This window comes from Synechocystis salina LEGE 00031 (assembly GCF_015207985.1).
Taxonomy (GTDB): domain Bacteria; phylum Cyanobacteriota; class Cyanobacteriia; order Cyanobacteriales; family Microcystaceae; genus Synechocystis; species Synechocystis salina.
In genome coordinates this window covers 1-56,607 of the sequence record NZ_JADEVV010000012.1, presented here as the reverse complement: position 1 = coordinate 56,607, position 56,607 = coordinate 1, and the positions used below count along the sequence as shown (strand labels likewise).

Here is a 56,607-nt window from a genome sequence, read left to right as displayed (position 1 = left end):
TGCGGTCTAAAACGACTTCCCCATGGTCTGGAACCCAGGCAACCCAAGTGGTAGCAGAATTCTGACAAAGCAACTTCGCTTCATCAAAGGCATAATCCCCAGGAGTCTCCAGCAGTTTTACCCAGGTGTCTCGGTTATACGTAATATGACAAAAAGCATGCCAACCCACAGCCATATCATTGACTGGCATCGAAGCCGTTGCATTAAACAGGTTCGTTTGTGGCGACATAAGTCCTCTCCGTTTTACTAACCAGCAAAATCCGTCTAGAAAACCTTCCCGGCCCAATCCTTCCTAGGGATTTTCCGGTGGGCTGCTATCTAACTCCTCCATCCAGTTCCCAAAAAGACGGGAAACTTTAGGGACAGACTTTAGACCCCACCAACCGCATTCCAAGGTAAATTAGGAGCAAAAGGAATATTTTCTGTATCTATATTTACAAAATCATAGGGATAATAATTTGATTAGCCAAGCAAAATTAACAAATCTTGACACAGATGATAAGCTTTGTTGATGAATCGCCCCCGGTGCAGGGCAAACCCAATGGCCATATACTTGGGTTGGCGCCAAAGAACATTTTTTGCCAATGATCACTGAATTAACAGACCTCAAAAGAAACCTAGAGTTAATCTCCTCCCGCCTGGGGCAAACCCAGGACTATCTTTGACCTGCCGGGTTTAAAAGCAAAAGTTCACGATTTGGAGCAGTGCGCCGCCCAGCCAGATTTTTGGGACGATACTGACCAAGCCCAACAGGTTCTCCAGACCTTGAACGACACCAAATCCCAATTGCAGCAATGGCATACATGGCAACAGCAATGGCAGGATAGCCAGGCCATTGTGGAGCTTTTGGAACTAGAGGACGATGGGGCTCTGTTAACGGAAGCAGAAACCACCCTGGAGCAACTGCAAAAAGAATTAGACCGCTGGGAACTGCAACAATTATTGTCTGGGCCCTACGATGCGAAAGGAGCCACGTTAACCATCAATGCCGGGGCCGGCGGCACCGATGCCCAGGACTGGGCTGAAATGTTACTGCGGATGTACACCCGCTGGAGTGAAAAACAGGGTTACAAAGTCCATTTAGCAGAAATTTCCGAAGGGGATGAGGCGGGCTTAAAATCCGTCACGTTGGAAATCGAAGGACGCTACGCCTACGGTTACCTAAAATCCGAAAAGGGTACCCATCGACTGGTACGAATTTCTCCTTTTAACGCTAACGGTAAACGTCAAACTAGTTTTGCTGGGGTGGAAGTGATGCCATTGCTAGGGGAAGAGGCGATTAATTTGGATATTCCCGATAAAGACCTAGATATTTCCACCTCTAGGGCTGGGGGTAAGGGAGGGCAAAATGTGAACAAAGTAGAAACTGCTGTGCGGATTGTTCACCTACCCACGGGCTTAGCTGTGCGCTGTACCCAGGAACGTTCCCAGTTGCAAAACAAAGAAAAAGCCCTGGCCATCCTCAAAGCTAAGCTATTGATTGTGCTGGAAGAGCAACGCGCCCAGGCGATCGCCGAAATTCGGGGAGATATGGTGGAAGCGGCCTGGGGTACCCAAATCCGCAACTATGTTTTTCACCCTTACCAATTGGTCAAGGATTTACGCACCAACCTAGAAACCACCGATGTGAGTGGCGTGATGGACGGGGAATTGTCCGATTTTATTGAGGCTTACCTAAGGCATAGCACCCGCTTGGATAGCTAAAATTATCATCAATCCCAATAGCAACTGCCAGAGGAAAACCGTGCGAGAATACCATAAACCTTGGCTGATTTTGCCTATGGTTAAAGGCTGAACTGCATCTCCTAATAAAGGTTTGCTTTTCAACACCCCTTGGTAATAGTTATCGCCCCCCAGTTGCACTCCTAAAATGGCCGCATAAATAGCTTCGCTCCAACCAGAATTGGGACTGGGATCAAGGGGGCCGTCTCGACGGGCCATGGCCAAGATGTGCCTCGGTTTTTTCGACAGTAATGCCAGCATTAATACGGTGAGGCGACAGGGTAACCAAGTTAAGTAATCTTCTAGCCGAGCACTAAACCAACCTAAATCCGTATAGGGTTCCCGTTTATAGCCCACCATGGAATCCAAAGTACTGGCTGCTTTATAGGCGATCGCCAAAGGCCAGGGGCCAATAAAAGGCATGGCTAGTCCTAGTAGGGCATAAAAAAGGGGCGCTGTGACCCCATCCACCGTATTTTCCGCCACACTTTCCACGGTGGCCCGTAAAATCTCCGTCTCCGATAAATTATCTGTATCCCTGCCCACGAAGAGGGCTAATTTCTGTTGAGCAGTGGACAAATCCCTCATTTTTAAAGGTTCGATCACTGATCGAGCAGCCTGGGCTAAACTATGACCGGCAAAACAACTAGCAACGCCCACTATTTGTATAAATATTGCTAAAACAGGGGAGAATTTTTCAGCTAAGTGAACTATTAACCAAGCTAGAAAGCCACTGCCAATAATTATTTTTAATCCTAAAAAAATCCCCCATAAACGCTTAGCAGTTTTGCCTGTAACTTTTTTGATAATTAGCTGACTAGCAAAATTAATTGCCCAGCCAATCAATTGCACTGGATGTAACCAAGACTTGGGATCTCCCAAGAGAAAATCTAACCAGGCAGATCCTCCTAGAATAACCAAAGCATTGAGGGGAAAAAGATTTAGCTCTTCCACCATCATTATTGACTTTTGCAAACTAAATTTGGCTGGTCATCTAAGAGAGCTTGATAAACACCGACCAAAAGGGGTTTAACATTATTATTGTGATCATCGACGGCGCTATTAAATAAAGCAGAAACGATTACTTCATTACAAGGAAAATAGAGATAAAAAGAGCGATGGCCAAGGGTTTCCCCCTGGTAAAACCAATACTGACCCCAATCTTCGTGGTAACCCTGGACAACTCCTAAACCAAATCCCGTGGGTTCTGCCGCTGTTGTGCCCATAATCGGTTCACCGCTGGCAAGGGAAACTAATTGGGTTAACTTTTCTTTTTGCTGTGGGTTAAGTAATTGATCTTCGATAAATAAAGCCCTCACCCAATCGATAATATCCTGTGTATTGGCCACCAGACCCCCGGCGGCTCCAGCCCAGGAAAGATTCCTACTATCGAATGGTCTGCCTGTTAACTCAGGGTTAGTGTAGGGGTTAAAATTATTACCTTCCACCATGCGGGCTAAAATTCCTGGGGGATAGCTGGGAATGGGATAAAAAGTATTATCTAGCTCCAACGATTGCAAAAGTTTTTCATCAATTAGATCGGCATAACTTTGACCATAAACCTTTTCTAAAATGAGGCCACCCAAAGTATAAGCGGTGTTAGTGTAGGCGTAACCAGTATTTAAGGGAGGAGAGGGTAAATTAGCCCGAGGATATACCAAATCTACTAATTCCTCATCTTGCCAAATGCGCTCTGGACTCTGCACAAAACCATAGTTAAGAGTCGGGCTATCACTGTAGTTGGGTAACCCAGAAGTCATATTCAATAACTGGGTAATTGTTACGCCACTCCAGCGGTCATATTCTGGTAGATAGGTAGCAAAATTGTTGGACAAGGAAACTTTTCCTTCCGCTTCTGCTTGGAGGAGGAGAACAGCGGTAAAAGATTTGGTTATACTGCCAATTTGGAAAAGACTGTTGGCATCAATGGCGGGGCTGTTGGGACTATGGCTTTTATTGCCCACCACGTAGGTTTTAGTTTCTCCATCCCCTACCTTAGTAGACAACTGAATAGCACTGAAAAATTCATCCTGTTTATAGGTTTGATAATGTTCATCCAGGATATTTTGTACCTTTTCATCTAAGGCTTCTGCCCAGGCATTACCGGCGGGTAAACCCAAAAAAAATGCTAACGCACCGACCACAAATACGGATTTTTTCATAGTCTTTCTTGAATTTTATTGGGGTTTATTGCTGGGGAAGTTCATACTGCTCAACAATTTTTTGGGCGAAGGGGGGCACATGGTCGGCCAACTTTTCCGGATGATTCCGTTTAACGTAAAGATAGTTGCGGGTGAAGTGGGAATCAATGGAAAAGCGAGCATACTCTAACCCGGTGGGGCCAATTTTATCAATTACCAAACCCATTATTTTGGCCACCCACATGGGCAATGTTACCGCCTTATCATAGGCCGTAATGCCCTGTTGGACTGCCTGATGGCGATCGCCGCTGGAGTCCACCTGGCCGACGTTTAACTGGTCCTGCACTAGGTCTAGCATTTCCTGCCCCGTTTGATTGCGAACCACCAACCATTGCCAACCAAAGGGAGCGCCCATATAGCCGACCACAAGATCCGCTAAGCCGTTGACGTAATCAAAACAACTCATGCAGGAAGGGGCAAAAACTTCCTTTAATTGATTAGTTTTTAGACCAAAGAAGGGCACCAATTCCGTTGAACCATCTTCATGCTTGAAATGCACCCGAAAATCCTGCATAAACTCGTAATAAACCACCGTATCGGGGGATTTGCTGGTGGTTTCCAAGAATTTCTGTAGCCCCGCCCGGGAAACATTATCCACACAGGGGGTGCCCAACACATAGAGCTTTTCTAAGCCCAGTTGTTTTTCCACTGCCCGTAGAGCTTGGATTTGGCAACCCACCCCGATAACTAATAAACGCTTTAAACCAGACTTTTCCACTTCCTCCAACACCGATAAATTGGGGGAAAGGGTAGGTTTATTCACCTTCGCCGCTAGCACTTCCGCTGGGGTTTTGGCAATCACCACCTGGGGCTGAAAGCGATCTTCTGGAGTATTTTGCACACAGACCACCCCTTCCACCAGGCCTTTGTTCAACATTTCACAGCCAATGGTGCTGACAATGCCAGTCCACTGGGCTCCGGGGATGGGTTCTTGTTTACGGGCCGTGAGCATTTTTTCGTGCACCCCGAAGTAAACCTCATCTTCTTTGCCTAAATCCCGATGGCGGCCGTGGGTCTGCTCCTCCAGGTGGTCAAATTGTTGATTAATGAAAGCACAGGCTTCTTTGACGTAGTGGATATAGTAGGTGTCGCAAAGACCGCAATCACTACAGAGTTCCTTGGCGGGACGGGGACTACCGGGTTTGAGACCTTTGGCTTTCTGGTGGGGGGCAGGAACGGTCATGGAAAAGTTGGAAATTTGCAAAAAGTTTTAGCATTGTCACTGTTTTCCACGGTAGCGCAAAACCTGGGGCCCACCCATTGGCAATGGGAATAGTTGGCCATGGTTGCCGACGGATGTATTTTTGACTAACCCAAAACAAACCCAAGGGAGTAACGGCAAAGTTTTCCCAGTTTCTCAATGCTGGGGACAAATTTCTGCAGGTTTCTCCTTTCCTGATCCGTCGCCACCGAAGCTTGGGTACGTGATTTAAAAACGCTTAAAATCTAAAACATCGGTTCTCAAAACTCTTCGCCTGACTCAAACCACTAGGCCTGTCAGAGGAGAACTGGCATTGGCTTGATTTTTAATCGGCATTCGGCCCGACAAATAGGCTAGTCTTCCTGCTTGGGTGGCCATGCCCATGGCCTGGGCCATTGCTACCGGATTAGCCGCCATGGCGATCGCACTGTTGATCAACACCGCATCGGCTCCCATTTCCATGGCCTGGGCCGCTTCACTGGGGGTGCCAATGCCCGCATCTACCACGACGGGAACTTTGGCGTTTTCAATGATGATGGCAATGTTGGCGGCGTTACGGATACCCTGTCCGGAACCAATGGGGGAACCGAGGGGCATCACAGTGGCACAGCCCACTTCCTCCAGACGTTTAGCTAACAGGGGATCCGCGTTAATGTAAGGCAATACGGCAAAACCTTCTTTAACCAACTGTTCCGCCGCTTCTAGGGTACCAATGGGGTCTGGTAAGAGGTATTGAGTGTCGGGAATAACTTCCAGTTTGATGAAATTATTGTCTTCCTGCCCCAACAGTTTGGCCATTTCCCGCCCCAACCGGGCAACCCGAATGGCTTCCTCCGCAGTCTGACAACCGGCGGTGTTGGGCAACATCCAGATAGTGGACCAATCAATGGCTTCCGCTAGTCCTTCATGGCCTGGGGCATTGGTTTGCACACGGCGCACCGCCACTGTCACAATTTGGCAACCACTGCTGGCGACACTGTCCTGCATAGTGGTCAAAGAAGGATATTTGCCAGTGCCGGTCATGAGACGGGAGTGGAATTTACGGCCGGCAATTTCTAACAGGTCTTCACTGTCCGCCACATTTTCGGCAGCATGGGGCAGGGAAGGGTTAGCAACGGAGGGAAACACGGCAGTCATAGGGCGGCAGGGCAGTACGGGGGGATTGGGGGTGAAAAAACGTTGAGGGCTAAAAGCTTTGATGAGGGGGGGAACATTCCGGTCTAGGATTAAATCGCTGATCAGGACGGCGGTGATGGGAGCTAGCAAAATACCATTGCGGTAATGCCCGATCGCCAAAACGAGATTATCACAGGGGCCATAGCCCAAGAAAGGTAGTTCATCGGGGGTGCCGGGGCGAAATCCCCACCAAAAATCCTCAATGGCCCAATCGGCCAGGGCCGGGAAAAGTCTGATAGCCCGACTTAATAGGGTCTGAATACCCTGGGGTGTATTATGGGGCTCCCAGTCCACCCGTTCAGAGGTGGCCCCCACAATTAAACGTCCGTCCCGCCGGGGCACTAGGTAGGTTTGGGGACCAAAAAGCACCCGTTGCAAGGGATAGGGCTGGTGAGTTCCCGCTGGCATCCGCAGAGCCATCATTTGACCTTTAACAGGGAAGACCGGCAGGGGCAGTAATTCTTTGGCCCAGGAACCATTGGCCAACACATAGGTATCTGCTTGAAAAGACCCCTGATCTGTCAATAGTTCTGTTACTTGGCCATGGCGCTGGGCGATCGCCTGGACGGTGACCCCTTCCTGGATGCGGACTCCCAAGGATTGGGCGGCCTGCCGCAGGGCGCTGATTAGTTTGCGATTATCTACCTGACCGTCATCGGGATGCCACCAACCACCGATCACATCTTCCCCCAACCCCGGTTGGTAGTGGCGGATGGTTTCTCTGTCTAACCAAGGATTACTGCTGATATTGGGAGCATTGCCGTGGGGCGCTTCAAATACGGGGGAGAGAATGCCACAGGGGTTATAGCCCGTTTCCATCCCCGTTAATTGCGCCAACTTTTCCACCCATTCTCCATAACGCCAACGGGAAGCTAAACACAATTCCAGCATGGGGCCTGGGGCAATTTGTTCTGCGTGGGGGGCCAACATCCCCGCCGCCGCATGGCTAGCCGCCTGGGCAAAGTCTCGACTCAGCACCGTGACCTGTAACTGTCTCTGTTTTAATTTCAGTTCAACGGCGATCGCCAAACCGATGATGCCACCGCCAATAATGAGAACGTCACTGGTTGTTTGCATAACCTTAAAAAATCAACCCCTGAATGCTTGAACGCCATGGGCAAATCGGTGGGGGAGGTACCTAATTTCAGGTTAGCGGATTATCGAAAGCTGGGGGCTTTTTTCCCCTTGGCCTTGGCAACCCGACGGCGATCGCCAATGTAGGATGGGGGAGTACTGACCAGAGCTGAGCATTCCCCTGCGCCATGGCCATCAAACGTTCCGGCAACCAAAATTCTTCCCCCAATGTTAAATCCGATCTGCTTTCTCCGGAAGTCACTGCCCAGGAACGAAATGCTAACCCCAACTTTGAGCCCCCAGAGGCATCTCTACGGCCCCAAACCCTGGACGATTACGTCGGCCAACGGGATCTTAAGGAAGTGTTACGCATTGCTATTCAAGCGGCCCAGGGTCGGCAAGAAGCGATCGACCATCTACTGCTATACGGCCCACCGGGGTTAGGCAAAACCACCCTAGCTCTGATTTTGGCGGAGGAAATGCAGGTACGGTGCAAAATCACTGCGGCTCCAGCCCTGGAACGGCCCCGGGACATCACAGGGATATTATTGGCATTGCAACCAGGAGATATTTTATTTATCGACGAAATTCACCGTTTAAATCGCTTAACGGAGGAATTACTCTACCCCGCCATGGAAGATTTTCGTTTAGACATCACCATGGGCAAAGGGCAAAGTGCCAAAGTCCGTAGTTTAAATTTGGCCCGGTTTACCCTGGTGGGGGCCACCACCAAAGTTGGTTCCCTTACTTCGCCGTTGCGGGATCGGTTTGGCTTAATTCAAAGATTAAGATTTTACGAGTTGGATGAGTTGCAACAAATTATTCTCCGCACCGCCGGTTTGTTAGCTGTACCCATTTCTCCGGCAGGGGCCCAGGCGATCGCCCTGCGGGCCAGGGGAACTCCCCGCATCGCCAATCGTTTACTGAAAAGGGTGCGGGATTATGCCCAGGTAAAGCAACAACCGGAAATTACTCCCACCTTAGCTTCGGAGGCGCTAGATTTGTACCAAGTGGATAAACGGGGTTTGGATTGGACCGACCGCTTAGTTTTGCAAACTTTAATTGAACAATTTCAGGGTGGTCCCACCGGCCTAGAGGCGATCGCCGCTGCCACGGGGGAAGATGCCAAAACCATTGAGGAAGTCTACGAACCCTATCTGCTCCAAATTGGTTACCTGGCCCGCACTAGCCGAGGCCGCATTGCCACCGCCGCTGCCTACGAACACCTAGGGTTAACGCCCCCTAATCCCCTGCTGCCGTGGTAAAAAAGTTTAGTCGCAATCAAAAAAATCGATTATTTTATGTTTGATCCAACGGCAATTATTGAGCAACAAACCAACGGTATCAACTACGACATCACCACAGAAGACTTGATCGCTAAGCTGCAACAATGGGATGGGCAATATGGCATTGAAATTACTGAAGTTGCTTTTGACAGTTTGATTGTCCACTTTAAGAAATTACCGGCGGGTTTGGCGGCCCTGGCCAGGGAAATCTATGAATTTTGCCCCGATGTTATTGACCAGGGATTTGGCTGTATTGACGATGCTTTCCCGATGATGATGTCTGCAGGCCAGGAGCTTCCCCCTGAAACTCAAGTACTGTTGGCGGGGGTGGACTGGAATGATCCAGATTTTGCCTTGACCATATTGCAAAATTCTCTGCGCCAAGACCAGGCAGTTTTCCTCTGGTGGGATTAGAGTTAATGCCCTATTTCCCCCTTTCTGATAACACCGATACAGAATGTTACAATGGGTTCTCGAACCACCGTCTCCGTTATTGATCAGCATTGACAAAACGGCGATCGCCGAACTCATATAAGCAACTTTCACAATCTAAATCACGACGATCCCCAATACCTGATTTACTCAGAGATGATTTCATAAGTCCGCTGAGATCCGGCAATGACGAGGCTTTCAGTGTTTATCATAGCAAGAGTCTCAAATGGGATAAACACTTGCTGGGTAAGAATTTGAACACTCTTAAGATTTTCTTTGGAAATTAGCTCTCAGGCAGAAATACTTTTAGAAAAATTAATTTAGAAAATGATTAATCGCGAACAATTCAAAGCAGAATTAGACTCCGTTGACGATCTGACGATTGATATTTTACACAGCGTTATGGTTGCTCTTAAACAAAAGACTACAGCTTCTACAAATCATCTTGATTGGTCTATTAATAATCCCCTTAAGAATAGTATTGTCCATGAAAATGATGTTTTAAGTCCCAGTAGTGAAGCTTGGGATGCGGAACAATGATTGTTTTGGACACCCATGCTTGGTTTTGGTGGTTAGCGGAATCACCTGAAATTTCTCGTACAGCACTTGATTTTATTCAAAGTAGTGATGTTGTTGGTATTCCCGCCATCAGTTGCTGGGAGTTAGCCATGCTAGTATCTAAGGAACGAATTCAACTATCCATGGACGTTCAAGTTTGGATGGACTTAGCTTTTCAACATCCTAAGGTTACATTATTGCCATTAACCTCTGAAATCGCTGTTTTATCAACTCGTTTACCAGGTGAATTTCATGGAGATCCAGCCGATAGATTGATTGTAGCTACTTGTTTAGTTAATAAATCTTACCTAGTTACTAAAGACAAAAAAATAACAAGTTGGAATTATTTGCCAGTAATTTGGTAATTGAGTTTGCCTATCTTCAACTACCACTTTATTTTCCTCCCCACATGTACAAATCTTGATTGAGGAGATCAATACTTTGGCTTAAACATTCTGCAAAAATATCTACGTCGATACAGGTACGTTTCCTAGTGCAGGAATTAAAATCACTCGGCTCTGGCTTTCCTTCCTGATCGATACGGAATGTTAAGATAAATCGTTGAAGGATCGTTCCCTTGCTGGGAAAAACCATAAAAGGACGATCGCCCCACCCCACCTATCTGACTTCCCCTAGACTTCCTAAACTCCCATGTTAAAAGCCCTCTTCGGTGATCCTAATACTCGTAAACTGAAAAAATTTCAGCCCTACGTGGCGGAGGTCAACCTCTATGAAGAGGACATTGAAAACCTGTCCGACGACGAGTTGAAGCATAAGACTGTCGAGTTCCGGGAGGCGTTGGACAAAGCCCGCAGCGATGCGGAAACAGAAGAAATTTTAGATGAAATTTTGCCGGAGGCCTTTGCTGTTGTTAGGGAAGCGGGGAAACGGGTACTGGGCATGCGTCACTTTGACGTGCAACTGTTGGGGGGGATCATTCTCCACAAAGGGCAAATTGCGGAAATGAAAACCGGGGAAGGGAAAACCCTGGTGGCTACCTTGCCTTCCTATTTGAATGGTTTAACGGGGAAAGGGGTCCATGTGGTGACGGTGAACGACTACCTAGCCCGGCGGGACGCGGAATGGATGGGACAAATCCATCGCTTTTTGGGCTTAACGGTGGGTTTGGTGCAATCCGGTATGAACCCGGAGGAAAGGAAAAAGAATTACGGTTGTGACATTACCTACACCACCAACAGTGAATTGGGGTTTGATTACCTGCGGGACAATATGTCCACGTCCATGATTGAAGTGGTACAGCGCCCCTTTAACTTTTGCATCATTGACGAAGTCGACTCGATTTTAATTGATGAAGCCCGTACTCCCTTGATTATTTCTGGCCAAGTGGAACGGCCGACGGAGAAATATTTGCAAGCTTCAGAAATTGCCGCTCAGTTACTTCCGGAAGAACATTACGAAGTGGACGAAAAACAACGTAATGTCTTGATGAATGACGAAGGTTTTGAAAAAGCAGAACAACTATTAAAAACCAACGATCTATTTGATAAAAACGATCCCTGGGCCCACTATATTTTCAACGCTATCAAAGCGAAGGAATTATTCCTTAAGGATGTGAACTACATTGTCCGTAACGGAGAAGTTGTGATTGTGGATGAGTTCACCGGCCGGATTATGGTGGGTCGCCGTTGGAGTGATGGCCTACACCAGGCGATCGAAGCGAAGGAACGGGTGGAAATCCAAAAGGAAAGCCAGACATTGGCTACCATTACTTACCAAAACTTCTTTCTGCTTTATCCTAAACTTTCCGGCATGACGGGGACAGCCAAAACAGAAGAAACGGAATTGGAAAAGGTTTATAACCTCCAGGTGACCATTACCCCCACCAATCGCCCTTCTAGTCGTCAGGATTGGTCTGATGTGGTCTATAAAAACGAGGAGGCAAAATGGAAAGCGGTGGCCCTGGAGTGCGAAGAATTACATGAACAGGGTCGCCCCATCCTGGTGGGGACTACCAGTGTGGAAAAGTCGGAGGTTATTTCCCGGCTGTTACAGGCCAGCGGCATTCACCACAACCTGCTCAATGCTCGCCCAGAGAATGTGGAACGGGAATCAGAAATTGTCGCCCAAGCAGGAAGAAAGGGGGCGGTGACCATTGCCACCAACATGGCTGGTCGAGGTACAGATATTATTCTGGGGGGTAATGCGGATTACATGGCCCGCCTGAAAGTGCGGGAATATTTGATGCCTAAAATTGTCCGCCCCGAAGATGATGAGTTGGGGGCTGGAGTAACAGGTTGGGTGAGCGGTCGAGAAAAACCCCAGGGCTTTGGTAACCAAAATGGCAAGAAAAAAGTCAAAACCTGGCAGGTTTCTCCAGATATTTATCCCACTACTATTAGCCAAGAAACAGAAGATCTGCTCAAAAAAGCGGTGAAGTTTGCGGTGGACCAGTACGGTCTGCAAAGTCTAACAGAACTGGAAGCAGAAGACAAATTGGCGATCGCCTCGGAGAAGGGGCCCACCGATGATCTGGTCATTCTCAAACTGCGGGAAGTTTACAACCAAATTCGCCGGGAGTATGAGGTACTGACTTCGGCGGAACATAAAGAGGTGGTTGAGCTGGGGGGATTACACGTTATTGGTACAGAGCGCCATGAATCCCGTCGAGTAGATAACCAACTGCGGGGCCGGGCTGGTCGCCAAGGGGACCCCGGATCCACTCGCTTTTTCCTCAGCTTGGAAGATAACCTCTTGCGCATTTTTGGCGGCGATCGAGTGGCGGGGCTGATGAACATGTTCCGGGTGGAAGAGGATATGCCTATTGAATCGAAAATGCTCACCGGTTCTCTGGAGGGGGCCCAGAAGAAGGTGGAAACCTATTACTACGACATCCGTAAGCAGGTGTTTGAGTATGACGAAGTGATGAATAACCAGAGGAAGGCCATTTATGCAGAGCGGCGACGGGTATTGGAGGGACTAGACCTGAAGGAACAGGTATTGGTCTATGCCGAAAAAACCATGGATGAAATCGTCGATGCCTACGTTAATCCGGAATTACCCCCGGAGGAATGGGACGTGGAAAATATGCTCGATAAGGCTAAGCAATTTGTCTATCTGCTCGAAGACTTAACGGTGGAAGACTTGGGAGATATGACCGTGTGGGAAATGAAAACCTTTTTCCATGAAGAAGTCCGCAAAGCCTATGATCTCAAGGAGAACCAGGTGGACAAAGTGCGTCCCGGTTTAATGCGGGAAGCGGAGCGATATTTCATCCTGCAACAGATTGACAATCTCTGGCGGGAACACCTCCAGTCCATGGAAGCGTTAAGGGAGTCCATTGGTTTGCGGGGTTATGGACAAAAGGATCCCCTAATTGAATATAAACAGGAGGGTTATGAAATGTTCCTGGAAATGATGATTGATATCCGCCGTAACGTGGTTTATTCTCTCTTCCAGTTCCAACCCCAGCAACAACCCCAAGCCGTTTAACCCCAATGCTTGCAAAATTTTTTGGGGGAGAGGGGACCTAGACAAACGCTATTTCCCCGGTCTGATTGGGTGCGTAGATAGTTATCGGCTCCTTCAGACCTTTGCCTGAAATTCGCTGAGCATTGATTCCAGTGCGTTGCTTGGATTCAAGCACCAGTCTTCCCCCCGCAAATAGCCCACATTCCCCCCCGGGCAAACCGCTCTCAGGGGTAGATTGTTTTCATCCAGATGGCGATAAATTTTTTCCACACTGGCTTGCTGGCGGGGCCAATGGAACGTTTTTGTCTGCCGTAGTGCTCTTAAGTGCCCCTCTCCATTCGGCAGTAAATGACGGCCAGTGAAAAGAATGCCGCCGTTTTCTCCCCAGTAATAGCAACTCGTACCGGGGGAATAGCCGGGAGTCCAGATGGCTGTGAGAGATGGGGCGATCGCCAATTTTTCCCGAAATCGACAAACTTTTACCCCTGGCAATAGGTAAGCTTCCTGTTCCTGCACCACCACCTGACAGCCCAACTTCTCCTGAATTGTTTTGACTTTGGGACCATGGCCATCCCGATGGGTAAGGCATAGCCAGCGTACCGGGCCCTGTTGTTCCAACCACTCTTCAATGTCTTGATGCCAAGCCGGACAATCGATCAACACATTACCTTCCCCGGTGGTTAATAAATAGGCAGTGCCCCCTAGGGTGTCCCGGTTGGGAGCAAAACGGTACAGATTGGGCAGAATTTGACGGGGTAATTTGGCGATCGCCATGGAAAAATAGGTTACGTGTAGGGAATAATGACGGAAGAATTTAGGGGCTAGAGCAAAATCTTGCCAAGAGATTAGGGGTACTGTTTAAGTTCAAGCCCAACTACTTTAATTGCTCAAGTTGTTTTTCCCTCATTTCACTGGGCTTTTTGATTTTTGGTTTAGGGGCCGCCCCTAACAATTTTTGATTAATTTGTTCCCTGGTGTTTTTGCTGTAGCTAGCCCAAGGATCGGGCAAGAACATATCACCGATGCTAATAAACGCCAGACCAGCAATCACCGCTGGAATGGCAAGAGAGCGCAAAATTTTGAATAGACTCGCCATAACGCTATGCCTCCACCATCAAACATTGATTGGACTACCTGTGTCTCCATTGTAGGGTAGGGCACCAGGGCGAAAGCGACAAAACCAACTCCAAGGCTGTCTAGTGTCTGCGGGCTTGGTTTAAACTGGATCAACATAGGGCCAACTCCTTAGTCCCCCTTATGCGGACTTCTGTACAGACCCCCATTCGTTAACCCCCAGCGATTTTGAGAGGATAAGTAAGACATGGGATTATTTGACCGTCTAGGCCGCGTCGTCCGGGCTAACCTCAACGACCTCGTCAGTAAAGCTGAAGATCCAGAAAAAGTGCTGGAACAGGCCGTAATCGATATGCAAGAAGACCTGGTGCAACTCCGCCAGGCCGTTGCTCGCACGATCGCCGAGGAAAAACGAACCGAGCAACGTCTTCACCAGGACACCCAGGAAGCAAAAAAATGGGAAGACCGGGCAAAATTAGCCCTGACTAATGGGGAAGAAAATTTGGCCAGGGAAGCTCTGGCCCGTAAGAAAAGTCTGACGGATACGGCGGCGGCATACCAAACCCAGCTGGCTCAACAAAAGACCATGTCGGAAAATTTGCGGCGCAATTTGGCGGCCCTAGAAGCAAAAATTTCCGAAGCAAAAACCAAGAAAAATATGCTACAAGCCAGGGCTAAGGCGGCCAAGGCTAATGCTGAACTACAGCAAACCCTGGGAGGCATAGGTACCAGCAGTGCCACCGGTGCCTTTGAACGAATGGAAAACAAGGTATTGGATATGGAAGCCACCTCCCAAGCCGCGGGAGAGTTGGCCGGCTTCGGCATCGAAAATCAATTTGCCCAGTTAGAGGCTAGCAGTGGGGTAGAAGATGAGTTGGCGGCCCTGAAAGCTTCCATGTCAGGTGGTGCATTACCTGGAACTTCTGCCGCTACGCCCCAACTTGAAGCATCCCCGGTTGATTCTTCTGTGCCGGCCAATAATGCAGGCCAAGATGATGCGGTGATTGACCAGGAATTGGATGATCTACGGCGTCGATTAAACGATCTGTAGGTCAGGCATTGGGCCCATTCCCACCCCCGTGTCATTACAGTTTGAGCAAAGGAAAACTTAACTGGGCGAAAACCTCATTGGTAAATCGTCCAGTTTCTTCCATTTCAATCCCCAGCAAAATAGTGGTTGATTGACGCCCAAAGGCGATCGCCGTTGAGATGCTTCCCTACAATTCCTGGGGAGATTAACTGAAATTGATTAGGCTTTACTGGTCAATACAAGTTGGCGACAAAAGCAAAAAATCCCCACAAAGTTGACACTGGGGGAAATTGCAAGATTGATAATCAAAATTTAAAGCAGCAACTCTAGTTACTGCGGTTAGACAGGCCAGGGCTAATCCCCATAAGTTATAAAAATGCGGATTAGCTCAAACAATTCTGCTGGCCATATTCAGAAAACTACCAGCTAGATTTGGTCACACCGGGTAGAAGGCCTTGGTGGGCCCATTCCCGCAGCACATTGCGGCAGAGGCCAAAATCCCGGTAGTAAGAACGGGGACGACCTGTGACTTTACAACGGTTGCGACGACGATTGGGGGCACTATTGCGGGGTAAATCCTGCAATTTTTGGTGAACAGCTAATTTGTCTTCTAGGGTTTCAGCTTGACGGAATTCTTCTTTGAGCGCTTCCCTTTTAGCAGCATACTTTGCTACCAAGCGGCTACGACGCTTATCCCGCTCGATCATGGATTTTTTTGCCATCGGGGTTTAACTTTATTTCTTTAGTCTAAAATTGAGCAATCCCCATTGTATCACACAGCTTGGGGAAGAGAAGAGGGAAAAAGGTTGATGAAATTAAACGAACACGGAGGGATTCGAACCCCCGACCCTCAGGACCGGAACCTGATGCTCTATCCACTGAGCTACGTGTCCACAATAAACAACTTGCTGATCTCCTACCCTTAGGGAAATAAACCAGACCAGCTATCAGCGTAACATTTCCTGCACCGATTCGGAAGCTAACTGGGCCCCATTTTCCAACAACCAGGCTTGTTGACTGGCGGTGAGCCCTGGATTGTCGCCAAAATGCAAGTTTTCTACCCTTGCCCCGCTGAAATTGACGTTTTGGAGAGTAGCTCCCCGTAAATCCGCTCTCCTTAGGTCTGTGCCGATTAAATTTGCCACGGCTAAACTACTCTTGCGGAAGTCCCCCTGATGAAGGTTTGCTCCTTCAAGGTAGGCTCCACTCAGGTCTGCCCCTCGAAAGTTAGTGCGGCGGAGATCGGCATTGCTCAGGTCGCTATCTGTAAGAATGGCTCCCCGGAAATTGCTGTCCATTAGTAGGCTGTTACTAAGGTCAATGCCGTTGAGGTTAGCGCCCACGAATTTGCCGCCGGCCAAGTCCCGTTGCGGGTCCAAACCGACCAATTTTGCCAGAGCAAGGCAATCTAAATGGGGAGAATCAATGACCAAACCCAGGCGATCGCCAAGGTTACTGGTGTTTGCTTCGGTTAGGGTTTGATTATTTTCGATATCGTACAGAGGTTGCCAGGTAATTTGAGGATCAGCATCAGCTGACTTGGCCAAGAGCCATTGACCCCAACAAAGGGCCGGAGCTAGGTAAGTTTCCGCCAAAAATTTCGCCAATAGGCGATCAGCAATGGCCAACTGATTCGGACTCAAATCCGGTGGCCAAAGACCTTGGGTTTCGGCGATCGCCACTTGCTGAGCATTCGCTTTGACTACCGCTTGCAGTCGGCCCCATGGTTCAGTTAGGGCAATTTCAATATTGACGGTTTGGGGAGCAACACTCTCCGAGGTAAAAATTATCTCCTCAGAATTGAAGAAGTTTTGCCCATGGTCGGTGGTTGCACCTTCGGTCTGGACCGTTAAACCGACGCCCCGCAGCCAAAAACGTAGTTTCCCTCCCAACAGTGATAACCATTGGCCATTGGGTTGGGGAGTTAAAGTCAAAGCCAGATGTCCCTTCTCCCCCTGGGGATGCCAATGGAAATCCGCCCCTAAGGCCATCGCCGTAGCATGGGGGTTGGAAATTTCGCGGGGGGAAAAGGTCGCCATAGTCACAGAAATCAGCTTTTTTCTCAAGTCTAGGTTAATCGGGGCAAAAAGTCCCCTGGACGGACGCTAGGGCAAACACTGAACGGCTTAATCTTTAACCAAACCTTTACTAAGGCTTAACCTGCAACCACACTAGGCAACCTTAATATAAAAAAATGTTGATGGATGCCCTAAAGCCACCGTCAACGGCTAATCAAAATCGACCACCCTGGGGGCGGAGAAGTAAGAATGCTTGATTTACGTCGATTGAGCCGGGGCATTGTCCCTGTGGCTTTGCTCTTGCTGGGAATTTCTGCCTGTACACCATCCCAGACGAGCCAACCGATCGCCATTGATGGTTCTAGTACGGTTTATCCCATTACTGAGGCGATCGCCAAAGAGTACTCTGCAGGGCAGAATGCAGTGGCAATAACAGTGGAATTTTCCGGTACGGGGGGCGGTTTTAGGTCTTTTTGCGAAGGGAAAACAGACATCACTAACGCTTCTCGTCCCATTAATAGGGAAGAGATGAAATTATGTAATGACAACCAAGTGAGGTATGTGGAATTGCCCATTGCTTTTGATGCTATCACCGTAGTTGGTAATCCGAAAAATGATTGGCTCAATAGTTTAACCGTAGAAGAACTGAAGCGCATTTGGGAACCCGCCGCCGAGAAGACTCTGACCCGCTGGAACCAGGTCCGGCCTGAATTTCCTGACCAGCCCATTAATCTTTATTCCCCTGGTGAGGATTCTGGTACCTTTGACTACTTCACCGAGGCGATCGTCGGTCAAGCTGGAACTAGTCGTCTTGATAGCTTAAAAAGTGAAGACGATGAAATTTTGGTGCAGGGCGTTGTCCAAGACCTTTATTCCCTAGGCTACTTTGGTTTTGCCTACTACGAAGCCCACACCAATGAGTTGAAGGCGATCGCGGTGGATGCGGGCAAAGGCCCGATTCTGCCCTCCCGGGAAACGGTGGAAAAATCTGAGTATCAGCCCCTATCCCGTCCCTTATTTATCTACGTCAACGCGACCAAAGCCCAGGAAAATCCTGCCCTGCGAGAATTTGTGGATTTTTATCTGGCCAATGCCCCTGCCACCGCTACCAAGGTTGGTTACATTCCCTTGCCGGAGGAAGCCTATAACCTAGGCAAAATTAGCTTCAACAAAGGAGAAGTAGGCACAGTCTTTGATGGCAAAAGTGTAATGGATCTCACAATTGGGGAGTTGTTGAAGAAACAAGCCTCCTTTGAGTGATAAGCAAGTGACGGGACTATCAGGGGGCAAGTATGAGGAATTGCAAACAAAAAATCCGAATTCTATAGACCTTAACCTTGCCTTTACCATGGTCTGGCTTAATGACTGTATCATGAGCAACTGTTTAGCCAGATTATACAAATCCGCGTCGAGAACACATCAATGACTACTTTCAAGCAAATTAAAAAGTTGTCCAAGCATTTAGTGCCCACAGCTTCTGTCCTGGCACTGACTGTTGGTCTGGCGGCCTGTGGTGGCGGTGGTGGTGGTGACACAGCCCAAACCAGTGGTGGCGAGTCTACTGCCGCCGATGCTTTTGCCAATAAAGTTTCCTTGACCGGTGCCGGTGCTAGTTTTCCCGCTCCCCTCTACCAAGGTTGGTTTGTGGCCCTGAACCAGGCCGTTCCCAATCTGGAGGTCAACTATCAATCCGTGGGTAGTGGCGCCGGGGTAGAGCAATTTATGACTAAAACCGTGGATTTTGGTGCCAGTGACGTGGCCATGGATGATGAAGAAATCGCCAAGATCAATGGTGAAGTGATTATGTTACCCATGACCGCCGGTAGTATTGTGATGGCTTACAATCTGCCTGGAGTTGAAGGGCTGAAGTTATCCCAAGAAAACCTCGCGGCCATTATGTTAGGCAATATCACCACCTGGAATGACCCCAAACTGGTGGCCGATAACCCCGATGTAACCTTGCCCGATCGCCCGATTACGGTGGTGCATCGTTCCGATGGTAGCGGTACAACAGCAGTTTTCACCATGAACTTGGCCGCCATGAGTCCCGAATTTAAAGAGACCATCGGCGAAGGTAAAACCGTAGAGTGGCCCACCAGTAAAGGTAAGTTCATTGGTGGTAAAGGCAATGAAGGGGTGACCGCTGCCATTCAGCAAAATGAAGGAGCCATTGGCTACATTGAGTATGGCTATGCCAGCAACAATAACCTGACCATGGCTAGCTTGCAGAACAAGGATGGACAGTTTGTGGTGCCCACCGATGCGAATGCTTCGGCGACCTTAGCGGCGGTGGAATTACCAGAAAACCTGCGGGAATTTATCACTAACCCCGCTGGGGCTGAGTCCTATCCCATTGTGACCTACAGTTGGATGTTGCTTTATCCCCAGTACGCTGATGCGGAAAAGGCCAAGGGCATAGAGGCAATGGTGGAGTTTGGCTTGAATGAAGGTCAAACCATGGCCCCTGCTTTGGGCTATGTACCCCTGCCCCAAAATGTACGGGAAAAAGTGGCCGCCGCCGCCGATAAAATTTCCCCGGATTACACCATTACCCTCAAGTAATTTGATCTCAAATGCTGGGTGGGGAGGCGATCGCCATTGTTAATGCTGATCTTCCTTCCCATTTGCCTTTCCCATTTCCCCATTTTTCCATGACCACCGCGCCCGCGCCCTATTCCCGGACCAAGCCCCTGGCTTCCCGCTCCAATCTTGAGAAGAATTTGGAGAAGGCATTTAAGTATCTCACTTTAGCCTTTGCCGTTAGTATTGGTCTCATTTTGGTGGCGATCGCCTTACTGATTTTTTCCCAGTCGTTGCCAGCGGTTAAAACTTTCGGTCTCGGCTTTGTCACCAATAACACTTGGAACCCGGTCACCAGCCAGTATGGAATCCTTGCCATTATGGTGGGTACTTTGGTCAACTCCAGCTTGGCTTTACTGCTGGCCATTCCCCTCGGCATAGGGACAGCACTGTTTTTAAGTGAGGATTTTATTCCCGCTAAGATCCGCACTGTTCTGACATTTATGGTGGAGTTGCTAGCGGCTATTCCCAGTGTGGTCTATGGGTTGTGGGGCATTTTCGTCATTATCCCCCTGATTAAGCCGGTGGGAATGTGGTTGAACGAATATTTTGGTTGGATTCCTTTATTTAGCACCAAGCCCGCTGGTCCCGGTATGTTACCCGCCAGTATTGTGCTGGCCATTATGATTTTGCCTATTATTACGGCGATCGCCAGGGATTCTTTGGCTTCATTGCCACCGGAATTGCGACAGGCTTCCCTGGGACTGGGGGCCACCCGTTGGGAAACTATTTTTCGGGTGCTAATCCCGGCGGCGTTCTCCGGCATTGTGGGGGGTATCATGTTGGCCCTAGGGCGGGCCATGGGGGAGACCATGGCGGTGACCATGATCATTGGTAACTCCAATCGCCTCAGTTGGTCGTTGTTGAACCCGGCGAATACCATTGCTTCCTTGTTGGCCAACCAGTTTGCCGAGGCTTCAGGCATGCAGGTTTCTGCGTTGATGTATGCGGGTTTTGTACTTATTGTTCTGACTTTCATTGTCAATGTTTTGGCCGAACTGATTGTTAACAAGGTTAAGGCCAAGTATTAGTTTTACCTGAAATTATTTTTGCTTAGTATTCCGTTTTGATTATTCCCTTCGGCCCTGGCCGCCCAAATCCATGACCGCCGTTAATCTCAAAAAGAAAAAGTCTGACCTGAGAACCCTCTTTGGTAACTCCATGACCGCCATATCGGGGGCTTGTCTATTGGCCACCGTTATTCCCCTGTTCGCGGTGTTGATTTTTGTCGCTATCCAGGGTTTCCGTAGCATCAACTTAAACCTCTTTGTGAAACTGCCTCCGGCCCCTGGTTTAAGCGGTGGCGGGGTGGGCAATGCCATCATCGGGACTTTCATAGTGGTGGCGATCGCCACGGTAATTTCCGTGCCCATTGGGGTGTTGAGTGCTGTCTACCTTTCAGAATTCAGTGGTGACAACCAAATTGCCAGGGCGGTGCGTTTTGCCACTAACCTGTTGAGCGGTATTCCCTCCATTATTGCGGGGGTATTTGCCTACGGTGCTCTGGTAGCTTCTCGTTTATTTGGTTTTTCTGCTATTGCCGGGGGAGTGGCCCTAGCGGTGTTGATGTTACCCACCATTATCCGTACCACGGACGAGGCGTTGCAAATTGTGCCCCAGGAAATTCGTTGGGCGGCCCTAGGGGTGGGAGCCTACCGCTATCAAACGGTTTTGTTTGTGGTTTTGCCTGCGGCCCTCTCCTCCATCATTACCGGGGTAACGTTGGCGATCGCCAGGGCGGCCGGAGAAACAGCGCCATTGATTTTCACTGCTCTGTATTCCAACTTCTGGCCCCGGGGATTAAAGGAACCCATCGCCACCCTCGCTGTATTGGTTTATAACTTTGCCTCGGTGCCCTACAAATCCCAGCAGGAACTGGCCTGGGCGGCCTCGTTATTGCTGGTGTTTTTGGTGCTGATTACCAACATCACAGCACGGTTCTTTACTCGGAAGAAGGCTTATTAGATACTGATTAAATTAGGAATCCACCATGAATGAATCCCCCGACAAGTTATTAACACACAGTCTGCCTGTGTTTACTGTTCAAAACCTTGATGTTTATTACGGTAGTCACCGGGCAGTGCGGAATGTTTCTATGGCCATTCCCAAAAATAAAATTACTGCTTTCATTGGCCCCTCTGGATGCGGTAAAAGTACCATTCTGCGTTGCTTTAATCGTCTCAATGACCTGATTGAAAGTTTCCGTTTAGAGGGCAAGGTTTGCTACCACAACCAAGACCTCTATGCCCCTGACATTGACGTCACGGCGGTGCGCAAGAACATTGGCATGGTGTTCCAAAAGCCCAACCCTTTTCCCAAAACTATTTTTGACAACGTGGTTTATGGCGCTAGGGTGAATGGCTACAAAGGCAATTTAGAAGAATTGGCTGAAGATTCTCTGCGGCGGGCGGCCCTCTGGGATGAGGTGAAGGATAAATTAAAAGCCAGTGGCTTTTCCCTTTCCGGTGGTCAGCAACAACGCCTCTGCATTGCCCGGGCGATCGCCATGCAACCAGAAGTGCTGCTAATGGATGAACCCTGTTCTGCCCTGGACCCCATTTCCACCCTCAAGGTGGAAGAGTTGATGAATGAGCTGAAGCAGAACTACACCATCATCATCGTTACCCACAACATGCAACAGGCCACCAGGGTGGCAGACTATACTGCCTTTTACAATGCTGAAGCCACGGAAAAAGGTAACAAAGTGGGCTACCTAGTGGAATTTGACCAAACGGGGAAAGTATTTGGCGATCCCCAAGAGCAGGAGACCAAGGATTATGTTAGTGGTCGCTTTGGTTAAATTGTCTGCTCCCCTTTATTGGTAGATTTTACCTCCATCGCAAGTTGGGCGCTTCACTCAGTCAAACTTTAAAAGCTTGGGGCTTTAGAACTGCCCAAACCTCTCTGTTATTAGCAACCAATTATTTTTAAATCTTAAAGAGGACATTAGTTATGGTAGTTTCCAATGGCGTGGCCACCAAGGGGGTGTTAGAAGCCCAGGGTGTTAACGTTTACTATGGCTCCCACCTGGCAGTCAAAAACTGTAATATTGCCATTCCCGAAAGGCGAGTAGTGGCCTTCATTGGCCCCTCCGGTTGCGGCAAGAGCACCATGCTCCGTTGTTTCAACCGCATGAATGACCTGGTGGCGATCGCCAGGGTGGAGGGACGCATTACCTACCATGGTGCGGATATTTATGCTCCCACAGTGGACCCGGTGGGTTTACGTTGTTCCATTGGCATGGTGTTCCAAAAGGCCAATCCTTTTCCCAAATCCATTTACGAAAACATTGCTTGGGGCGCAAGGCTCAACAACTTTCAAGGGGACATGGACGAACTGGTGGAAACTTCCCTGCGACGGGCGGCCCTCTGGGACGAGGTGAAGGATAAATTAAAGGCCAGTGGCTTTTCCCTTTCCGGTGGGCAACAACAAAGGCTTTGCATTGCCCGGGCGATCGCCGTTCAGCCGGAAGTAATTTTAATGGATGAACCCTGTTCTGCCCTCGACCCCATTTCCACACTGAAAATAGAAGGCTTAATGCACGAGCTAAAAGAGCAATTCACCATTGTGATTGTGACCCACAATATGCAACAGGCTTCCCGAGTTTCGGACTATACTGCCTTTTTCAATGTGGAATCAGTGGACAGGGGTGCTAAGGTCGGCAGCCTAGTGGAGTATGGCCCCACGGAAGAAATTTTTCAAAATCCGATGCAGGAGTCCACACGGGATTATGTCAGTGGTCGTTTCGGTTAATTAAATCTAGTTGGTGAAATTCTGAAATTAAATTAAATCCAAAAGCCGGGTCAGACGTGTATAGAAAGTGAACCTTACATTGAGGAACTTTCTGTGCAAACTGCCCCATCCTTTTTAACTTCTACTTTGGCGATCGCCTTCCTTGGTGGTGCCCTTGGTATGGCTTCGGTGAGCCTTTCCTCTCCCCAGGTCAGCGTTGCCCAAATGATGCAGACCCAGGCCCCCAAACCCCTAGCTCCTTCCCTCCAAGGCAAACCAGTGGTGGTGGATATCTATGCCACTTGGTGCCCCGGTTGTCAGACCATTGCCCCTACCCTTAGCCAATTGAAGAAGCAGTACCAGGGAAAAGTGAATTTTGTGGTACTGGATGTCTCGGACAAAAACACGACAAAAATGGCCGAAACCAAAGCCAAGCAGTTGGGGCTCACGACTTTCTTTGATGCCAATAAGACCCAAACCGCCACCGTCGCCATCATCGATCCCGCCACCGGCATGGTTATTCAACAATTTCGTAAAAATGCCAATGCCTCGGACTACACCAAGGTAATTGATGGGGCAATCTCCAGAATGGCAAAAAAATAGTCGATGCCGAGGGCGTTAATCTTTAAATGCCCTCCTTTCTTTTGGCGTAACTTTACCCGTTTTCCGACCTAGGATCACTTAAGCTCTAGCAACTTTAGGAGCTTCGCAAAAATATTTCCTCTCCACCGGGGGCGAAGTTGGTTTGGCCGGCCTCTGCTTTGCTCCTTGATAACCAAATTCTGGAATCGCCATGTTAAACCGTGCCCGTCGTTACTTTTCCCCCACGGCCCCCTGGACGTTTTGTCTGATTTTATTTCTTGGGGCCCTGTCCTTAGTTGTGCTCATCCATCAATGGGGGCCCCTGACAGCAGGGTTGGATCATTTCATTGCCGCCGTTGAAAATCATTACCAGCAATGGTTTGACCAGCAAAATACTAGTAATCCCCTGATATTGTTACCCCTGGCTTTTTTCGGGGGACTGCTAGCTAGTTTTTCCCCCTGTATTTTGGCTTTGTTGCCAGTGAATCTGAGCTATATTGGCACTCTCCAAGTCACTTCCCGCCGCCAAGCCCTGGTCAAAGCTAGTTTATTTGTCTTGGGTACGGTGATTGTGCTCAGCTTATTTGGCTTAGTTTCCGCCTTTGCCAGCGCCGTTATTGTGGATTTCAAGGGTTACGTCCATTTGGCGATCGGGACCATTATTCTGGCCATGGGATTAAGTTTTGCTGGGCTAATCCACTTACCCTTACCCCGGACCCAAATTAGTTTGCCCGTGGCCGGGCCCCTAGGGGTGGGCATGACCTTTGCTTTGGTGAGTTCTCCCTGTGCCAGTCCGGTATTATTTGCCGTGTTGGCCGCTGCTTCTGCCACCGGTTCCCAGAGCCTAAGTGTGGTGACCATGGTTTTCTATGCTCTGGGTTACACCGCCGTTATTTTCCTAGCTAGCTTGTTCACTGGTCTGATCAAACAGAGCCGGACTTTATTAAAACACTCCTACTGGGTTACGGGACTTGGTAGTGCATTCCTGATGTTGGCGGGGGGATATTATCTGCTCACGGGACTGGGTTGGTTTTTCTAATATGCAAGTTGTGGTGCAGGATGACGGAGAAATTATGGCGGCGGCGCAACGGGGAGATTCCTTGGCCCTCGGAATTCTCTATAACCGCTACGGTGCAGTGGTTTATCGTTTAGCTCTGCGGATACTGCAACGCTCCCAGGATGCGGAGGATTTAACCCAGGAAATTTTCCTTGGCTTAGAAACCACTACTCCCTATAACCCCCAACGAGGAAATCTACTCAATTTTTTGCTGACCCTCACCCGTTCCCGGGCCCTGAACCGAATTCGCCAAGGTCAGAGTCGGGGGCGGCTTTTAAAAGCTTGTCAACACAACCATTTAACGAATGTTCCCAATTTACCCATGGAAAACGCTGCTTTGTCTGAGATGTCCCAACGGGTAGCGTCCGCTTTGGAGACCTTGCCCCCTAACCAACGGCAGGTGTTGGAGCTGGCTTACTATGAAGGGCTGAGTCAGTCAGAAATTACCCAAAAATTGGCCATTCCCCTCGGTACGGTTAAAAGTCGTTCTCGTCAGGGGTTATTAAAGCTGAAAAATTTATTACAGGATCTTGTGGAGTGAACCGATGGAATCCCTAAACCCGATCGCCGTGCAGGAATTATTGGCGGGCTATGTGCTAGAAGATTTAACCCCAGCGGAGCAGGCCCAGGTGGAAGAAATGTTAAGTCAAAATCCGGCTTTAGTACAAGAAGTTGAGCAACTGCGGGCCACCCTCAACCTTTTGCCCTTGGGACTATCTTCCGCCGACGTCCCCCCTCCCCTATTACTTTCCCCATCTCCGGTTAATCAGTTTTCTCCATCAGTAATTAAATCCACCCCCAAGTTTCCCTGGGGAAAAATTGCTTTGGGCGGTTTACTAGCCACGGCGATCGCCGGTTTAAGCTGGCAAAATTATCGACTACATCAACAGCTAGCCACCATTGAGCAAACTAATCAGACATTGCAACAGGTGCTTGATTCCCAGGGGGACCAACAACAAACCCAACAATTATCGACCTATCGCCAGGTTGTCAACCTTCTCCAGGAACCGAACCAAAACTTTTTGACCCTGCGGGCCACCCAGGCCACATCCCAGGCCACAGGCAGTTTAATTGTGGGGGCGGAAAGTGCTTCTGCCCTACTAGTGCTGAAGGATGTCCCCCCGACTACGGATGGCAAATTTTATCAACTTTGGGCTGTGATCGATGGCAAAAAAGTACCATGTCGTTCCTTTCTACCCAATGCCCAAGGGGAAGTTTTGCTAGAGATTCCTTTTGAAAAATGGTTTTCCGCCTCGGAAGTGATGGTCACCGAGGAAAAAGAAGGCTCTCTTCGTCAACCCCGGGGGGAAATGGTGATCCAGGGCCAGCAAATGCCTTTCCAATCTTGAAGTGAGGGCATTTGGCAAAACTAAAATCGCTTGCCTCGCAGCCTTTTATCAGCCTCTTTATTTCTAGACTTAAACAAATTTAAGGATAGGATTATCGTGCTAAGTCAGTCTACTAAAATCCGTACTCAAACAAGGGGGGTATTTAACTGCGACACCTCAATTTTTCAGATGAATTTCAAAAGCAAGAATTATAGTTAATGGTAACTTCTATTGACCTTTGCCCCTGGTCTGGAGTGAAAATATCTATCTTAATGAATGGTTTGGATTATATTTTCAGAGTCCTACGCCACTAAAAATTGGGGAGCTTTTGCCTTATCCTGCTTAGAGATGACATCCAATGTAAATGTTTATGAACCCATTGCTCCCTCCCCTGTGGCCAATGATTGCCACCGCCGTAGAAACAGAAACGGAAATAGCTCCATTGGTATTGGCCGGGGTGCTCCTCAGCCTGGTGGTAGTCTATTTTGCTAGCAAGTTGGGCGGGGAAGTTTGTCTCCGACTCAATCTGCCGCCAGTGCTAGGAGAATTGGTGGGGGGCGTGTTAGTGGGGGTTTCTGCCCTGAAACTATTGTTATTTCCCGAAGGAGGCCTGGCCCCCGAAGATTCCCTGGTTATTCAACTGTTGATGGGGTCGGCAGATTTATCCCCAGAAGCGGCCGCATCGGTCTTCAGTGCCCAGAGTGAGGTAATCTCGGTCATTTCTGAGTTGGGGGTCATTATTCTCCTATTCGAAATTGGTTTGGAGTCTAACCTCAAGGAACTGATTCGGATGGGGCCCCAGGCGGCGATCGTGGCAGTGGTGGGGGTAGTAACTCCCTTCAGTTTAGGCACCATTGGCCTGATGACCATTTTTGGGGTGGCGGCCATTCCAGCAATTTTTGCCGGGGCAGCCCTAACGGCCACTAGTATTGGTATCACTGCAAAGGTATTAGCGGAGATTAACCGCCTAAGTTCCAATGAAGGCCAGATCATTATTGGGGCAGCAGTGTTGGACGATATCCTCGGCATTATTGTGCTGGCGGTGGTGGGTAGCTTGGTAAAAACTGGGGAAATCCAAATCAGCAATATCATCTACTTAATCCTTAGTGCCACCGGTTTTGTGGTGGGTTCGATTTTAATTGGTCGCCTGCTCAGTCCCTTCTATGTCAGCCTAGTCAACCGCATGAAAACCAGGGGTCAGTTGCTTCTGGTATCCATTTGTGTGGCATTTGTGCTTTCCTACATTGCCCAAATTGTCCAGTTAGAGGCGATTTTGGGTTCCTTCGCGGCGGGGTTAATCCTGGCTGAAACGGAAAAGCGGGAAGATTTGGAAGAACAAATTTTGCCCCTGGCGGACTTTTTCGTGCCAGTATTTTTTGTCTGTGTGGGGGCTAAGACGGATGTCAGTGTGCTCAACCCCGCTGTGCCTGCTAACCGAGAGGGTTTGATTATTGCCGCCTTTTTAATTGTGGTGGCGATCGTGGGTAAGGTGGTTACTGGTTTCACCCTGTTTGGTAAGTCGGAATTGAACAAATTGGCGATCGGGGTGGGTATGATTCCCCGGGGAGAAGTTGGTCTAGTTTTTGCTGGGGTAGGGGCCGCCAGTGGAGCTTTGGATCCGGCCACCGATGCCGCCATTATTGTGATGGTCATTGTTACTACGTTTGTGGCTCCCCCTTGGCTACGGGCTGTATTTGAAGGGGCTAAAAAGGAGGAAGCTCAGGAAAAGCCGGTTCCCACTCCAGAGTAATTAATAATTAATCGCAACCCAGATTTATCCTAGATTTATTTTTATCCCCGAGGCTTCTCTGGTAAGCTTTTCGGGGGTTCTCAGTTTGGGGAGGAATCCTTGCTAGAATCATGGTTGACCAGCATGATTAAACTAATTTTCAATATTGCTGAGATCAAGTTTTAATTAGACCCATCAGAGCAAAACTGAATAGTCTTGAGTAATGCCAAGGCATTACTAGTGGATTACAGGGAAATGTTTTGAGTATCCTATAAGAGTAAGTTTATGGAGACCCTAATTACAGAAGAAGTTATCAAATAATTAAGGGCTATGCCTCAGCATTTGCAATGGCAGGTAGTGGAATTTGTTCAAAGACTAAAAGAAACACAAATTCAAGGAACACCAGGACAACAATTGTTACATTTTGCTGGCTCTATTAACGCCGAAGATCTTCAGTTAATGTGTCAAGCTATTAAACAAGATTGTGGACAGATTGATGTCGATCAATGGTAAGTTTTTGCTTGATACAAATATCATTATTGCTCTTTTTGCGGATGAAATAATGGTGAAGAAAAAGCTTGTTACAGCCAATGAAATTTTTATTCCAAGTATTGTCATTGGTGAATTGTGTTACGGTGCCAGAACATCCGGAAGAGTCCAAGCCAATTTGGAAAGAGTGAGTAAATTAGTTGCCAATGGCACAGTATTATCCTGTGACGCTGAAACAGTCTGGTAATATGACAAAGTTAAGCATAAGTTAAAACTCAAAGGTCGTCCATTGTCGGAGAATGATATTTGGACTGCCGCCCTTGGACTACAACACAATATGATTTTAATAACAAGGGATGCTCACTTTCAGGCGATAGAAAATTTAGAAGTAGTGGCGTGGTAAAAACATGCCGAAATACAATTTAAACTCGACTCATCAAAATAAAACTGAGTGGCCTTGAAGTTAAACTTAACGGTTGGTGTACTTATTAAATTCGTCAGTCTTGACAATCTTAAAAAAATAAACTGGCTTCTGGGCGATGCTAAGAGCCAGTCGACCTGAAAAAACTAAAGGCTAGTTAGAGCAATCACTGTGACCACATTCTTCCAATCAGTATTTCCAAGAACTTTAGAAAAATGACCTGGTCCTAAAGCTCGAAGCCAGGGCAGTTTGGTATTATTGAACACAGTGCAGTACGACTACCAGACTACCAGTTAGGCATTAAAATCATGGGCGCATCTTTTCGGGCAGAACCATTTCTCTGGATTCATTTGGCGGGGATTGTGGTGGTGCCGTTGGCCCTCCTGACCATGATGCTGGGTTTAGCGCTGGGGACGCCCTTTTCTGTTTATGGTGTGGAACTGATTTTCTTGATTGCAGTGGGCTGGTTGCCGGTAATGGTGATGCAATGGTTTAAGCCCTTTGAGATTTTCAGTTTGCTGATCATTGCCCTGCGCCCCGATAGTTTGAGGGAAGACCAACTGCGGATTTTAAGTTTGTTTAAACGGGGCCAACAACGGTGGATTACTTTGCTGGGGGGACTGATTGGCCTTGGTTTATTGTGGTTGGTTTATTACTATGCCCCGATCGCCTATCCTTGGGTAACGGATTTGCCCCAAATTCGTTTGGCGGGCCTTGGGCTGGGGGCGATCGCATATTTGATGGCCAATTTATTTTTGCAGGTGCCCCTGAGTGTGCTAGGGGTATTATCCACAAGCCAGACTAATTTTGCTGAGGCCACTCCTCTGGAAGCGAATGAGATCAAACAACAGTTCACCATTCCCGGCATTAAGTTACGGCAAATTCCTTTGGTGCCCAGAATTGAGTCCTGAGGGGCGAGAATTTCCGTTCTCCGTTGGGTTAGAATCGGTAGCGGGCAATTTTCCTGGGATTAGGCCACGTTGGTCTTGACCATGGCCAAGGGAAAAACCATAGTCCCCTGTTGATTAACCTGACCAGCGGTAATCAGTATTTGATCCATCTCTATTAACAAGGCCTTTGCTAGGGCAAAATTACGAGACCCATATTTTTCCATGACTATTTCTTTGGAAGCCGATTTAAAATCCCTACAACAAGCTGCCCAGGCGGCGATTAACGGTTGTGACGACCTGGATGGGTTGGACAAATTGCGGGTGCAATACTTGGGGAAAAAAGGGGAATTGTCCCTCATCCTGAAAGGTATGGGCAAACTTTCTGCGGAGGAAAGGCCAATCCTTGGGGCGATCGCCAATGAAGTGAAGGAAGCTTTGCAACAGGATTTGGAATGCCGCAAAACTAACCTCCAAAATGCAGAGATCGAGGCTCAGCTAGCAGCGGAAACTTTGGATGTGACCATGGCGGGCAGTTACCGTCCCCAGGGCCGTCGCCATCCCCTCAATAGCACCGTTGACCGCGTGTTGGATATTTTTGTTGGTTTGGGCTACACCGTCGCCACGGGGCCCCAGGTGGAAACGGATTATTACAATTTTGAAGCGTTAAATATTCCTGCTGACCACCCGGCCCGGGATATGCAAGATACCTTCTTTCTGAAAGATGGTCGTCTGCTGCGTACCCACACTTCCCCGGTGCAAATTCGTTACATGGAAAAGCATGATCCCCCCATTCGCATTGTCGCCCCCGGCCGGGTTTATCGACGGGATACGGTGGACGCTACCCACTCCGCTGTGTTCCATCAGGTGGAATTACTGGCGATCGATAAAGGTTTAGCTTTTACCCATTTGAAAGGCACCATTCAAGCGTTCATCAAGCAAATGTTTGGGGAAGCGTTGCCGATCCGTTTTCGGGCTAGCTACTTTCCTTTCACCGAACCCTCGGCGGAAGTGGATGTGCAATGGCAGGGTAAATGGCTAGAGGTGATGGGCTGTGGCATGGTGGACCCCAACGTTATGAAGGCAGTGGGCTATGACCCAGAGGTTTACACTGGCTTTGCGGCAGGCTTTGGGGTGGAGAGGTTTGCCATGGTGCTACACCAAATTGACGATATTCGCCGGCTTTATAACAGCGACCTCCGCTTCCTGCGCCAGTTTTAAGGTTAGTTAACTCTTAACGCTGGGGAACATTGAGAGAGGGCGGTGTTGATCTAGGCGCAGATTCCACACAGGAATGGGTATCTTTAAGCACCATTCTCAGTAGTAAAGCCTGAATTACCAACAGGCCGCAGGCGGCCCCTATGAGTAAATACCAGTACTGCCAAGCCAGTTTTCGCAAGGTTTGGGCCACTGCATCAGCAATGATTCTTTCCAAATGATCGCTGGTCAATTCTTTATGGACAATTTTTTCTAGCTGCCCATAGAATTTATCGGTGGTCTGACGCACTGTTTCGTTGACTTGATTACTAATGGCCGTTTCTACTTTGTGGAGGGGATTTTCCATGGTTTCAGAGTACTAGAGAATTATTTTGTAATGTGGTCTGATTTCAAAAAAAGAATATAATCAAAAAACTTACAAATTGGGATAAGTCATGCTGAACAAGCTCTCTCACCGTATTTTGTGCAACAGTTTATTATTGAGCACAATAAACTTTGGCCTAGCAGATCCAGCCTTATCAAATGAATATATTGAATCGGATAAATATCCTGAAGGTGAATGGACAACAATTATTAGCAATGACTATGAAGTCATAAAAATAAAAAATGGCAGTATTACCGGAAATAGTAACTCAAAATCCGGTAGTTTCGCTACTTTTTCTACCGAAAATAACCAAACGAAAGTACTTGAGTCAACGGGGCGCTTAAATCTTGAATGTGATGGGAAACCATACAATTCTTGGAATACAAAAAGCATTAATTTCACCTATTATCAAGATTACCAAGCCTCCCCCACTAGTCAAAATAGCTATAATATCTACTATATTCTAATGCATAAGCTATACCCTATCAAGCATTATATTTGTGATGATATTAATCCTAATTATTTAAAAGTTGGTATGGCAATGAAGGATGTGAGAAAGCTATTAAACAGCGATGGATTTGAAATCTTTAACAGAGATGCTGAAGATGATGAGAACTTTACTACAGGGCCTATCTGTGATGACGATAAAAAATGTGAGTTACACGGAAATAACGCAGTGACACGTATCTATTTTCAAAATAGACAAACTGGTGCAACCATTGTTACTGGCAGTGTTAATTACGAACTCTATACTGCGAGTTTTTCTGAATTTTAAAAATATAATGACTACAAACTAAATAGATTTATTCGCTTACTAAAGCTCCAGCAATGATGGGGAAATTTGAAGTAGTTTTTTGCCAAATCTGGGAGGCTTTTCAAACACATTCTTGAATCCTAGGCTAAAATGACTAGACTATGAGAAACCTAATTCAGAATTAAAATTATGACTCATCTGGCTTTCAAAAAATATTTATCGTACTCTGCCTTGATTGCCTCAGTGAGCGTTGCTTGCGTAAGCACTACTTTAAGCCAGCCAGCTCTCGCTCAAGTTTCGATTGCGGGAGACTGGAGTAGTTCTTGGGGAACTGTAAGATTGTCTCAAAATGGCACAAGTGTTTCTGGCTATTATGCTAAACCGGACCAACTGTTAGAAGGCTCTATCTCAGGCAATGTCTTGTCTGGATACTGGACGAAAAATATGTCAGCTCGTCGTTGCACAACCTCCCGTAACGGAAGCTTTTATTGGGGACGTGTTCGTTTAGTTTTTAATGATTCCACATTTGCGGGGGACTGGGGGCATTGTGGTGATGAACCTACAAAAAAATGGACGGGAAGTCGTTCGAGTCAAAGCACTGCAAGTACGCCATCTGTGCCGCCGGTGGCTTCTGTGACTTCTATTGGCGGGAACTGGACTAGTTCTTGGGGAAATATAAGCCTGAATCAAAATGGGGCAAACGTCACCGGGTACTATGCCAAACCCGACCAACAGTTGGAAGGCACTATGTCGGGCAATATCTTGTCTGGATACTGGACGAAAAGTAGTTCGGGCCGTCGTTGCACAACCTCCCGTAACGGAAGCTTTTATTGGGGGCGTGTTAATTTGGTTTTCAATGGTCCCACATTTTCCGGGCTCTGGGGATATTGTGGTGATGAACCAACAAGAAATTGGTCAGGCAATCAAGTCTAAGCAGTTGAGGGAATGAGTCAAATTGTCGAATTCCCAATGAAACCTGCCGGATTTCGCCAGGCGATCGCCATCCAATAATTATCGTTGCTCCCTTGATCCGCTAACAAAGCTTGACTAGATAATCGCCAATGGTTTGTCTCTCCGCTATCCGGTAAGTACTGATATTTAGCTAAATTTTTGCCTGGTATAACTTGATTCAAGCCACCGCTAATACCCTGCCCTGTAGCTTTTAAAAATGCCTCCTTCGCTGTCCAAAGTTGGTAAAACAGTTTAGTTCTTTTTTCCCCCTCTAAACTTTCCAATTGCTGAACTTCCTGGGGAGCAAAAAAACGCCTTGCTAATTTTAAGCAATGGGGTTTAGGGAGCATAATTTGCAAATCAACTCCAACTTCTCCCTCTGCACTGACACCAATCAGGCCATAATTCCCGCTGTGGGCGACGTTAAACCATGGCGATCGCCGTTCCCTGTCCACTAACTCCGGCTTACCTTGGGAGCCATAGGTGAACTGTAATTGCTGGGGCAGACAATTAAGGTGACGGCCTAGGAGTATGCGTAACGCCAGGCGCATGGTCAAAAATCGCTGCTTATCCCGGGGCTGTTGATAGCGTTCACTGCGGGCTATTTCTTCAGGACTTAATAGGGTTTGATAACCGGAAGGAAGGAGGCGATCGGTGGGACAAAGCCAAATCTGGGGCTGGTGGGACACAGGTCGGTGTAAAAGGTATTAAAAAAACAGTAAAGAGGTTTTGTTATTCTTCTCCATCCCCAAGTCCAGATAGAATGGGGAGCCGATCGCCAGTAACCTAAAGAAAGGAAAGGCAACGGGAGGAAAATTGTGACAGTTAAAATTGGTTTACTTGGTTTAGGCACCGTCGGCACCGGCACAGTGGAAATTTTGCAGGAGCCCCAGGGTCGTAGTCCTCTGCTCAAAGCGATTGAGATTAAAGCAGTGGGGGTGCGTTCCCTCGATAAGCCCCGTCAGGTAAATTTGCCGCCGGAGGTGTTGACCACCGACCTAGAGACCATTGTCACCGATCCCGACATTGCCATTGTGGTGGAATTAATGGGGGGACTGGAACCCGCTAGATCCCTCATTCTCCAGGCGATCGCCCATAAAAAACACATTGTCACCGCCAACAAAGCGGTCATTGCCCGTTACGGCCCGGAAATTTATGAAGCGGCCAATCAACACGGCGTTTACGTTCTGCTAGAAGCGGCGGTGGGGGGCGGCATTCCCATCATTAAACCCCTCAAACAATCCCTGGGGGGCAATCGCATCGAAAGTATTGTCGGCATCCTCAATGGCACCACCAACTATATCCTTTCCCGCATGACCAGTGAGGGAGCAGATTTCGACGAGGTGTTAACAGCGGCCCAACAATTAGGCTATGCCGAAGCGGATCCCAGTGCCGACGTAGATGGGTTGGATGCGGCGGACAAAATTGCCATCCTTGCGTCCCTCGGTTTTGGTGGCCGGGTCAAACGGGAAGATGTGGCCTGTGAAGGCATTAGATCCGTCAGTGCGGTGGACATTGCCTACGCCGATCGGCTGGGCTTTGTAATTAAACTTTTGGCGATTGCCGACGGTAATGCAGGGGAAAACTCGGAAGCCTTGCAACTGCGGGTTCATCCGACTTTAATCGCCAAGGCCCATCCCCTGGCCAGTGTTAATGGAGTTTATAACGGTGTATTGGTAACAGGAGATCCCCTGGGACAAGTGATGTTCTACGGTCGGGGAGCGGGAGCCGGGCCCACCGCCAGCGCCGTCGTATCCGATGTGATCAATATTGTCGGTATTATCACCAGCAGTGACGAAAATCCGGCCCTCGATCCCCTGCTTAGTTGCACCCACCAACATTACTGTCAGGTGTCTTCCATTGAAGACCTAGTCACCCGTTTTTATTGCCGCTTCCTTTGTGCCGACGTACCGGGGGTGATTGGCCACCTTGGTATGGGCTTTGGTAACCACGGGGTGAGTTTGGAATCCCTGGTGCAAATTGGCTTTACCGACGGCTGTGCAGAAATTGTGGTCGTCACCCACGATGTGCGGGAAGGGGACTATCGGGCTGCTCTGGAGGAAATCAGCCAACTGGAAGCTGTGAAGGAAATTCCCAGTGTGATCCGGGTGCTTTCCTAGGAGTTTTTTTCAAACGTATCCCTACCCAAAATTTGGGGGAAATTTAGTCAAAATTCTCCAGTATGGCCGGAGTTTTAATGGGTCGATTTAGCGGGCAAAGTCAAATTTTGTCAACATCAACAGGCTCTTAAGCTGAGCAAAATTAATTTATTTCCGGGGAGTGTATGGTTATGGCTGGTTTAAAACGAATTTTTATCACTGGGATCAGTGGTTGCATTGGGCACTATTTAGCGGATGAATTAATCCAGGGTACAGACCATGAACTATTCCTACTGGTGAGAAATCCAGATAAGTTACAGTTTGACCCCAAGCTGAGGAGCAATATCCATTTAATCCCCGGTGACATGGGCAATATTGAAGCCCACAAAGATCTCCTACAAACCATGGACTGCGCCATTCTCATTGCCACCAGTTGGGGCGATCGCCAGGAGACCTACAACATCAACGTGGTCAAAACCCTGACCTTGATCAATTTGCTCAACCCAGAACGATGCGAGCAGGTAATTTATTTTTCCACCGCCAGCATTTTGGGCAGCCAAGGGCAACCATTACCAGAAGCCGGAAGTTTGGGTACTGATTATATCCGCACCAAATATCTCTGCCATCAAGCTTTAGAACCACACCCTATTCCTCCGGTGGAAGTCGCTCCCATCAGCGAAGCCATGGCCAATAAAATCACAGTGGTTTATCCCACCTTGGTCTTTGGCGGTGAATCCGGTAAACCCTATTCCCACCTTTCTGGAGGATTGGGGGAAATTTTACGCTGGTTACCTCTAATTCGCTGGTTCCGGGCCGATGGTAGTTTCCACTTTATCCACGGTAGAGACATCGCTCGGGTGGTGGCCTATTACGTTGGCCATCCCCCTGGAGCCAGAATTGATGTGGTGTTAGGTAATGAACCGCTCACTGCCACGGAGGGCATTCGCCAAGTTTGCCAATATCACCACCAAAAAATTTACTTCCAAATTCCCCTTTCCCTCACCCTGGCCAATATTTTTATCAAGCTGTTCCGCATTCAAATGGCGGACTGGGACCGTTTTTGCCTAGATTATCGCCACTTCACCTATCCCGATCCCGTTGCCCCGGCCCAACTGGGTTTACCGGCCCATTGCCAAACCATCGCTGAATTGATGGCCGTTAGTCCCAAACCCACTGCTCGCCATTAGCCCCGGGCATAGTCATCTTGAAAACGGATAATATCGTCTTCCCCTAGGTATTCCCCGTTTTGCACCTCAATTAGGACTAACTTAATTACCCCAGGGTTTTCCAGGCGATGGGCAGTGCATTGGGGCACATAGGTGGACTGATTTGGTTCCAATAGTTCTTCCTTGTCTCCACAGACGATGCGAGCGGTGCCGGATACCACAATCCAATGTTCACTGCGGTGGTGGTGCATTTGCAGGCTGAGACGATGCCCCGGATTCACCTCAATGCGTTTGATTTTGTAGCCGTTGCCCTCCTCCAGGGTGGTAAAGGAGCCCCAGGGCCTAGTTTCCGTGGGCAAGTGACCGGGGGGAGTAGCAGTTGGGGACAGGGATGGGGTGGATAGGGAAGTGACAACCATTAATCTTTTTCCTCAACAACAATTAACCGCATCGACAATTTTTTCTAACCCAGGCTAACACAACGGCTTGACTAGGGTTTAGGTTCCCATACGGACAGCAGAAATCAACGTCAAAAATTTGTTGACCCCGACTTACTTGAATCCTCGACAACGTCAGTAAATAACTCATACCCACGGATTATTGCCGTTACCCCTTATCTTTGACCCCTAGTTGCTCCGTGGCCCAGGTTTGCCAAAATTGGTAGTTTAATTTGCCCAAAGACGATCGCCGTAGAGTCGGCACAGGAAACCAATGCTTAGGACATTTCGGCCCACTTAACTGGGCTTTCACCCGCTGGCTCAGGTTGACCAAATCATCCCCCTGACTCGGTTTGGGAACATAGACTGCCACCAACATTTCTCCCCAATGGCGATCGCCAACTCCGACGATGACTACATCTTGGACTAAATTCTGGTCGAGCAAAAAGGCTTCGATTTCCTCTGGGTCAATGTTTTCTCCACCGCTGATCAGACGCCGACCCCGACGGCCAGTGACATGTAGGTAGCCATGGTGGCAATAACCCAAATCCCCGGTGGTGAAAATTGCTTCTTTCTGGCCTGTCCCTTGGGATACATAACCCTGGAATAAAGCATCGGATTGGATATTGATTATGCCCACGGTGCCGGGGGAAACTGCTTCCCCGTCGGAGTTGGTGATGGTGAGCCGCACATGGGGTAACAACTTCCCTACCCCCGTTTGGCCAGCCAGAAACTCTGCTGGGGTGAGGGTGGCAATTTGGGCGGCAGTTTCCGTCATGCCATAGGTGGGGGCGAGGTTAAGTCCAGCCGCTTTTGCTTTGGCCAACAGTGCAGGCCAGGCCGGGGCTCCCCCTAAAAAAATTAGCCGGAAGTTTTTTAACCAAGCACCATGGCGATCCAGTAAATATGCCAACTGGGTGGGCACTAGGGAAGTGACGTAGTCGGGGGGTAAAGGAGGGGGAAATTGTTTTACCAAGCCATAGTCTAAGGGGCTAAAGTTCCCCGCTGTCAGGGCCGATCGCCACCATTGCATAAAGCCGCCCACATGGTAGAGGGGAAGCAAACAAAAACTGTTAATTTGCCCATGGCGGGGTAATAGGGGGGCAAGACACTGCCTTAAACCGCCCACTGCCACGGTCAAGTTCTGGGGGCTATGGAGAGCAAAACGGATTGTGCCCGAAGAGCCGCCAGTGGGAAAACCAATTAATAGTTCTGACTTTTTCGAAGCTGGTTGATTTTCTGGAGTGATGGTCTGGCGGTGAACGGAATTTACTGCCGAATTACTATTGGTGAGCTTTAACCATTGTTGTTGCCATATCAATGGTCCCCAGAGGCGATCGGGGTGCAAAAATTGGGTTACTTGTTGCCATTCCCTTTGTTGCCATTGGTGATTGGCAATGAATAATGTCCCCCGGCCAACTCGCAAAAAAGCTACCACGGCAGCCCAAACTTTGGCTGATTCTGTTTCTGCTAATAAAACCTGGGGATTGGATAATTCCCCTAGGCTCTGTTGATATTCCTGCATCCATTCATGCCAACGGGGAGGCAGTTCTTGCTCTAATGTCGCCAAACCCCTCTGGAGGGAACCCTCTAGGGCCGAGGCAATGGTCTGGGGACAGCTTGGCAAAGAGTGGGTCTTAATCTCCATGGGAGCTTAGGCGATAGATTTCTGCTGGCTAGACCAACGGCCATTGGGAAGATAAATTCCTCCATACTGCTCAATTTTTTCAGGATCCATGCGGTAGAGCCACGCTTCCGTCATCACCTGATCTTGGGGGTCAAATACCTTAGCCCAGCAACGATCATACACGTTCTCTTGGGGCGATCGCCCTGGTTGATAATCTTCCAAACTATCCAGATGCTCCAGGGAAAAGCCGGCCGCAAAGGTGAGGCAATAGCCCCAAACCCTATCTTCCCCGATCGCCAGGGCTGGATAGCCAAAATTTGGCAAATGGTAGATCCGTCCCCGCACATAGCCCAGGACAGGGGGCTCAATTTGGTGGTGGCAATAGGCTTGGTGATTACACTCTTCTGGCATCAAGGTTCCATAGACAAAAACCTTAATTTTCGTATTCCCGGAGGATGAATTAGTATTCGCCATACTCTTGCAGAAAGCTGAGAAAATCCGTCAGGGCTGATCTGGTATCTGGGTTAGGGGTAAGTTGATACCGTATTTGCGAAATGAAGAATCGATTTTGGATTCTAGCTCGGCCAGCCGCTCGTTGTCTTTCTTGATCTGCTCGGTTTCTTTCTTGATTTGCTCGGTCTCTTTCTCGATCTGCTTTTTATCGTTCCTCGTTCGCAAGATCATCTCGTCTAGTTTCGCGTTCTGTTGCTCGATCCGCTTGATATCGGCTTCGATTTCCAGCGTTCCACTCAAGGCCGAGATTAACCACCAAAGACGCTGTGCCCAAAGTGAACGCCCAGAAACTCCATTCGAGGATGGTGAGGGGGATGGGTTGGAAGGGGGTGGTGTCGATGTTGCCATAAAACCTCAATAATGCCGCTACAGCATACAAAAATGTGGTTAGGGAGCGGGGTAATAGGGCCAAGAAGGTTGCCATGGCATCATTCTAGCTAATTCAAGCAGATAGTACTGACAGAGAGGTTGATAGTAACAATATTGATATGTGCTGGAACAGCTAAAAAACCCAACTCTTTCATTGTCCTTGGGAAAATTTCTTTGCTGCCTAAACCCGTTTGAATTTTTTCCACAGGCGATCGCCTAGTAAATTGACCTCTGGGACTTTGGCAAAGGCCACCCCCACAGTGAACACCACCAGGATAATGCTGGACATGGTCAGCACTTCCAGGATATTCTCCACCAAGCTATCCACCCCCCAAAGTTTCTGCCACAGCACACTCCCCTGCCAACCCGCCACACTGGCGATCGCCGTAACACCAACCAGTTTGCCCAGGTCAATGAGCCAGCCCCACAGATTCAGACCAGCTAGACGACGGTTCAGCATCCAAATAAAGATAACCATAGAAAAAAGATTTACCCCCACCGTTGCCATGACAATGCCCACTGTGCCAAAGGGTTTATAGAAGAGGAAATCCAATAAACCATTCAGGAAAATGTTAAATAGACTGACCTTGAAAGGACTGTTCCCGTCCCCCAGGGCATAAAATACCCGCACCAACACATCCCGACCAAGGTAGAAAAACATGCCTAAACCGTAGGCTGCCAACACCGGAGCCACCTCCGCCGCCGCCTCTGCGTCAAAGGCCCCCCGCTCATAAATAACCTGAACAATGGGAATGGCTAGCCCCACTAAAATGGCTGTGAGGGGAAACATGGTCAGGGCGCTTAACATGATTCCCTGGCGGATTCGGAGCCTTAATTCTGACCAATCCTGGGGATCAGCTAAGCGGGAAAATACTGGCAGAAAGGGCACCAAAATCATATTGGAAATAATGCCCAGGGGAGTGAGGGCAACAAAATTGCCATAGCGCATGGCCGCCGCCGCATTGGGAATAAAGGAAGCAAAAAACAGGTTGGTGGCAAAGTTGATATACAACATCCCCGAAGACAGGGTGGCGGGAATCATGACCTGCAAAACTTCCCTTACCCCCGGCAGGGCAAAATTAAACCTCAGCCGCAATTTCCCCATGCCTGCTTTGGCCTGGGGCACAATCTGGGCTAACCATTGCAACACAGCTCCAGCGGTGGTCCCCCCTGCTAGCAAGAGGGAACCCAATAACCAATAGGGTTCGGTGTTTAATTGCTCCCCCAATTGCCACACAGCGGCCCCTAAGCCCACAATGACGGTAATACTGGAAAGCAAAGGACTAATGCTGGGCAATAAGTACTGATCCGCCGCATTCAGGGTACCGAAGCCAATGCCAATTAACCCCGAAAGTAGGGCCATGGGGGCCATAATCTGCAACTGTTGCACCGCCATGCGTCTGGTTTCTGGCTCTAATCCCGGTGCCAGTAGGTCAATAAATATTCCCGCCCCCAGCACCAAAATAATTGTTACCCCAAGCAATACTCCACTAACCAGGGTGGTAACGGTTTCCACTAAGGGAGCCGCCTCTTCCCGGTCCCGTTTCGCTAGCACACTCACCAAAGCACTGTGGAACGGCCCATTAATGCCCCCGAGAAGGATAAAGAGAAAGCCGGGGATCACGTAGGCATAGGCGTAGGCCGTCACCACCGTCCCCACCCCAAAGGCGGCGGCGATGATCTGCTCACGCAATAAACCAAAAACTTTACTGATCAAGGTGGCGATCGCCACAATGCCAGCGATATTAGCCAAGGAACGGGACGATTTACCAGACGGAGACACAGGCTAGATTCCAATAGATCAAGGGGCCATTATGGGGGAAGAGCGGTGGCACGGCCTAATGTTTCCCCAATCAAAGGGGGAGAGCCATGGCTCCATGAGCTCCTAGGCTTCCGACTGTATTGGGTTTAACTGGGCTTCTAACTGGGCCTCCAACATCGCTAATTTGCGCTTTAGGGTGGCATTTTCTTGCACCAGCCCCTGGTTGCGCCGCAGTAAATCCTGTTGCAAAGCAATCTGCTGTTCATTTCTCCGTTGGCGATCGCGCAGATCCCGTAACACGGCCATGGCGTACTGCAATGTACCCTGATGATCAAAAATGGGTGTCCCTGTGACTTCCAAGGGAATGATTTGTCCCCCCTGATGAATTTCCATGTCGTCCACCTGGTAGGTTTCCCCTTGGAGGGCTTTGAGTAACGGTTGTTCGGTGAGGGGATAAAGTTGATTGGTGCCGGTTTGATAGGCTTGGTAAATATCGTTTAATTGGTCGATCGCCGCTTCGGGCCAAAGGCCTTTTCCTAGGAGATTAATGGCGGCGAGGTTGGCATAAACTGGTCTACCCTTGGCATTGACGACGAAAATACCGAGGGGAAAAGCATCGAAAAAAGTTTTAAACTCCATGTTGGGACTGAGACCGGCACTATCGTTGGCAGATAGCGAATAGGCAGTGCGGTTATTTTTTAAATTGAATTAATTGAGTTAGGTAATTTAAGAAAAAATCTTATTTTCTTTTACCCCGGGAAGATGCCCTAGGGGCCACGGCTTTTCGCTTTTTGGCCACAATTTCCTCCACGGTGGGGCCAGGGTTCTCTGGCAAGACAATGGGGACGGTGAAATGGAACTGAGTGCCGTGGTTTTTACCATCGGAAGCGGCCCAAATTGCCCCCCCCCAACCGCTGACAATTTGTCGACAGATGGCTAGGCCAATGCCGGTGCCCCCCCGACTGCGGCGTAAAGCTCCTTCTTCTTGATAAAAACGATCAAATACGGTTTCCAGGCGGTTGGGCTCAATGCCCCGCCCTGTATCGGTGATGGTAACTTCCAATTGGGATGGATTCGGGCGATCAACGGCGATGGAAATCTTACCATTGCTGGGGGTGAATTTGATGGCGTTATCCAAAAGTTTGGTCAACAATTCCACTAACCATTCCCCGTCTGCCTCCACCATGGGGGTTTCTCCGTTCACCTGATTAATAATGGCGGGCACCTCTTGGCCACGATTGTGGGCCCGGATATGGCTCAAGGAAAGTTCCACGCATTCCTCCAGGGAAATCGGCTCTGCGTTCCATTCCACCCGGCCACTTTCTAGCTGGGACAATGTGAGGAAATCCTGCACCAGTTTACGCATCCTCTCCGCATCCTCCAGGGCGGTGTTTAACATCACCTGCCGTAACTCCTGGGGCATATCCGGTTCCGTGGCCAGGCTTTCTAAACACACTTGGATGGTGGAAAGGGGAGTCCGCAGTTCGTGCCCTGTAATGGCCACCAGGTTAGAACGGGTGCGGTCTAGGGCTGCCAATTGCTCATTCAATTCCTGGAGGTTGGCATAGGATTCCGCTTGGATCAGCGCTACTCCGATCTGGGTGGCCACCCCTTCCACTAGGGTGAGGGCATCGTTCTCCCATTCTGTGGGGGCTGGGCCGCAGTGGTGGAATTCCATCATGCCCAGCAGTCTTTCCCGATAAAAAATCGGCACTAACATCCAAGAAAGGATGGCACAGCTTTTCACCAGGGTTTTCACTTCTCCTGTGGAGGGTCCCGGTTCCCCTAACCTTGGATCTCGGTCAATGTTGTCAATGGCGATCGCCTCCTTGAGGGCCACCACCTGCTGAAACAGGGGATTATCCTTGAGGGGCCAGGGATAACCCTTGATGGAGCCAACACCGCTACTGAGGAATTCATGGCTAATGGTCGCCACCGCATCATCAGCGCTACAGCGGTAAATTACACAGCGACAAATGCCCAGGCCTTGCCCCAGTTTTTCCACTGCCACTTGCATAATTTCCTCTGGATCGAGGGAACGTCGCACCGCCGTTGTGATCGAGTTAAGCAGTCTTTCCCGCTCTTCTTTGTCCTGTAAATTGCGATTGGCTTTAATTAGTTTGTACTGTCCGGCCTGGAGATAGGTAATTAGCCGTTGCACAAAGGGATCGGGGTTATCATCAATGCCCCGGGGGGGGACGGTGCAGGAAGGTTGGAGCCAGGTTTGGGTAGCTTCCTCGATTTTGGCTTGTAACTCTGGACGGTAGACCAAAATCCGTTTTAACAACAGTTCGGCCGCCACCCGGCTCACCTGGCGATCAAAGGTCCAAATCCCCTCAAAACGGCGGTTACTGTCCCATTTATCCTGGGTGGGCCGTTCTCGACAAATTAAGCAACTGGCATAACGATCGCCAATGACCACTAAATGCCATTCCTGGGCGAGGCTATCTTCCGGCGTAAAGGCAATGGTTTCATAAATGCCGGAGCTGTGCTTAAACTCTGTCTCCGGGGCGGAGAGCACATAAACCTGGTTGCTCTTATCGGCAATACGGCGATAGCGATGGGCTTCTTGACGATAAAACCTTTCCCGCTGAAAAGCCGCAATAATCAGGGGATTGCCCGCTGTACTTTCCGCTAACACCTGATCTTCCATGGCGTGGGACAGGGCCGTAAGGGAAGACTTGAAATAGGTTTGGGCCCGCAGACTCGGTAAGGACTGCAATAGCTCTGTGAGGACAGACGGGGAGTTGCTCATCGCTCCTGAAAAAAGGGGAGGAAGAATGGCGGGAAACTAACTCCTAGAATACCAGCCACCGAGGCAATGAGGCGTAAACTGTCCCACCCCGGTGGGTCAGGATGGGTTGGTTTTGACCCAGGGCAGAAAAAATCCCCCGAACATTAAACCCGGAGGACAGGGGCAGGAAAAAGAAGCTGGGGTGGTCTGGAGACACTAACCGCCAAAAATTTGCTCCTTTAATGCACCAAACTCGGAAGCCAACTCTTGGCGTTTTTCGGCTTTCCAAAGGTAACGCCAGATAAACCAAGCGGTGTAGCCCATGCCGATCAACTGTAAAGTTGGTGCCAATAAAGGAATATCATTAATGGCATCGAGCACAGCAATCAAGATTTTGACGCTGATAATGCCCAACAGGATTATGCCCAGGGAAATGAGGGGTTGTTTGTTGTCCTCGAAAAACTCCCCGGTCATTTCAGGAATTTTACCCAGCACTTCCCAGACCGGTTGTAGCCATTCCTGCCAAGCCTGGTCGGTGATTGGGGAATTTTTGGGATTGGGAGTAGTGATTGGTCCTACGTCGGTTTTAACCCCAGCAGTTGCTGTCTTTTGTTCTTCCATCTTCAACCAGTCCTTTATTATTCGGATTGAATGTTTACGGCCCACAGTCCCCCATATTGAGACACTGTTTAGCTTCTGCCCATATTATCGGAAAATTGCTTTTTACACCCCGTCTTGGGCCAGGGCTTTTCCACTTTGACCAAGGGGAAAGGCAAAGCAGTGGTGGAAACCCCTAGGCTCAGTAAAGAGGACCTGGTGCGGCATAAATCCTACTTTTTGACTAATTTCCGCCATGGTAGCCACCAATTCAGGAAAATCGCACTCCTTTATATGGCCGGCGATCGCCTGGATTTGATCAGGGGCAAGGGCGAGCCATTGGCTTTGGGCCCGGTCTAAATAGGCTTGGAGATATTGCTGTCGGTCTTGGTGGGGCTGACGGAAAACGTCATAGATAAGCAGATATCCCCCAGGGCGGAGTAGGGAAAAACAATGGGCAAAAAATTGTTCTTTTTCCTTTAACAGCAGATGGTGCAAGGAAAAACCGGCGTGGATGAGGTCAAAGCTAGCTGGGGCGGTTGGGTTTGCTTGGTTTAAATAGGTCAAAAAATCCGCCTCCCTGAGCTCCACGCGGGGAAAAGTAGCCAAATTTTGCTGGGCGAGGGCGAGGGCATTGGGGGATAAATCCACCCCTGTATAGGAATTAATTTCACTACCCCTCAAAGTTTTGGCGATCGCCTGGGCATCCCCACAGCCAAGGTCTAACAAATCAAACGGGCGATCAAACTGTTGCTTAATCAAGGCCCCCACCGCCTGGTGAATTTGTCGATGGGCCATGTAATTGTGCTCAATCAACTGCTGATAAGTTTGCCATTGCTGAAAAAATTGTTTGGTTTGTTCAGTGGGTCTGGGGAAGTTGGCCATGGGGAAGAAAACGAGGTAAACGGTCAGCTGATGGCGGGAAAACCGCTGTCCCTGGAGGCTAAACGAGCTTTACCGGCGGCGGCCCACTCCTGCAAAAATTGGATTTGTTCCTTGGCGGTGCGGGCTAGGGGCACCACTTGGCTAGCGGCAGAAAGAATGTCATCGGTGGTGAATTCCCGATTCTGGCTAAAGCCGATGTGCATAGCTTCCACCAAAATTTGCTCAATTTCTGCGCCAGAAAAATCTGGAGTTTCGTAGGCCAGGCGGGGAATGTCATAATCGCTCATTTTATGGGGGCGCAGGCGATGCAGATGGACGGCGAAAATGGCCTCCCTTTCCGTTTTATTGGGCAGTCCCACAAAGAAAATTTCGTCAAAGCGGCCCTTCCGCAACAGTTCCGGCGGCAGACTCTGGACATTATTAGCGGTGGCCACCACAAAGACCGGGGAAGTTTTTTCCGCTAGCCAGGTGATAAACGCCCCAAACACCCTGCTGGTGGTGCCTCCATCCCCCCTACTGTCCATGCCCCCAAAGGCTTTATCAATTTCGTCAATCCAAAACACACAGGGGGCCAAAGCTTCAGCCAGGTTGATCATCTGCCGGGTGCGGGCTTCCGATTCCCCCACCAAGCCGCCAAACAGTCGCCCCACATCCAACCTCAACAGGGGTAGATGCCAATGGTGGGCGATCGCCTTAGCAGTAAGGGATTTGCCGGTGCCTTGGATGCCGGCCAACAGTAAACCCCGGGGATAGGGCAAACCGTAACGCCGGGCCTGCTCACTGAAGGCTCCCCCCCGCCGGAGCAACCAATCCTTGAGATTATCCAGGCCCCCAATGTCGCTGATGCGTTCACTAGCAGGATAAAAATCAAGGATTTGGGTTTGGCGGATGGATTGACGTTTTTCCTCCAACATCAATTCCACATCGTCTGCTCCTAACTGGCCATGGTCCGCGAGGCAACGGGCCAACACCCGCCGGATTCTTTCCATGGATAAACCCTGGGCTGCTCTGCTCCACTCATCCCGTAAGGCTGGCTCTAGGGTCTGGCCCAAACCACTGAGTAATCGTTCGATTTCCCCTTGAATTTCAAGGCCGCTGGGCAGGGGAAAGTCCACCACCGTGATAATTTCCGCCAACTCGTTGGGGATATAGATCTGGGGCGCAACAATGACAAGATTTTTGGCTTCAGCTTTGAGACGACGGGCTAGATTCCTTAATTTGCGGGAAATGGAAACGTCGTCTAGAAAACGATTAAAGTCCCGTAGAACAAAAATACCGTTGCTACTACCGGGTAATTTTTCGATAAATTCTAAGGCTTGCAGGGGATTGCGGCGCCCCACATTGGCCCCATTGGGATTGCCCTGGTAGCCCTCCACAAAGTCCCAATAGTAAACCGAGCGATTGCCCAACTTCTCCGCACTGGTGGCGATCGCCATTTCCAGTCGTTCTTCTTCCTGGGTGGGAATATAGAGCAGGGGGTAACAGGCCCGCAGTAACAATTCAAATTCTTCACTAAAAGTCATGGGCAAATAACTAGTCTGGTGGAAAAAACTGTTCGTGGTAAGGACAACGGTTGCAATTATGGCGGTGGGGCAGGGGGGCACGGTGTCGGTGCCAAGCCGCTAATCCTTGGCGAAATTGCTGCAGTAAATCGGTTAACTCCCGTTCTGTGGCCCTGTGCTGAGCTTCGTTGTAGGCGATGGTATAGTGCTGGATTTTGTCCGGTGATTGCACAAACCAATAGGTCATGGATAATTGTTCGGGGGGATAGGCGCTCGTTGCCGCTAATACGTACAGGTAAAGCTTAGTCTGCCAATGGTGGTGCAGTTTTTCCGGTTTGGCAGGTTGGGGATAGGTTTTCCAATCAAAAATCTGCCCCTGGTCCGGGGTAAGCACCAATAGGTCATAGACTACCGTCAAGAGGACATCGTCCCTGGCTAAGGTTCGTTGATGTTCCGCTTGCCTTTGGCTGGAGGGCAGGTGGAGCGCTGGCACTGTGGCAATTAAATTTTTCAGGGAACCTAATAGATTCACTTCCTGGGGGTCGAGGTTGGGGGTCGCTAAAGTTTCCAGGGGTAAACCCAAAGTCCATTGTTGAACCAGTTGGTGGAAATTTTGTCCCCATTCCGTTTTGGCTTGGCGCTGGGGTTCCAGTAAACTGCCCAACTGTTCCCAATAGCGCCGCTGAAATTGGGGCGGGCAAATACTCAACAATTGCAGGTGACCTTGGCTGAGGGAAAAATAGGGAGCAGTCATGGGCTTGGCTGGGCGGCAAGGGCGATCGCCAGGGGAAAGAGGCGATGTTCTTGGACTTGAATACGTTGATGGAGAGTCTCCCCCGTATCATGGGGCAAAATTGGCACCACGGCCTGGGCCACAATGGGACCACTGTCCACCGTTGCTTCGGCGTAATGCACTGTGCAACCACTCACTTTTACCCCCGCTGCCAAGGCCTGTTCTACGGCCCGCACGCCCCGAAAACTGGGTAATAAACTAGGGTGAATATTCAACACCCGCCGACTAAAAGCATCCAATAATACTGGGGTGACAATCCGCATCCAACCGGCCATGATGACCCATTCCACCCCTGCTTGGCGAAAATGCTCCACAATGTCTTGATCCAATGCTTCTCGACTGGCGTAGTCCCGATGGTTGAGTAATCGGTGGGGCACTCCATGGTTCATGGCCCGTTGTTTGACGCCAGCATCAGGGTTGTTATAAATCACCAGCTTTACTGCCCCATTTAAATTCCCCTCCTTAATGGCCCTGGCGATCGCCTCAAAATTACTGCCACTGCCGGAGGCCATCACCCCCAGGGATAAACAGCGGGGTTGGGGAATATTTTCTAAAGCAATGGGGGGGGAAATGAAACTCAAGTTATCCGACAGATCTGACATAGCCGACATAGGTTAAAAATCAGGGGCTTGGGCCCCGGAGCAATCCTGCCCTCAACGGGCTAACTTTGACATCCGATGGCGATAGAATGGGGAGCGATGTCTTTATAAAATGAGGTTAACGCGATATGACCCCTTCTTTAGCAAACTTTCTCTGGAGCCTGGTGTTGGGTGCTGCCATTGTACTGATCCCCGCCACCATTGGGTTAATTTTCATCAGCCAAAAAGACAAAATCAGCCGATCCTAGGTTCTTCCCAGGAGAAATTAGATAGTGAAAACCTCCAGTCGGCCATAGTTTCCGAAGCTGGAGGCTCATTTTTAGTAGATTTATGTTGGTCCGTTGTACCCGTGGCGATCGCCTAGGTTTAAGCTCAGGGCAAGGGAACAAAGCGAAAATTCCCACCGGAAAATTAATCTAGGTAACCCATCAGGGTGTTGGGATCATCAATCTCGTTGGAAGCTACCGGGCGATTGCCAGCGGTGATTTCGCTGATGTGGAGATGGCTCAGGGCAATGGGACGGTTACCGGAAACGGTCATGGTACTGCTCACTTCCATGGTGCTGGCCCCCACAGGTCTGGTGGCTCCCATGGAACCGTAGGTACTTACCACATGGATCTTGCTGGCTTCAATGGGGCGATTAGTGGGCATGCCCTTGGGGGTAGGCAGTAGATCAAGACCACCGATATGTTTGGGTTTGACCAGGGCGGACTCATCCTTGCTGGAACCGGCTCTGGGACGACGACCCCGATTGGTGGTGCTGGCTTTGCTGGTGGTTTCTTCGCTGGGGGTGGTGTTGGGCCCCTGCTGTTCCTCAGTCATGCTGTTTATCTCCTTAATATAAATATTCGATTAATCGATCGACAATAAACCAGTGTGCGAGACAGACAGGCCACCCACCGTGTTTTGTTAGCATTACTCTGCTTGTTTTCAAAGATACACCGCTGAATGGCCAGCCAAGATAGATATCTTTAATCAGCCCCATTATCCCAGACTATAGCCCCTTTGCCGCTATGACTTCTGACCTGTTTTCCCTCCACGCACCCTTTCGTCCCACCGGAGATCAACCCACGGCGATCGCCAGTTTGCTTGATTCTTTGCAGGGGCAACACAAGTTCCAGACCCTGCTGGGGGCAACGGGCACAGGGAAGACCTTCACCATGGCTTCGGTGATTGCGGAATTGGGCAGACCGACATTAGTATTGGCTCATAATAAAACCTTGGCAGCCCAGTTATGTAATGAACTACGGCAATTTTTTCCTGAAAATGCGGTGGAATATTTTATTAGTTACTACGACTATTACCAGCCGGAAGCCTACATTCCCGTCACGGATACCTACATTGAAAAAACCGCCTCCATCAACGATGAAATTGATATGTTGCGCCACTCGGCCACCCGCTCCCTGTTTGAACGGCAGGACGTCATTGTGGTGGCCTCCATCAGTTGTATTTACGGTTTAGGTATTCCTAGTCAATATCTAAAGGCGGCCGTTCCCCTCCAGGTGGGGGCCGAATATGACCCCCGGTTAGTGATTCGGGACTTAGTCAATGTGCAATATAGCCGCAACGATATGGAGCTACAGCGGGGACGATTTCGCCTCAAAGGAGATGTGTTGGAAATTGTGCCAGCCTATGAAGACCGGGTAATTCGCATTGAATTTTTTGGTGATGAAGTGGAAGCCCTACGGTTAATTGATCCCGTCAGCGGCGAAATTTTGCAAAGTTTAGACCGCATTAGCATTTATCCCGCCCGTCACTTTGTGACCCCAGAAGAAACACTAGAAAAAGCCTGTCAGCAAATCCAAACGGAAATGGAGCAACAGGTAGCTTTTCTAGAAAAAAATAATCTTTTAGTCGAAGCGCAACGGCTCAGCCAACGCACTCGCTATGACCTGGAAATGTTGCGGGAGGTGGGCTATTGCAACGGAGTAGAAAACTATTCCCGTTATTTAGCCGATCGCCAGGCGGGGGAACCACCGGAATGTTTAGTGGACTATTTTCCCGAAGATTGGCTGTTAGTAATTGATGAATCCCATGTGACCATTCCCCAATTGCGGGGCATGTATAACGGGGATCAAGCCAGAAAAAAAGTCTTAATCGACCATGGTTTTCGTCTGCCCAGTGCGGCGGATAATCGACCCTTAAAAGCAGAGGAATTTTGGCAAAAAGTTAAACAATGTGTGTTTGTTTCTGCTACCCCAGGAGTTTGGGAAATAGAACAATCAGAAGCCAGGGTAATTGAGCAGGTAATTCGTCCCACTGGGGTTCTCGATCCGGAAATTTTTGTCCGTCCCACCACCGGACAAGTGGATGATTTATATGGCGAAATTCAAACCAGGGTATCTCTGAAGGAACGGGTATTAATCACCACCTTAACCAAACGCATGGCGGAGGATTTAACGGAATACTTTTCCGAGCGGGGTATCAAAGTTCAATATCTCCATTCCGAGATTCAATCTATCCAACGGATTGAAATTTTACAAGGTTTGCGGGACGGAGAATTTGATGTGTTAATTGGGGTAAATTTACTGCGGGAAGGGTTAGATTTGCCGGAAGTTTCCCTGGTGGTCATCATGGATGCGGACAAGGAAGGCTTTTTGCGGGCAGAAAGATCTTTGATTCAAACCATTGGCCGGGCCGCCCGTCACATTCGCGGGCAAGCAATTTTATACGCCGATAATTTCACCGATAGTATGCAAAAGGCGATCGCCGAAACGGAAAGGAGGAGAAAAATTCAGCAAGAATATAATGAAAAGCATGGCATTACCCCCCAACCCATTAATAAGCGGGCCAACAATGCAATTTTGCAATTCCTGGATATTTCCCGCCGTTTAAATAGCCAACAGTTGGAAGAAGTGTATGAACAGGCCCAGGATTTACCCCTAGAAAAAATCCCCGATTTAATTCAACAATTGGAAGAAAAAATGCAGGAAGCAGCTAAAAAACAGGAGTTTGAAGTGGCCGCCACCTACCGAGACCGCATCCAACATTTACGAGATCGCCTTTTGGGGCACAAAAGTTAAATTGTCACCGCTCAACTCTTGATGGCATCAATGCTTTGGACACAGCGATCCCAAAAATCTTTTTCCCTTTTAGCAATGATTGGTCTATAAGCATTCGGCTATAATTTACTGCCAATTCCCTTGAAATAAACGAGTTGCACGATTACCTTATGCAAATCACTATTAACCTCGACGACTCCCTCCTTAACAAGGCTTTTCAACTCACTCATCTTTCGACTAAGGAAGAACTGCTTAACCTTGCCCTAGAAGAATTTGTGCGATCACGCCGTAAGAAAAACCTGCTCGACCTTGCAGGGCAAATTCAGTTTGCTAAGGATTTCGACCACAAAGATCTGCGGGACACTCGCTATGCTGCTGATTGATACTTCTGTTTGGATCAGCGTCTTCCGGGACCCTACAGGTCAAGTCCGCCAAAAACTTGAAACATTAATTGACGATCGTGATGTTTTTCTAGCACGTTTCACTCAGCTTGAGATGCTGCAGGGGAGTTTGAATGAAAAAGAGTGGATGCTGCTTTCCACCTATCTTGAAACTCAGGACTATGTGGAACTGACAAATGGTTCCTGGCAAAAAGCAGCGCGGATTTTCTATGATTTGCGTCGTCAGGGGCTAACGGTCCGCAGTCCAATTGATTGCTGTATCGCTCAAGTTGCATTGGAGAATAATTTACTGTTGGTTCACAATGATCGTGATTTTGAGACGATTGCCCAGGTGCGTTTACTCCAACACTTCCCGTTTCAGCCTTGAACTTTTTGTCAGGCGATCGGTTTCTGCCAAAATCTCCTATTCCCATAACTATATTTGGTCTTATTTATGAAGTGCCATAACGCTTGGAGTCAAAACTTGCTCTGATTCCATTCTCCCTCCTAATTCTGGCCCCGGAGCAACGGGCCAAACCGTGGTGCAATCCACCTGCCCAACTAACTGGGTGATGGTTTTTCCTGACCGGGGATCAACCCAGTCCGGCGCAATTTCTGCTAGGGGCACTAGCACAAACGGTCTGAATTGCATTTGAGGATGGGGAATGGTCAGCTTGGCCTGATCCAGTTGGCGATCGCCGTAGAAAATTAAATCCAAATCCAGGGTGCGGGGCCCCCATTTTTCCAAACGAATGCGGCCAAATTTTTGTTCAATGGTCAGCAAAATTTGCAACAAATCCGGGGGAGATAGACTGACCTGTAAGGTCACACAGCCATTGATATAATCCGGTTGCGGCGGTCCAAAGGCTTGGCTGCGGTACCAACTAGAACAGCGCTCCACTTCAATGCCCGCCACTGAGGCCAATTCGGCGATCGCCCCTTGGAGATTATCCAGCACTGGGCCGATGTTACCCCCCAAACCCACCACTGCCCCATGACGTGGTTGCGGAAAATCTGTAGGGGAAGCGAGAGCCATATAGATAGGGACAGATAAGCTATTCCATCCTACCAAAAACTTTTAACCCCAAGCCCTCAGACCCCATTGACAATTCGATGGATTTGCCTGGTTTGTCACAGAGTTTGAACGGATTGTTACTTCCACCGTCAACTTGGGAAACAACAATGGTCTACATCAACCATTCTTAAAACGTACTCACTGCTAAGATGGCGGTGAATTATTGCAAAAACTTTACAAAACTCCGACCATGCCTATGGGTTACCGACTTGCCACTGTCAAGCGTCTGATTCTGATTTGTCTCCTGGCCTTCACCCTAACGGTGATCATTCCCCCTGCTACAGCGCAAATAGTTTTTTCTGCGGGGGGAACCGATAGCAGTCAGAGTGCCTCCACTACTCCCTGGTGGGATACCAATAAAGCAAGACGTTGTGGCCGGCTCTGGTGCAGTGATGTGTTTTTGCGGGGCAGTTCCCAAGTCACCTTCACCGTGGGGTTAATTCCTAACCCAGAGGAAAGTTCCCAAGCAGCTGCCCAGGCGATCGAAAATCGGGCTAAGCAAGTGGAATCAATTTTTAATTCCATTTATTCTCGGTTAACTGGCTTGAATACAGTGGAAATTCCTGAGAAGAACGTGCAATTTCTTCGTTCCAAGGTTTTTGATCTGAGGCAATCTCGCTTTGGTTATCACTCTAGCCCTGGTAATTGGGGGGAAACGGCCCCGCCCCCTCCTAGCCCCCCAGGCTCCACCAATGCCACACCCGAAACTAAGGAAGACAACCAAGAAAACAGTTCAGTTGAGCGGAGAACCCCTACCACTTCTTTCCGTAACGCTCCCCAGAGTGCTATCCGAATTATTTCTTCCCCAGCGCCTAATTTAGCCAGTGTGGACGCCGACGAAATCCATCCCCTCACCCCCAACGTGGAAGTGGGCATTCAGAACAATGAGACAGTAATTTTTGTACCGAGTCAGCCAGCCCTGGGCCTAGCGCAGCAAACCATTGTTACGGTCAACCAAGCTGACGAAATTATTAATGGTAAGCCCATCAATCTATTGGCCCATGAATGGCGCGACAAAATACAAAGTAGTTTTGATAAGGCTTTATGGGGCCACGAACTGGATCGTCAACATCCTTGGGACCGTTATTACATCAGTGGTGCCTTTATGGTGGTGGCCCTGGCGATCGTCGCCATTATGGGCTTGATTAGGTCTTTTTTCTACCGTCGAGACCGCTATCTACGCCAAGAGTTAAAAATTTTAGCCCAGTCCATCACTAAAGACATTGAGGCAGAAAGTGCTGAATCATTGCGCTTAGCTAGCCAAGAAGCGTCAGAGTCCCCAGAAGCCAACCCCGATCGCCAAGGGGAAGAGGAGGAGAATGGCCATAGGGTGCCATCTAAGGAGGACAGTTTTCCTGGGTATATGCCCCTCGCCAACCAATTTAAACATCGGGTTAACCATGCTTGGCAAAACATCGGCGATTTAGCCAGCTTAAATTTACGGCGGCAAACCCTACTCAAACAACGTCGTAACTTTGCCCTATTAATGTGTTGGACTTTATTATGGCTGCAGATTTCCTGCATTTTTATTGTGGGAGCATTTATCGTTTATGTTTTTCCCTCTACCCGACCCTTTACCTTGTTGTTTATTGGCCAAGCCATGTATTTTCCCCTGCTTTGGATTGGGGTGACTTTAATCGATAAAGTGTGCGGTATTTTTGTTGATGGCTTTCTCAATAATTGGGCTAAGGAACAGCAATCCTATAACGAACAATCTAACCGTTACACCCTCAGGGTCATGACCTATTCCCCAGCCATCAAGGGAGGAATTTCGGCACTGCTGACTATTTTCGGCATCCTGGGCACCATTGCGCTATTTGGCATTAACCCTTTGGTGTTAGCTAGTTTTGGCGGCGTTGCCTTTGTGCTAGCTTTTCTGGGGCGCAACGTGGTGGAAGATATGCTCAATGGCACCCTCATTCTTTGGACAGACCGCTATGCCATCGGTGACGTGGTGCAAATTGGCGATGTTTTTGGTCTGGTGGAGAATATGAATATTTACATCACCCAGTTGCGGGGCCCCGAGGGCCGTTTGAGCACCATTCCCAACGGTAAAATTTCCGTAGTCCAAAATTTGACTAAGGATTGGTCCAGGGCGGAATTTATTGTGGAAATTGACCAGTCCAGTAATGTGGATAAAGCCCTTAATTTAATTCGGGTTGTTTCTGAACAAATGCGGGAAGATCCACTCTGGCAAGAGAAAATTTTGGAACCGGCGGCCATTTTGGGGGTGGATGACATTGCTTCTAAGGGGATTCGACTCCAGGTGTGGATTAAAACCCAAGCAGGACAACATTGGCCCGTGGGCAGGGAATTTCGCCTCAGAATGAAAAAGGCTTTTGAGTTGGCTGGTATTGCTCTGGGGGCTCCCCAGCAGAGGATTGTGTATCATCATCAGGGTCAAAAAAGTAATAACAGCAACGGTAAAACCGAAGGCTCCACTAAGGCGATCGCCTTGGGGCCGCATTTTCCCCAGGAATATAATTAGCCCTTAGACTGGCCGACATAGGCCACTGTCCTTCCTCCCCAAAGCCAATGAGTGACACCGTCCAACCCATTATCGAATTGCGTGGTGTGAGCCAGAGTTTTGGCCGTAAAGTTATCCTCGACGATGTGGACCTAAAAATTTATCCAGGGGAAGCGGTGGGGGTAATTGGGCCATCGGGGACGGGCAAATCAACTATTTTGCGCATTGTGGCCGGCTTGCTCACCCCCGACAGGGGCGAGGTCGTTGTCCATGGCCACCGTCGTCAACGCTCCATTGAAGAAGGGGAAAAAGCTTTAGGGGTGGGTTTAGTGTTTCAGCAGTCGGCCCTGTTTGACTCCCTCACTGTGGCGGAAAATGTTGGTTTTACCCTCTACCGAGATTCAGACCTGCGGCCGAGGGAAATTAGGGCCATTGTGGAAGAAAATTTGGAGTTGGTAGGCCTGCCAGGTATTGGCGATCGATTTCCGGCAGAGTTGTCCGGCGGCATGCGTAAACGGGTCAGTTTGGCCCGGGCGATCGTCATTAATCCTGAACAACATCAGCAATATAAAAACATTTTGCTTTACGATGAACCCACCGCGGGGCTAGACCCAGTGGCATCCACCAGAATCGAGAGTCTAATTCGCCATCTCCTCAGCCAGGATCATGTTTGTTGTTGTTATCTAATTGTTACCCACCAATTCAGCACCATTGAGCACACCACAGACCGGATTATCTTTCTTTACGATGGCAAAATTCAGTGGGATGGTTCTACAGCGGACGCCTACCAATCTGATCATCCTTTATTGAAGCAATTTTTCTCCGGTAGCATCGACGGCCCGATTAGTTAATTGTTGTTTTAATTAAGTTGTGATTTGAGCTTAATGTAATTAAATTCAAATCAGTTTTGAGGGAGGTTTGATGAATTTTAAATTAACACCCTAAAAGTCCATTAATTTACCCTTAATTTTGTCAGTTTTATGCCATCGCCATCAGTCCAATTTAGCCTTGATGAACGCCATCCCCACCACATTGCTGAGGTAATTGAAACCAGCACCACCGGTTTTTTAGCCCAATGTTTGGAACCGGAGGAATTAACCTTTCCTATCATGCCCGCCTTTGGTAGCTGGGTGAAAGCCACAGATGAAGATTCGGGCAATACCATTTTTGCGGTGGTTAGTTACGCTACCACCATGCCCATCGACTCCATTCATCGGGCCAGGGCCCTTGGTCTTTCCCTGGGGGAACTGCGGGAGCAACAGCCCCAAATTTTTGCCATGTTAACCACAGAATTTCAAGCGGCGATC

General features: G+C 48.9%; 57 protein-coding genes, 1 tRNA gene and 3 pseudogenes (1 of these 61 only partly in view). 33 read left to right on the top strand and 28 right to left on the bottom strand.

Translation table 11 applies throughout. The features are described from left to right. Positions 1-229 carry the 5' portion of a hypothetical protein gene (locus IQ217_RS05965; RefSeq protein WP_190598536.1) on the bottom strand. It extends 17 nt beyond the left edge of the window, so only the first 229 of its 246 coding nucleotides appear in the window; its start codon is at positions 227-229; its stop codon lies off the left edge, out of view. A gap of 355 nt (positions 230-584) precedes the next feature. Between IQ217_RS05965 and prfB the strand changes: the two genes are divergently transcribed. Then, a protein-coding gene (gene prfB / locus IQ217_RS05960) for a peptide chain release factor 2 (RefSeq protein WP_194019267.1) occupies positions 585-1,704 on the top strand; the annotation gives its coding sequence in 2 pieces (ribosomal slippage) (positions 585-662 and positions 664-1,704; 1,119 coding nt in all). Here the strand turns inward: prfB and cbiB are convergent. From cbiB to IQ217_RS19190, 6 genes and pseudogenes are all read right to left on the bottom strand, one after another. Further along, positions 1,675-2,682: an adenosylcobinamide-phosphate synthase CbiB gene (gene cbiB / locus IQ217_RS05955; RefSeq protein ID WP_194019282.1), complete on the bottom strand. Its 1,008-nt coding sequence runs from the start codon at positions 2,680-2,682 to the stop codon at positions 1,675-1,677. The two genes, prfB and cbiB, sit on opposite strands and share 30 nt — an antisense overlap. Beyond that, complete coding sequence (locus tag IQ217_RS05950; protein ID WP_194019266.1) at positions 2,682-3,884, bottom strand: serine hydrolase domain-containing protein; 1,203 nt, start codon at positions 3,882-3,884, stop codon at positions 2,682-2,684. Before IQ217_RS05950 ends, cbiB begins: the two co-directional genes overlap by 1 nt. 25 nt (positions 3,885-3,909) lie before the next feature. Beyond that, positions 3,910-5,106 (bottom strand): Coenzyme F420 hydrogenase/dehydrogenase, beta subunit C-terminal domain, encoded by a 1,197-nt coding sequence (locus IQ217_RS05945; protein WP_194019265.1) that lies wholly within the window; start codon positions 5,104-5,106, stop codon positions 3,910-3,912. A 297-nt stretch (positions 5,107-5,403) separates the two neighbouring features. Beyond that, positions 5,404-6,261, bottom strand: a complete 858-nt coding sequence (locus IQ217_RS18825) for a thiazole synthase (RefSeq protein ID WP_276529753.1) — start codon at positions 6,259-6,261, stop codon at positions 5,404-5,406. Between the two features lie 90 nt (positions 6,262-6,351). Beyond that, positions 6,352-7,377 (bottom strand): annotated as a pseudogene (gene thiO, locus IQ217_RS18820) (glycine oxidase ThiO); the annotation flags it as partial. 80 nt (positions 7,378-7,457) lie between these two features. Beyond that, positions 7,458-7,589 carry a hypothetical protein gene (locus tag IQ217_RS19190; protein ID WP_265583618.1) on the bottom strand — a complete coding sequence of 44 codons (132 nt, stop codon included), beginning with the start codon at positions 7,587-7,589 and terminating at the stop codon, positions 7,458-7,460. Here IQ217_RS19190 and ruvB point away from each other — a divergent pair. The 5 genes from ruvB (at position 7,563) to secA (ending at position 13,100) form a co-directional block, all read left to right on the top strand. Next, positions 7,563-8,639, top strand: a complete 1,077-nt coding sequence (ruvB, locus tag IQ217_RS05935) for a Holliday junction branch migration DNA helicase RuvB (protein WP_194015519.1) — start codon at positions 7,563-7,565, stop codon at positions 8,637-8,639. The genes IQ217_RS19190 and ruvB overlap by 27 nt on opposite strands. Before the next feature lie 36 nt (positions 8,640-8,675). After that, a complete protein-coding gene (locus IQ217_RS05930; RefSeq protein WP_194019263.1) occupies positions 8,676-9,074 on the top strand; it encodes a DUF4253 domain-containing protein in 399 nt (132 codons plus the stop codon). 345 nt (positions 9,075-9,419) lie between these two features. After that, the gene (locus IQ217_RS05925) at positions 9,420-9,632 is read left to right on the top strand and encodes a hypothetical protein (RefSeq protein WP_194019262.1); all 213 of its coding nucleotides are present in this window, start codon (positions 9,420-9,422) and stop codon (positions 9,630-9,632) included. Further along, positions 9,629-10,015, top strand: a complete 387-nt coding sequence (locus tag IQ217_RS05920) for a type II toxin-antitoxin system VapC family toxin (RefSeq protein ID WP_194019261.1) — start codon at positions 9,629-9,631, stop codon at positions 10,013-10,015. Before IQ217_RS05925 ends, IQ217_RS05920 begins: the two co-directional genes overlap by 4 nt. A gap of 286 nt (positions 10,016-10,301) precedes the next feature. Beyond that, a complete protein-coding gene (secA, locus tag IQ217_RS05915) occupies positions 10,302-13,100 on the top strand; it encodes a preprotein translocase subunit SecA (RefSeq protein ID WP_194019260.1) in 2,799 nt (932 codons plus the stop codon). Positions 13,101-13,193: 93 nt separating this feature from the next. On the opposite strand, the gene IQ217_RS05910 is transcribed toward secA, so the two are convergent. Then, positions 13,194-13,853 carry an MBL fold metallo-hydrolase gene (locus IQ217_RS05910; RefSeq protein WP_194019259.1) on the bottom strand — a complete coding sequence of 220 codons (660 nt, stop codon included), beginning with the start codon at positions 13,851-13,853 and terminating at the stop codon, positions 13,194-13,196. Positions 13,854-13,953: 100 nt separating this feature from the next. After that, positions 13,954-14,175: a hypothetical protein gene (locus tag IQ217_RS05905; protein ID WP_190598545.1), complete on the bottom strand. Its 222-nt coding sequence runs from the start codon at positions 14,173-14,175 to the stop codon at positions 13,954-13,956. A 225-nt stretch (positions 14,176-14,400) separates the two neighbouring features. Here IQ217_RS05905 and IQ217_RS05900 point away from each other — a divergent pair, with 225 nt between their 5' ends. Continuing rightward, positions 14,401-15,204 carry a PspA/IM30 family protein gene (locus tag IQ217_RS05900; RefSeq protein ID WP_194019258.1) on the top strand — a complete coding sequence of 268 codons (804 nt, stop codon included), beginning with the start codon at positions 14,401-14,403 and terminating at the stop codon, positions 15,202-15,204. Between the two features lie 398 nt (positions 15,205-15,602). Here IQ217_RS05900 and rpsN read toward each other — a convergent pair whose 3' ends face one another. The 3 genes from rpsN to IQ217_RS05885 all read right to left on the bottom strand — a co-directional run bounded on the left by rpsN (position 15,603) and on the right by IQ217_RS05885 (position 17,222). Further along, on the bottom strand, positions 15,603-15,905 hold the full coding sequence (rpsN, locus tag IQ217_RS05895) for a 30S ribosomal protein S14 (protein ID WP_190598547.1): 303 nt from the start codon (positions 15,903-15,905) through the stop codon (positions 15,603-15,605). 98 nt (positions 15,906-16,003) lie between these two features. Further along, positions 16,004-16,076 (bottom strand) — tRNA-Arg (locus tag IQ217_RS05890). 54 nt (positions 16,077-16,130) lie between these two features. Further along, on the bottom strand, positions 16,131-17,222 hold the full coding sequence (locus tag IQ217_RS05885) for a pentapeptide repeat-containing protein (RefSeq protein WP_228023950.1): 1,092 nt from the start codon (positions 17,220-17,222) through the stop codon (positions 16,131-16,133). Positions 17,223-17,450: 228 nt separating this feature from the next. Here IQ217_RS05885 and IQ217_RS05880 point away from each other — a divergent pair, with 228 nt between their 5' ends. From IQ217_RS05880 to pheS, 15 genes and pseudogenes are all read left to right on the top strand, one after another. Continuing rightward, positions 17,451-18,461, top strand: a complete 1,011-nt coding sequence (locus IQ217_RS05880; protein WP_194019257.1) for a PstS family phosphate ABC transporter substrate-binding protein — start codon at positions 17,451-17,453, stop codon at positions 18,459-18,461. A 162-nt stretch (positions 18,462-18,623) separates the two neighbouring features. Beyond that, entirely contained in the window at positions 18,624-19,763 is a 1,140-nt protein-coding gene (pstS, locus tag IQ217_RS05875) for a phosphate ABC transporter substrate-binding protein PstS (RefSeq protein WP_190598549.1), read from the top strand. An 89-nt stretch (positions 19,764-19,852) separates the two neighbouring features. Continuing rightward, a complete protein-coding gene (pstC, locus tag IQ217_RS05870; protein WP_194019256.1) occupies positions 19,853-20,812 on the top strand; it encodes a phosphate ABC transporter permease subunit PstC in 960 nt (319 codons plus the stop codon). Between the two features lie 70 nt (positions 20,813-20,882). Then, complete coding sequence (gene pstA, locus IQ217_RS05865) at positions 20,883-21,746, top strand: phosphate ABC transporter permease PstA (protein ID WP_194019255.1); 864 nt, start codon at positions 20,883-20,885, stop codon at positions 21,744-21,746. A gap of 25 nt (positions 21,747-21,771) precedes the next feature. After that, complete coding sequence (gene pstB / locus IQ217_RS05860; protein WP_194019254.1) at positions 21,772-22,581, top strand: phosphate ABC transporter ATP-binding protein PstB; 810 nt, start codon at positions 21,772-21,774, stop codon at positions 22,579-22,581. A gap of 152 nt (positions 22,582-22,733) precedes the next feature. After that, a complete protein-coding gene (gene pstB / locus IQ217_RS05855; protein ID WP_194019253.1) occupies positions 22,734-23,534 on the top strand; it encodes a phosphate ABC transporter ATP-binding protein PstB in 801 nt (266 codons plus the stop codon). A 93-nt stretch (positions 23,535-23,627) separates the two neighbouring features. Beyond that, on the top strand, positions 23,628-24,116 hold the full coding sequence (locus tag IQ217_RS05850) for a thioredoxin domain-containing protein (RefSeq protein WP_190598554.1): 489 nt from the start codon (positions 23,628-23,630) through the stop codon (positions 24,114-24,116). Positions 24,117-24,306: 190 nt separating this feature from the next. Beyond that, the gene (locus tag IQ217_RS05845) at positions 24,307-25,134 is read left to right on the top strand and encodes a cytochrome c biogenesis protein CcdA (RefSeq protein WP_190598555.1); all 828 of its coding nucleotides are present in this window, start codon (positions 24,307-24,309) and stop codon (positions 25,132-25,134) included. Position 25,135: 1 nt separating this feature from the next. After that, a complete protein-coding gene (locus IQ217_RS05840; protein ID WP_190598556.1) occupies positions 25,136-25,693 on the top strand; it encodes a sigma-70 family RNA polymerase sigma factor in 558 nt (185 codons plus the stop codon). Between the two features lie 4 nt (positions 25,694-25,697). After that, entirely contained in the window at positions 25,698-26,501 is an 804-nt protein-coding gene (locus IQ217_RS05835) for an anti-sigma factor (protein WP_194019252.1), read from the top strand. A gap of 343 nt (positions 26,502-26,844) precedes the next feature. Beyond that, on the top strand, positions 26,845-28,230 hold the full coding sequence (locus IQ217_RS05830) for a cation:proton antiporter (protein WP_194019251.1): 1,386 nt from the start codon (positions 26,845-26,847) through the stop codon (positions 28,228-28,230). 309 nt (positions 28,231-28,539) lie between these two features. Further along, the gene (locus tag IQ217_RS05825) at positions 28,540-28,722 is read left to right on the top strand and encodes a hypothetical protein (RefSeq protein WP_228023951.1); all 183 of its coding nucleotides are present in this window, start codon (positions 28,540-28,542) and stop codon (positions 28,720-28,722) included. Beyond that, positions 28,706-29,101: pseudogene (locus IQ217_RS19360) on the top strand (PIN domain-containing protein). Before IQ217_RS05825 ends, IQ217_RS19360 begins: the two are co-directional and overlap by 17 nt. A 326-nt stretch (positions 29,102-29,427) precedes the next feature. Then, positions 29,428-30,030 (top strand): low-complexity tail membrane protein, encoded by a 603-nt coding sequence (locus IQ217_RS05815; protein ID WP_194019250.1) that lies wholly within the window; start codon positions 29,428-29,430, stop codon positions 30,028-30,030. 201 nt (positions 30,031-30,231) lie between these two features. Continuing rightward, positions 30,232-31,227 carry a phenylalanine--tRNA ligase subunit alpha gene (gene pheS, locus IQ217_RS05805; RefSeq protein WP_194019249.1) on the top strand — a complete coding sequence of 332 codons (996 nt, stop codon included), beginning with the start codon at positions 30,232-30,234 and terminating at the stop codon, positions 31,225-31,227. A 13-nt stretch (positions 31,228-31,240) separates the two neighbouring features. Here the strand turns inward: pheS and IQ217_RS05800 are convergent, their stop codons facing one another. Further along, positions 31,241-31,570 carry a hypothetical protein gene (locus tag IQ217_RS05800; protein ID WP_194019248.1) on the bottom strand — a complete coding sequence of 110 codons (330 nt, stop codon included), beginning with the start codon at positions 31,568-31,570 and terminating at the stop codon, positions 31,241-31,243. An 88-nt stretch (positions 31,571-31,658) separates the two neighbouring features. Between IQ217_RS05800 and IQ217_RS05795 the strand changes: the two genes are divergently transcribed. Continuing rightward, on the top strand, positions 31,659-32,363 hold the full coding sequence (locus tag IQ217_RS05795; protein WP_194019247.1) for a hypothetical protein: 705 nt from the start codon (positions 31,659-31,661) through the stop codon (positions 32,361-32,363). Between the two features lie 168 nt (positions 32,364-32,531). Continuing rightward, the gene (locus IQ217_RS05790) at positions 32,532-33,275 is read left to right on the top strand and encodes a P-loop NTPase family protein (RefSeq protein WP_194019283.1); all 744 of its coding nucleotides are present in this window, start codon (positions 32,532-32,534) and stop codon (positions 33,273-33,275) included. Between the two features lie 17 nt (positions 33,276-33,292). Here IQ217_RS05790 and IQ217_RS05785 read toward each other — a convergent pair whose 3' ends face one another. Next, a complete protein-coding gene (locus IQ217_RS05785) occupies positions 33,293-33,982 on the bottom strand; it encodes a 4'-phosphopantetheinyl transferase family protein (RefSeq protein WP_420826668.1) in 690 nt (229 codons plus the stop codon). A 129-nt stretch (positions 33,983-34,111) separates the two neighbouring features. Between IQ217_RS05785 and IQ217_RS05780 the strand changes: the two genes are divergently transcribed. Together IQ217_RS05780 and IQ217_RS05775 are read left to right on the top strand one after the other, a co-directional pair. Further along, positions 34,112-35,413 carry a homoserine dehydrogenase gene (locus IQ217_RS05780; protein WP_194019246.1) on the top strand — a complete coding sequence of 434 codons (1,302 nt, stop codon included), beginning with the start codon at positions 34,112-34,114 and terminating at the stop codon, positions 35,411-35,413. 164 nt (positions 35,414-35,577) lie between these two features. Next, positions 35,578-36,579: an NAD-dependent epimerase/dehydratase family protein gene (locus IQ217_RS05775; RefSeq protein WP_194019245.1), complete on the top strand. Its 1,002-nt coding sequence runs from the start codon at positions 35,578-35,580 to the stop codon at positions 36,577-36,579. Here the strand turns inward: IQ217_RS05775 and IQ217_RS05770 are convergent. From IQ217_RS05770 to purN, 12 genes and pseudogenes are all read right to left on the bottom strand, one after another. Then, positions 36,576-36,977 (bottom strand): phosphomannose isomerase type II C-terminal cupin domain, encoded by a 402-nt coding sequence (locus IQ217_RS05770; RefSeq protein WP_190598566.1) that lies wholly within the window; start codon positions 36,975-36,977, stop codon positions 36,576-36,578. The two genes, IQ217_RS05775 and IQ217_RS05770, sit on opposite strands and share 4 nt — an antisense overlap. 187 nt (positions 36,978-37,164) lie before the next feature. After that, a complete protein-coding gene (locus IQ217_RS05765; RefSeq protein WP_194019244.1) occupies positions 37,165-38,643 on the bottom strand; it encodes an AMP-binding protein in 1,479 nt (492 codons plus the stop codon). Positions 38,644-38,649: 6 nt separating this feature from the next. Further along, positions 38,650-39,096, bottom strand: coding sequence for a gamma-glutamylcyclotransferase family protein (locus tag IQ217_RS05760; RefSeq protein ID WP_194019243.1), 447 nt, complete (start codon positions 39,094-39,096; stop codon positions 38,650-38,652). Beyond that, positions 39,083-39,559: pseudogene (locus IQ217_RS05755) on the bottom strand (hypothetical protein). Before IQ217_RS05755 ends, IQ217_RS05760 begins: the two are co-directional and overlap by 14 nt. Before the next feature lie 126 nt (positions 39,560-39,685). After that, positions 39,686-41,287 (bottom strand): murein biosynthesis integral membrane protein MurJ, encoded by a 1,602-nt coding sequence (gene murJ, locus IQ217_RS05750; protein ID WP_194019241.1) that lies wholly within the window; start codon positions 41,285-41,287, stop codon positions 39,686-39,688. Positions 41,288-41,389: 102 nt separating this feature from the next. Further along, on the bottom strand, positions 41,390-41,905 hold the full coding sequence (locus IQ217_RS05745; protein WP_194019240.1) for a PAS domain-containing protein: 516 nt from the start codon (positions 41,903-41,905) through the stop codon (positions 41,390-41,392). Positions 41,906-42,005: 100 nt separating this feature from the next. After that, a complete protein-coding gene (locus tag IQ217_RS05740) occupies positions 42,006-44,021 on the bottom strand; it encodes a DICT sensory domain-containing protein (RefSeq protein WP_194019239.1) in 2,016 nt (671 codons plus the stop codon). Positions 44,022-44,216: 195 nt separating this feature from the next. Beyond that, complete coding sequence (locus tag IQ217_RS05735) at positions 44,217-44,621, bottom strand: CAAD domain-containing protein (protein ID WP_199309718.1); 405 nt, start codon at positions 44,619-44,621, stop codon at positions 44,217-44,219. Positions 44,622-44,723: 102 nt separating this feature from the next. Further along, positions 44,724-45,482: a class I SAM-dependent methyltransferase gene (locus IQ217_RS05730; protein ID WP_194019238.1), complete on the bottom strand. Its 759-nt coding sequence runs from the start codon at positions 45,480-45,482 to the stop codon at positions 44,724-44,726. A gap of 23 nt (positions 45,483-45,505) precedes the next feature. Then, positions 45,506-47,005 (bottom strand): AAA family ATPase, encoded by a 1,500-nt coding sequence (locus IQ217_RS05725; protein WP_194019237.1) that lies wholly within the window; start codon positions 47,003-47,005, stop codon positions 45,506-45,508. A 10-nt stretch (positions 47,006-47,015) separates the two neighbouring features. Continuing rightward, on the bottom strand, positions 47,016-47,738 hold the full coding sequence (locus IQ217_RS05720) for a PD-(D/E)XK nuclease family protein (protein ID WP_194019236.1): 723 nt from the start codon (positions 47,736-47,738) through the stop codon (positions 47,016-47,018). Then, complete coding sequence (gene purN / locus IQ217_RS05715; protein WP_194019235.1) at positions 47,735-48,388, bottom strand: phosphoribosylglycinamide formyltransferase; 654 nt, start codon at positions 48,386-48,388, stop codon at positions 47,735-47,737. The genes IQ217_RS05720 and purN overlap by 4 nt, the downstream gene beginning before the upstream one ends. Before the next feature lie 116 nt (positions 48,389-48,504). Here purN and psbX point away from each other — a divergent pair, with 116 nt between their 5' ends. Beyond that, a complete protein-coding gene (gene psbX, locus IQ217_RS05710; RefSeq protein ID WP_190598576.1) occupies positions 48,505-48,624 on the top strand; it encodes a photosystem II reaction center X protein in 120 nt (39 codons plus the stop codon). A gap of 163 nt (positions 48,625-48,787) precedes the next feature. Here the strand turns inward: psbX and IQ217_RS05705 are convergent, their stop codons facing one another. After that, entirely contained in the window at positions 48,788-49,198 is a 411-nt protein-coding gene (locus IQ217_RS05705; protein ID WP_190598577.1) for a hypothetical protein, read from the bottom strand. A gap of 191 nt (positions 49,199-49,389) precedes the next feature. Between IQ217_RS05705 and uvrB the strand changes: the two genes are divergently transcribed. The 3 genes from uvrB to vapC all read left to right on the top strand — a co-directional run bounded on the left by uvrB (position 49,390) and on the right by vapC (position 52,146). Continuing rightward, a complete protein-coding gene (gene uvrB, locus IQ217_RS05700) occupies positions 49,390-51,399 on the top strand; it encodes an excinuclease ABC subunit UvrB (RefSeq protein ID WP_194019234.1) in 2,010 nt (669 codons plus the stop codon). A 149-nt stretch (positions 51,400-51,548) separates the two neighbouring features. Further along, positions 51,549-51,761, top strand: a complete 213-nt coding sequence (locus tag IQ217_RS05695) for a type II toxin-antitoxin system VapB family antitoxin (RefSeq protein ID WP_194019233.1) — start codon at positions 51,549-51,551, stop codon at positions 51,759-51,761. Then, a complete protein-coding gene (vapC, locus tag IQ217_RS05690; RefSeq protein ID WP_194019232.1) occupies positions 51,748-52,146 on the top strand; it encodes a type II toxin-antitoxin system VapC family toxin in 399 nt (132 codons plus the stop codon). Before IQ217_RS05695 ends, vapC begins: the two co-directional genes overlap by 14 nt. A 60-nt stretch (positions 52,147-52,206) precedes the next feature. On the opposite strand, the gene folK is transcribed toward vapC, so the two are convergent. Continuing rightward, complete coding sequence (gene folK / locus IQ217_RS05685) at positions 52,207-52,794, bottom strand: 2-amino-4-hydroxy-6-hydroxymethyldihydropteridine diphosphokinase (RefSeq protein WP_194019231.1); 588 nt, start codon at positions 52,792-52,794, stop codon at positions 52,207-52,209. 235 nt (positions 52,795-53,029) lie between these two features. Between folK and IQ217_RS05680 the strand changes: the two genes are divergently transcribed. From IQ217_RS05680 to IQ217_RS05670, 3 genes are all read left to right on the top strand, one after another. Beyond that, positions 53,030-55,321, top strand: coding sequence for a mechanosensitive ion channel family protein (locus tag IQ217_RS05680; RefSeq protein ID WP_228025701.1), 2,292 nt, complete (start codon positions 53,030-53,032; stop codon positions 55,319-55,321). Between the two features lie 47 nt (positions 55,322-55,368). Beyond that, entirely contained in the window at positions 55,369-56,151 is a 783-nt protein-coding gene (locus IQ217_RS05675; protein WP_194019229.1) for an ABC transporter ATP-binding protein, read from the top strand. Between the two features lie 129 nt (positions 56,152-56,280). Continuing rightward, a partial coding sequence (locus IQ217_RS05670; protein ID WP_276529752.1) for an HAS-barrel domain-containing protein occupies positions 56,281-56,607 on the top strand: 327 nt, incomplete at its 3' end.

What these genes read in the sequence shown, in the direction of transcription:
- cbiB (WP_194019282.1), bottom strand. Translation starts at nt 2,682, where the DNA reads ATGATGGTGGAAGAGCTAAATCTTTTTCCCCTCAATGCTTTGGTTATT.
- IQ217_RS05950 (WP_194019266.1), bottom strand. Translation starts at nt 3,884, where the DNA reads ATGAAAAAATCCGTATTTGTGGTCGGTGCGTTAGCATTTTTTTTGGGT.
- IQ217_RS05945 (WP_194019265.1), bottom strand. Translation starts at nt 5,106, where the DNA reads ATGACCGTTCCTGCCCCCCACCAGAAAGCCAAAGGTCTCAAACCCGGT.
- IQ217_RS18825 (WP_276529753.1), bottom strand. Translation starts at nt 6,261, where the DNA reads ATGACTGCCGTGTTTCCCTCCGTTGCTAACCCTTCCCTGCCCCATGCT.
- ruvB (WP_194015519.1), top strand. Translation starts at nt 7,563, where the DNA reads ATGGCCATCAAACGTTCCGGCAACCAAAATTCTTCCCCCAATGTTAAA.
- IQ217_RS05930 (WP_194019263.1), top strand. Translation starts at nt 8,676, where the DNA reads ATGTTTGATCCAACGGCAATTATTGAGCAACAAACCAACGGTATCAAC.
- IQ217_RS05925 (WP_194019262.1), top strand. Translation starts at nt 9,420, where the DNA reads ATGATTAATCGCGAACAATTCAAAGCAGAATTAGACTCCGTTGACGAT.
- IQ217_RS05920 (WP_194019261.1), top strand. Translation starts at nt 9,629, where the DNA reads ATGATTGTTTTGGACACCCATGCTTGGTTTTGGTGGTTAGCGGAATCA.
- secA (WP_194019260.1), top strand. Translation starts at nt 10,302, where the DNA reads ATGTTAAAAGCCCTCTTCGGTGATCCTAATACTCGTAAACTGAAAAAA.
- IQ217_RS05910 (WP_194019259.1), bottom strand. Translation starts at nt 13,853, where the DNA reads ATGGCGATCGCCAAATTACCCCGTCAAATTCTGCCCAATCTGTACCGT.
- IQ217_RS05905 (WP_190598545.1), bottom strand. Translation starts at nt 14,175, where the DNA reads ATGGCGAGTCTATTCAAAATTTTGCGCTCTCTTGCCATTCCAGCGGTG.
- IQ217_RS05900 (WP_194019258.1), top strand. Translation starts at nt 14,401, where the DNA reads ATGGGATTATTTGACCGTCTAGGCCGCGTCGTCCGGGCTAACCTCAAC.
- rpsN (WP_190598547.1), bottom strand. Translation starts at nt 15,905, where the DNA reads ATGGCAAAAAAATCCATGATCGAGCGGGATAAGCGTCGTAGCCGCTTG.
- IQ217_RS05885 (WP_228023950.1), bottom strand. Translation starts at nt 17,222, where the DNA reads ATGGCGACCTTTTCCCCCCGCGAAATTTCCAACCCCCATGCTACGGCG.
- IQ217_RS05880 (WP_194019257.1), top strand. Translation starts at nt 17,451, where the DNA reads ATGCTTGATTTACGTCGATTGAGCCGGGGCATTGTCCCTGTGGCTTTG.
- pstS (WP_190598549.1), top strand. Translation starts at nt 18,624, where the DNA reads ATGACTACTTTCAAGCAAATTAAAAAGTTGTCCAAGCATTTAGTGCCC.
- pstC (WP_194019256.1), top strand. Translation starts at nt 19,853, where the DNA reads ATGACCACCGCGCCCGCGCCCTATTCCCGGACCAAGCCCCTGGCTTCC.
- pstA (WP_194019255.1), top strand. Translation starts at nt 20,883, where the DNA reads ATGACCGCCGTTAATCTCAAAAAGAAAAAGTCTGACCTGAGAACCCTC.
- pstB (WP_194019254.1), top strand. Translation starts at nt 21,772, where the DNA reads ATGAATGAATCCCCCGACAAGTTATTAACACACAGTCTGCCTGTGTTT.
- pstB (WP_194019253.1), top strand. Translation starts at nt 22,734, where the DNA reads ATGGTAGTTTCCAATGGCGTGGCCACCAAGGGGGTGTTAGAAGCCCAG.
- IQ217_RS05845 (WP_190598555.1), top strand. Translation starts at nt 24,307, where the DNA reads ATGTTAAACCGTGCCCGTCGTTACTTTTCCCCCACGGCCCCCTGGACG.
- IQ217_RS05840 (WP_190598556.1), top strand. Translation starts at nt 25,136, where the DNA reads ATGCAAGTTGTGGTGCAGGATGACGGAGAAATTATGGCGGCGGCGCAA.
- IQ217_RS05835 (WP_194019252.1), top strand. Translation starts at nt 25,698, where the DNA reads ATGGAATCCCTAAACCCGATCGCCGTGCAGGAATTATTGGCGGGCTAT.
- IQ217_RS05830 (WP_194019251.1), top strand. Translation starts at nt 26,845, where the DNA reads ATGTTTATGAACCCATTGCTCCCTCCCCTGTGGCCAATGATTGCCACC.
- IQ217_RS05825 (WP_228023951.1), top strand. Translation starts at nt 28,540, where the DNA reads ATGCCTCAGCATTTGCAATGGCAGGTAGTGGAATTTGTTCAAAGACTA.
- IQ217_RS05815 (WP_194019250.1), top strand. Translation starts at nt 29,428, where the DNA reads ATGGGCGCATCTTTTCGGGCAGAACCATTTCTCTGGATTCATTTGGCG.
- pheS (WP_194019249.1), top strand. Translation starts at nt 30,232, where the DNA reads ATGACTATTTCTTTGGAAGCCGATTTAAAATCCCTACAACAAGCTGCC.
- IQ217_RS05800 (WP_194019248.1), bottom strand. Translation starts at nt 31,570, where the DNA reads ATGGAAAATCCCCTCCACAAAGTAGAAACGGCCATTAGTAATCAAGTC.
- IQ217_RS05795 (WP_194019247.1), top strand. Translation starts at nt 31,659, where the DNA reads ATGCTGAACAAGCTCTCTCACCGTATTTTGTGCAACAGTTTATTATTG.
- IQ217_RS05790 (WP_194019283.1), top strand. Translation starts at nt 32,532, where the DNA reads ATGACTCATCTGGCTTTCAAAAAATATTTATCGTACTCTGCCTTGATT.
- IQ217_RS05775 (WP_194019245.1), top strand. Translation starts at nt 35,578, where the DNA reads ATGGTTATGGCTGGTTTAAAACGAATTTTTATCACTGGGATCAGTGGT.
- IQ217_RS05770 (WP_190598566.1), bottom strand. Translation starts at nt 36,977, where the DNA reads ATGGTTGTCACTTCCCTATCCACCCCATCCCTGTCCCCAACTGCTACT.
- IQ217_RS05765 (WP_194019244.1), bottom strand. Translation starts at nt 38,643, where the DNA reads ATGGAGATTAAGACCCACTCTTTGCCAAGCTGTCCCCAGACCATTGCC.
- IQ217_RS05760 (WP_194019243.1), bottom strand. Translation starts at nt 39,096, where the DNA reads ATGGCGAATACTAATTCATCCTCCGGGAATACGAAAATTAAGGTTTTT.
- IQ217_RS05745 (WP_194019240.1), bottom strand. Translation starts at nt 41,905, where the DNA reads ATGGAGTTTAAAACTTTTTTCGATGCTTTTCCCCTCGGTATTTTCGTC.
- IQ217_RS05740 (WP_194019239.1), bottom strand. Translation starts at nt 44,021, where the DNA reads ATGAGCAACTCCCCGTCTGTCCTCACAGAGCTATTGCAGTCCTTACCG.
- IQ217_RS05735 (WP_199309718.1), bottom strand. Translation starts at nt 44,621, where the DNA reads ATGGAAGAACAAAAGACAGCAACTGCTGGGGTTAAAACCGACGTAGGA.
- IQ217_RS05730 (WP_194019238.1), bottom strand. Translation starts at nt 45,482, where the DNA reads ATGGCCAACTTCCCCAGACCCACTGAACAAACCAAACAATTTTTTCAG.
- IQ217_RS05725 (WP_194019237.1), bottom strand. Translation starts at nt 47,005, where the DNA reads ATGACTTTTAGTGAAGAATTTGAATTGTTACTGCGGGCCTGTTACCCC.
- IQ217_RS05720 (WP_194019236.1), bottom strand. Translation starts at nt 47,738, where the DNA reads ATGACTGCTCCCTATTTTTCCCTCAGCCAAGGTCACCTGCAATTGTTG.
- purN (WP_194019235.1), bottom strand. Translation starts at nt 48,388, where the DNA reads ATGTCGGCTATGTCAGATCTGTCGGATAACTTGAGTTTCATTTCCCCC.
- psbX (WP_190598576.1), top strand. Translation starts at nt 48,505, where the DNA reads ATGACCCCTTCTTTAGCAAACTTTCTCTGGAGCCTGGTGTTGGGTGCT.
- IQ217_RS05705 (WP_190598577.1), bottom strand. Translation starts at nt 49,198, where the DNA reads ATGACTGAGGAACAGCAGGGGCCCAACACCACCCCCAGCGAAGAAACC.
- uvrB (WP_194019234.1), top strand. Translation starts at nt 49,390, where the DNA reads ATGACTTCTGACCTGTTTTCCCTCCACGCACCCTTTCGTCCCACCGGA.
- IQ217_RS05695 (WP_194019233.1), top strand. Translation starts at nt 51,549, where the DNA reads ATGCAAATCACTATTAACCTCGACGACTCCCTCCTTAACAAGGCTTTT.
- vapC (WP_194019232.1), top strand. Translation starts at nt 51,748, where the DNA reads ATGCTGCTGATTGATACTTCTGTTTGGATCAGCGTCTTCCGGGACCCT.
- folK (WP_194019231.1), bottom strand. Translation starts at nt 52,794, where the DNA reads ATGGCTCTCGCTTCCCCTACAGATTTTCCGCAACCACGTCATGGGGCA.
- IQ217_RS05680 (WP_228025701.1), top strand. Translation starts at nt 53,030, where the DNA reads ATGGGTTACCGACTTGCCACTGTCAAGCGTCTGATTCTGATTTGTCTC.
- IQ217_RS05675 (WP_194019229.1), top strand. Translation starts at nt 55,369, where the DNA reads ATGAGTGACACCGTCCAACCCATTATCGAATTGCGTGGTGTGAGCCAG.